Here is a 57,671-nt window from a genome sequence, read left to right as displayed (position 1 = left end):
ATAAGCCATGAACTGTTTGTAGTTTGCTTGACTGATAAAGTTGTCTTCGGGAATGGTCAGACTCAAAGTGGCGATTTCGTGATGGAAATCTATGGTATCGCTGAATATTTTGTTCAGATCGTATGCCATATACTTGCCGCATTGCCAAGGAGAAGTGGAAACATACATGATTTGTTTCTCCGGCAGGAAAATAACAGAGTGATGGGCTATGAGTTGATTGATAGCCATTTCATTACCCATGCCCAAATCAATATTGTCCAATCCTTTTTGGTTGCGGAGTATGGAAGCAGCTTTCATCGGGTCGATAGGCTTATTCTCTTTCAACAGTTCTTGCAGACGGGCAAAACGATAGGGACTATCGGAAGTCGCAATGTTTTCCTTGTTGCGTTCATCGTTGCGGAAAGTATCTGATTGATAATGGTTGGTACAAATAATCTGATTACCGCTACTTGTAAAAAGTGCCGTCTTTTCCGGTGACTTTTCAATGATAGCGGCCCTGCCATCCTGTGCAGAACCAATCAGTATGGATTCGGAAACAAATGTTTTCCGCTTCAAAGCGATGGCATAAGCTTCATCAATTGTTGAGGCATATTGCAGTATCTCTCTGGTCAGGATAGAGATAGGAGTGGCGGAAGCAGTCGGCATGTCCGATTTTGCAGCATTGATAGTCACCGTGAGCCCGGTTTCATTCATACCTGAAAGTACACCGATCATACCCGGCCAACCTACAGATGCAAATTTATAGCCTTGCTCGGGCTGATAAAAAGATACCAGTTTGTTGTGTGCAAACTTATCCCCCATGTAAAAATCAAAATTGCGTCCGATGACGAGGGAGGAGTCGGCACTGTTTTCTCCCCAGGTGGCAAAGGAACTGCAACCTACCAACATGTAATCTTGCATGGCATGTCCCAGATCGTGAGCCGAATGATAATTGAGCTGGCGCTCGTAGGGAGTGCCGATAAAGTCGTATTCATGGGTACAGGAGAGTGAAATGCCATAAATCTCATCTCTAAACTCTTCCGGGACATTCTTCCCTAAATTACGGTTGAAAAGTACGATGAAGAAGCGGAGGAACTTAAGATAATTGTCGGAAGGTACAATCTCGCGTATCTGGTCAACAAAAACTTTCTCCTGATAGTATAGTAAATCAGAAGAAAGTTTGCCTATAGCCTCACCGCGCTGGAATGCGTCGCCACTCACCTTCAATTCCCACAGACCACTGTTGCTTTGCCGCAGATAATTGCCCGCATATTCCCGAAGACTATCTGTCTGTACCAATTCTCCGTTGGCTTTGGGAGTGTAGTCGGGAGTCAGCATATCTGCGGAGAAATAGAGTATGCTAACAAAGAGGATGATGGCAAGGAGAAGTACCCCTATGCCACATGCCGTATATTTAATTGTTTTCTTTAATATCTTATGCATGGCCTATTCGTTTAGCTAAATATTCATGTCCGAGTAATTCGCCACAAGTGATGATGGAGGTTAATGTTACTCCTAAAGCACCGTGGACGTTCAGATTTTGTCCTGTGAGAAATAAGTTCCCCAGTTTGGTTCGGGTGGAAACAAAACCGATTTGCGGACATTTGTAATCTTTGATAATTCCATAGGCAGAACCGTCACAAGTACCCGTAAAGTCTCTGTAGCTAAGTGGAGTAGTGGTATACATTGTCTCGATGTGATCAGTAAAATCGATTCCGTGACTTTTGATGAACTCTAACAATTGCCTGGCTTTTTCCATTTTGAAGGCTTTATAGTCTTCACCCCGTTGTTCGGGAAGTGTATTCTGCCAGACGGACAGTTCATCTATATACATGGGAGTCAGAATGGAGATGACGTCTGCATAATCACTGTTGCGGGAAGATGCTTGTGTGGAGATCATGCAATTGGTGGTATATCCCATGTTGACTTTCTTATCATACCATACATCGTTGTCTCCATGCAGATAGAGGTTCTGATTCAGATACGGATAACTTTTCTCTTTCATGATCAGGTAGAGAGTGAAAATGCCGTATGTATTTTCTAAAGAATTAATACGGGAGATATAGGCATTTTTGATACAGCGGGTCTTGTCCAGCAAAGTTAATGTTTGTTTGGGGTGTACGTTAGAGATGATGTATTTGCTTTCTATCCGCTCTGCATGGTTTATCTCTACCCCTGTTACCTGGTTGTTCTCTACAATGATACGGGTGACTTCACTGTTGTTCAAAACTGTTCCGCCATGAGTGCGAATCACATTGATCATCTCAGAGGCCACTTGCATACTTCCGTCAATGAACCGATAGGCTCCTTGTATGTAGGAGTTGTTAATCATGGCATGTTCATAGAAGTTGGAATGTTCTCTTAAACCACCATACAGAAGTGCCGAGCCGGCCAATACTGATTGCAAATCAGGATTGGTGGTAATCTTATCTATCATTCCTGCTGCTGAGGTATTGAAGAACTTCATTCCTTCAGTAGAAATAATACCTTTCTTCAGATTGTCCACACTGATCAGGTTGCCTACTTCTTTCAGTGACGTTGTATATTGCCGGAGATTTTCTTTTTCGTGAGGAAATGATTGGCAAAGGGTATCGATAAAACGTTCGTATCCCATTGCGTAATCATATACGCGATTCTTATAGAAAATCTTATCAAAAGCACTTTCATCCAGTTTCCGGACTTTGAGGTGATCCATGATTCCTACATACCGGAAAAACTGATTCATGACTTGTCCTTCGTCCAGACTACCTATATAATGAATTCCTGTATCCAACAAATGTCCTTTCCGGCGATAGGTCTGAAAGCATCCTCCAAACAGTTCGTTCTTTTCGAGCACACATACGTTATACCCTTCTTTACTAAGTATGGCTCCACATTCAAGGCCACCTAATCCGCTTCCAATGATGATGATGTCATACTTACTCATGGTAATTGCTTTTTAAGTATATAGATGGTATTCGATGTATATTTATCGTTTCGGATAGTCTTTACTTCCATTCCACACTCCCGGGCTATGCTCTGAATTTGAGCTTCGGAAGTGAAGCAGAGCTCATTCGTTGTGCGGTTGAACTTGACAACTTGGGTAGAGAGAACTTCCGTGAGGCGGGTTAACCGATGTTTATGAGTCTCAGCGGAATTTCCATCACGTACGATAATCATTCCTTCGGGACGAAGAAGATTGGCGCATTTCACTAACAAGTCATGTTGATGTTCATAATTCATGTAATGCAATACGTCATTCAGGATGAAGACATCACTTTCCGGGAACTCATAAACCGATGCGTCAGCATGTTCAAAGCGAAGGTTTTCACCACGAAGCCAACCGTGTTGAGCTATAGCTATTTTATCTTCGTCATAATCGATTCCTAATATTTGCCTTTCTTTGGATATCATAGACAGCATATAACACAGAGGACCGAGGCCACAACCGATATCCGTAATCTGTCCTTTCATCGGAATCAGTTGATTGAATAACTGGTAATTGTGTTCCATCTTTACTTTGATGCGGATGTACCACTCGATGACAGGACTTTTATAGATATAGTTCAGTACCAATGCCTCATAAAATGCCGGATTCGCCGGTGTATTCTTTTCCAGGCAAATACGTGCATATTCTTCTTTCATGTAGGAAGAGATGCGCTTGGTACGTTCCTGATAGGTCGTTCCGAATGAATCATCGTTATAAAGTATGCGAGGCAATATTTTAGAGTAAATAATGCCTTTGCGGACATAGAAAGGTTGTGCCTTGGCTATAATCTCTCCATTGCCGTATAGCAGAATAGGAATAATATCCAGTTGCAGAGTTTCTGATAAATAGAAAGCACCTTTATGAAAACGTTTCATCTTGCCGTCATAGGTTCGGGTACCTTCGGGGAAGATGGCGATGGAGTATCCTTCTTTTACTTTTTCCCGCATCCGTTCCACACAAAGTTCATATCCTTCGTCTACATGGAAGAAACTTGCATATTGAATGATTTTTCCAAATACCGGAGAGTTCCATACCCAGTGATTGGTTATCATGATAATCTTCGAGGAAAAAGATAATAACTCCAGGATATCAATGAAAGACTGGTGGTTAGCTATTATGATGGCCGGTTTTTTGAATGTCTCGTTAGTTACGTTGATGTGTTCTTTGCGTACGAATGTTGCCACTACCAATATACCTTTGCAAGTAATGTTGATAATCCGGCAAACAAGCTGCTGCTTATAACTGCGGCGTACCGGAATGAGGTATAATAAGAAAATGAAAATTCTCAGAATGATGCATCCTGTAACGAAAAGCATGAAAAGGATGATCGTACGGAGTAAACCTATCAGAGTATACGGGGGTAATCCCTTAGCAGCCGGTTTAGCAATAAAGAACTGGAAAATAATAGGTTGTATGGTATAAGCTACTAATACCACTGCAGCCATTCCAAGGATGGAAATCAGTGAAATGGATTGCAGGGCGGGATGTTTGGCAAATACTAAAGTTCCCATTCCCACAACGGCTGTGAATGCAGAGAAGAAAATAGCTGTCTTATGGGAATTCAGGATCGCTTTTCCTGTCCGGTATTTGTTTTGGAGGCCATCCATGATGAAGATACTGAAGTCGTCTCCGATACCGAAAATGAAAGTAGAGAGGATAATATTGATAATGTTGAATTCGATACCCAGAATCCCCATCAGGCCCAAAATAATGGTCCAGCTGATAAGCATAGGCAGGAAACTGATCAGGGTTAATTCTATACGCCCGTACGAAATCAATAGGGCCAGGAATATAAGGAACGAAGAAATATAAAGTATCAGGTAAAAGTCGTTATTGATGGCAGAGACCCATTGATTAGTGAAATAACTCCGGTCGAAGACTACAACATCCGTATTATCCTTGAATTGTTGATAGACTTCTTCCTTATTATCATCAGTGATGCGTACCTGGGTAACGAGCATCGTGATGGAGTCAGCACTTGTTTGCCATTCGTTCAGTAGGGTAGTGGCAATGCTATTTGTATCGTCCTGATAATTATAGGGCTGGAATGGGTGTTCTAACCATTGGTAAAATGCATTGAAACTACCTTCCCTGAAGTGATAGGTACGGGCGGCGTCTTCTATGTATTTACGGATAGTTGATATCTTTCCCGACTCTCCCCAATACTGGTTCCATTGTTTCAGACGCTTTTGCTGTTCTTCCGGTGAGATAAGGAATTGCTCGGCAGAAGCATACGCTTTAATGAGTCCTTGCTCTTTAAAAGCGGATAAGTGCTGGTTGGTATTTGCATAACTATTGAGTGCTTCTGTCATGTTCTTACCTACACTGACAAAAAGCACAGTTTTCTCTTGAGCATTGAAAAGCTGTTCCAGTTTAGCTTCTGCCTGTTTCAAGTGCTGAGGTTCATAGTTTAGGCTCATCATGTCTTCGTTAAACTTGACTTTCTGTGAAGTAAACAAACCGATGAGGGTAATAATGACGATGCCGCCTACTAACCATTTGTTCTTTTCATAAGGATAAGCATTGATTTTTTCTATAAAGCGTAAGACCCTGCCTTGTTTCACATCAGCTTGTCCTTTCAGGAAATGTGGAAGGTAAATAAGACAGAAAAGAGTAGTACCGATAAGCGCTAGGGAAGCAAACAGACCGAAATCGCGCAGTAATTCGGAGGTGGTAAAAGTAAGACCGAAGAATGCACCTATTGTAGTGAAACTGCCTACTGTAAGTGGATAAGTTATTTCTTTAATCAATTGCTGGACAGTAGAAACATGATTTTGATGGGCCAGCATGTGTATGGAATAACTCAGTGCAATACCCAGAATAGCCGAGCCGGCACCTACGGCAATTGCAGAGATATATCCCTGAATAAAATAAATCAGGCATAAAGCGAACAATCCCCCAAATAAAACGGGAGTGACAATGAGAGGGATTGATTTCTTGTGCTTAAACACCAGCGAGATGAAAATAATGATAATCAGCAGTGCGATCGAAGAAGTAATAATAGTATCCTTTTTAATCTGTCGCGCATTATAGACACTGACAGAGGGACCTCCAAAGTAAGATGCGTGAATGGAAGGATACTCTTTCTGAACCTGCTGAAGTTCATTTTCAAGTATTCGGATCAGATTCTCATTTTCACCGGTACTTCCTGTTCCGAATACCGGAGTCATAAACATCAGTAATGTATTTCCCTCCTTCGAAAAGATGTGTCCGTTGTTGATTTCATAATTGGTTTCCAACTGAAAATCTTGCAGATGCTTTAAGACGTTATTCCCAAGTCCTAACGGGTCTCTTTGTATATAACTTCTCAATGCTATACCTGCGGGGGAAAGAAGGTTGGTATAGTTCTTTCGCATCACGGCTTCTATGCCTTCCTGCGTTAAGAGTGAGTCGAAGTGCTGATAGTCTTTTTCCGTCAGGAACAGCGGAAGATTTTCATAAACAAAATCTGTTGCTTTTTCAATGGTTGTTTCATCTACTTCCGAAAAGATATCTTTAATCCAGGTTTGGTTAGACTCTTCTAATAAGTTTTGTTCCAGTTGGTCTCCGGCCTCTATCATTAAATCCGGAGTTACTGTAGAGTCGGCAGGAGAGATTAAGATGATAATCTTATCCTTTATTTTTAGATTATCAAATACCTTGGTGATGTTCTGGCTGTTCTTCGTATCAGGAAAGAAACGGGTCACATTCTCTTCAAACCTGACTTGCCAGGCGAAGTACCCCATAAAAAGGACACAAACACAGAGTGACAAGTAGAAGAGGACTTTGTGTCTTTGGAAATAATTATATAGTCTGATAAAGAATTGAGTCATGTTGTTTTCGGCCTTCTGTATATAGTAAGCAGGCTGATCGTTATAATACCTGCCAGTATACTACAAGCGGTTGCAAAGATAACACTTCCAATTAAATATTGCTCTAAAACCGATTTCACATTTTCAAATGATATGTTGGTAAGATGAAGCTCAATCGGCCTGCCCAGAACTTTACATCCTGTCAGGTAACTGCCATATAATAGGAAGGGAATCATGGGAGGAATACTGATATTAGCCGCTACAATAGCTATTACTTTGTTGAGTTTAAGCACATGAGCCAAAAACAAAGTGGCAAGCATCTGATATCCCCAAATCGGGACTATTCCCATAAATACACCTAACATAATGGCATAGGTAATCTTCAGATTCGATTCTTCAGACTGTGTAATGTGAGTCCGGAAGAATTTCCGGCAATTGCTCCAGGTTAGTTTCCGGAAGAAGTTACGCGGATAAATCCAGAGGAAAGTAATGAACACTAAGAAGGTATTCAATATGCTGATGCGGGTGAAATCCCGGAAAGGACGGAAGTGGGAGACACGTTCTTCCTGGGGCGGATAATAGACATGTATGGGTATATTGCGGACTGTGGTTCCTCCCCATACTGCAAATACCAGTGCTTCAAGCTCAAATTCATATTTAGCGGTATAGTAGAATCTCTGCACATTGATTTTATGTAATGGATAGAGCCGGTAACCCGATTGGGTATCCTGAAGCTTTACTCCGGTTTCAAGTTTAAACCAGAAGTTGGAGAATTTATTGGCAAAAGTATTCTTGCCCGGCATATTGTCCGAAGTCAGGTTACGGGCACCTACCAGCAACGTGTCCGGTTCTTTTTCTATTTCTTCCATGAAAATAGGAATGTCCGAAGCAAAATGCTGTCCATCGGAATCTATAGTGATGGCATATCGGTAACCGGCTGCTTTGGCCTGTTTTAATCCGTTCTTTAAGGCGGTTCCTTTTCCTTTATTGGTAGGATGGGTGATGATATGCAGGTTCGGATAGTTTTCCAGAAGAGTAGGGGTGCTATCGGTAGAGCCGTCATTGACAATGATGATATCTTCTACATAGAAGAGTACATCTTCAATTACGGTAGTCAGCGTCTTTTCATTATTGTAGGTAGGTATAATAACTACAATACCAAGTTGCCTGGCTTTCTCATGCCATAGTTCCTCGCTACGTTCTTCCATATTTATTTGCCGATTAGTTGTGCTTTTAATTTGATACAGATACCTTTTGAGGATGCTCCTTCAGCCAGAATCTGGAATGTACCCGTTTCGTTTTTCTTGATAGTCAATGAGAGCTTTAATTCCGGTGTTTCATTCGGATTAATAACAGAAAGAAACTTGCATGAGGCTATCTGCTTGTATTGCAGAGGAGCTTGTTGTATTTTCTCTATGCACTCTTTTATCATTTGCAGCATACAAACGCCCGGAACTACGGGCTGTTGTGGAAAGTGTCCGTTATAAATAGCATGTTGTGGGTTGAGCATGACTTGCACTACCCGGTCTGTTTCATTGATATGCTCAGAGTGCGTGACTTTATAGAAATTGGGAAGAAGTTCAGCCATATTAGTTTGGGTTTTCTTTTAATTTGTCCAACTGTATACTTAGTCGCAACCAGGGATGTTTGATTTTTATCTGCTCGGGATGTCCTGATGCGAACTCCGATAGATAGAATACTGATTTTCCGAATCCTCTGCCTGTGATTCTTTTTTCAAAGGTACCGCTTTTCTTTTTGATGCGGATATTCTTTCCACTTAAAAATAGATTCTTGAAGTCTGTTTCCAGTAATAGCAGCATTTTCTTTTTCTTCATGGGCTCTATGCAGCTGTTGACGTGAAATTCATTTTCCCGGAGTGAAAAATCAAAAAGACTGAGGCCGAAGTAAGTAGATGCCAATATTCTTATTTCATTATCCGGCAATTTCCGTACAATTAATAAACCGCTGAAGTGATGCTTCATGAAGTCTAACTGCATATTGTATTTTTGCGAATATTCTTCAGCGCAAATGATAGGTGTCACATAAGATGTGGCATCTCCTGCTATTGTTTTTGAGGAGCCGCAGGAAGTGAATAGATACAGAATAAAGATCAGATTAGCGAATAGAAAACTTTGTTTCATCTTTCAAAGCATTAAATCTCTTGTTGTAGAACTCATATTCCGTATAATTGGTGGCTGTTTCGGAAAGACGCAATTTGTAAACCGACATATCTTTCTTATCCAGATATATTTCAATTTCCGAAATGTAGGCTTGTATGGCTTTATTGACCGGCTTAATCTTCACTATATAATAGGAATCATTTTCAAAATATTCCAGTTTGTAATCGGAAGACATTTTTGAGAGATCGCCTATCATGCAAGCTGTGAGCATATCTTGCATTTGATTCATCATCTTATTGGCAGTTAGGCTCATAACGCTCTTTTTACCGTCCGATATAATTTTAAGCCGGGAGTCGTTTATCACTATTAGGTAGTTGACGGGTTGGGCGTATTCCATACGTATTTTGCCACTCTTTTGATAATAGAATTTTCCTTTGGAGGTTACCTTCTCATCCAGAATATCCAGGTACTTCACTTGTGTAAAGTCACTTTCAATGGACTGCATGGTTTGTGCTTCCTTTGCCAGACGGTTTTCAAAATCCTGGGTATGGATTAGCTTCTTCATTGTCTGGGCATGGGTATAGGAAATACCCAATATGATTGATAATATTATTAGTATGGTTCTCATAATGCTTTTATAACATGCTGTCCAGACGGACAACTGTATATCCCTGTTCTTTAATTAAGTTAAGTATCTCTTTTAATAACAGGTCACTGTCCGGCATCCGATCGTGTAGAAGGATGATAGAACCGGGGCGTAACCTTTTCTGAATACGCTTCAAAACTTTCTCTTTGGAAGGTTGCAGTGTATCGAGTGTTCTGATATTCCAGCCAACAGGAGTGTATCCCAATATGCGGACAGCTTTTGCTATAGTAGGATTCGTGACTCCAAACGGTGGGCGGAATAACTTGATTTTCTGCGAAGTTACTCGTTCTAATGCAAACTGGCAAGCTTGCAAGTCTTTTTTCATCCTCGACAGGCTGTACAAGGGAAAATGATTAGTGTGGGTAAAAGAATGATTACCAATCAGATGTCCTTCGTTGATGATTTGTCGGATCAACTCTTCATTCTCTTGTACTTTGTGACCGATGCAGAAGAAACAAGCCGGTATTTGTTGTTCTTTGAGTACTTGCAATACTTTGGGGGTTTGTACCGGGTCCGGTCCATCATCAAAGGTGATAGCTACAATTTTCTTTTCAGTCTGTTTCTTGCAAAATACCTTGAGATAGATGTTAGAACGGATGTTGCAAGATGCGTAGACTAGAAAGATAATCAGTAATGTGATCAGGATTTCCACTATCATTGTCTTTTCCGGATTAAAATAAGTGAATGGTTAATGGAGTGATAATGATTATATATCAGAACTGTCTGTCCCGGATTTAGATTTTCTTCAAAAGTTTTAGCCACTTTCCATAAAGCAAAGGAAGATGCCGTAGGATATTCACCACATTCATTCTTAAAGGTAGTGCATGTTGCTGTGGGAAACAGGCTGCTTTCTATATCAGTATACAGGGTATCTTCTTTCGGGTTTCCATTCTTACCGGTAACCAACCAATCGATTTGTCCGGCTGTTAATCCATTGCTTTGCAAAAAGCGATGAATCTTTTCAGCTACTTCCTGTGTACTGTTCGCATGAATAAAAGTCGATATACCGGCAAGTTCTGCTAATGTGGATTCGGTGGCTTCCCTTCCCAACAAGAAGAACTGGGCACCTTCGCCTGCTTGTATGCCTCTTAGCAGTCCCAGGCGTTGTTGTATAGCGTGGCTGTTAGGGGTGATCTCATCAATAGCTCCTACAAGGACATTTTCGTCACCTTCCCAGATTCTCATCATACCGTCCAATAGTGCACTTTCGAAACTTAATCCCCGGTGCACATACGTCATGTTGTAAGCATGTATCTGGCGGAGTAATGCTATTTGGGCTCCGATGGTGTTGAAGGTTGACTGGATAAAGGGTGTCGGATTCAGTAGTTGTTCTTCATTCTCAATAATTGTATTCAGAAATTTCTCTGTATCTGCCAGGCATCCGAGACCGGTTGCGGTGATGATCGCATGTACTTTTTCGGAAGGTAGGCTACTGATGCATTCCAGTCCGCAGGCAACTCCCATTTTGATGATCCGGCTCATACGCCTCCGTAGTGCGGCATTTGTGATAATACTCTTGTAGTCCGGTTCGTTGGCGGATAAATAAGGGGATTCTCCGGAAGCAGTATCCGCGTGAATAGAAGCAATATGATTGATATAGACAGGTTGCATCATTTCTCTTTTAATGTGGAAAACAGGATCGAAGAATCATTTCCACCGAATCCAAAAGAATTCGATAGTACATTACGAATGGGTAGTCCCTCGCGGAATGAGGTTTCGGGCATCAACATGTTTTCTTCTATAGGTTCTTTGAAGTTCAGATTGGGATAGATGAAACCATGATATACGGAGAGAACAGAATAAACCGCTTCAATTCCTTCCGAAGCTCCTAATGTATGACCGATAAACGCTTTGACAGAACTGAACGGAGGAATTTTATCACCAAAAATCCGCCGGATAGCAAGTCCTTCTGAAAGATCATTACTTGGAGTTCCTGTGCCATGTACATTGATATAATCAATCTCTTCGGGAGGAATTTCACTCTTAGCTATGGCTTCTGTCATAGACCAGAATGGTCCGTTTCCTTCGGGTGAACTGCCGGTCTGATGAAAAGCTTCATTCACATTCGAATATCCGCTTAATAAACAATAAGGCTCTTTCCGGAGTAATTTCTCTGATTGAAGCACAATATATCCGGCTCCTTCTCCTAAGTTGAGGCCTGCACGGGATGCGTCAAATGGACGGCAGTGTTCCTTATCCAAAATCATAAGTGAGTTGAAGCCGTTGAGGGTAAACTTGCACAAGGCGTCCGTACCTCCTACAATGGCAGCATCCAGTTGACCGTTCCTGATCATGCGGGCTCCTAACATGATAGCATTAGCTGCTGATGAGCAGGCTGTACTGATAGTGGTTACAAAGTCATTTATTTTCAGATAATCCGCTATCATTTCAGTACTTGCACCGCAGTCATGAGAGATGACTTCCCGTAATCTTCCTTTTCTATTGTCTTTTTTAAAGGCATTGTAGAAATGCTCACTCAAGTCCATGCCGCCTACAGAGGTGGAAGATATGAGACCTACACGCAAAGTCTTCAAATCTAACCGGGCGTCATCGACTGCTTCCCGGGCAGCTAACATGCCTAATAAGGCTGTCCGTGAAAACGTTTTTTGTATATCTAAAGAGAGCAACCGTTTTAGTTCTTCATTACTGTATTTTACTTCTGATACGGGTACATCCAGTTCCGTAGGGAAAAGAGTTACTTTCCCCATACCATGCTGATGTTTTCTGAGTGAAGCTATATTTTCTGCAACACTCAGACCAATACCTGAAACAACACCTAAACCGGTTACATATATCCTCATTATTTCTTATTTTCAGAGATATAGTTAGCTAATGTACGTATTGAGTAGAAAATCTGTTTTCCTTCTGCAGGATTCTTTATTTTGATTCCATAATTACGCTCTAAAATAAGAATAATCTCAAGTGCATCAATAGAATCGAGCCCTAAACCACCGTCACCAAACAACGGCTCATCAGGATTAATCTCTTCGGGTGTGACTTCTTCAAGATTCAGTTCTTCTATTAATTCTCTTTTTAGTTTTTCAATTAATTCTTCCATATCAATGTTGTACTTCTATTAATTTAAAATCAGCTTTATACTCTTCCATTAAAAGGTTGCACCATCCGGTGATGCAAGCTTTTAAATTACCTTTCTTCATTACAATTCGTGCATATTCTTCCAATTTGTCCGCATCGAATTCTTTTTCTATGAAGAAAGTATTTTCTCCTTGTATTTTATGACGGATACATATCTCACCAGCTACAACGTTAGGCAGAGTGTATACAAATACCGTCGGACTGGCTGCATGGTCACCTCCCTGATTGATAATCATCTGATGACGAATATCTGTATTCAGTGAAGCGGCAGCATTAACCAGCAATATACCTATTTCTTCCGGTTGAAAGCTTTTCTCTTTCAACAGATATTCAACAGCAGTATATCCCAGTTTGCAAAGGTCGTCCATTTTGTAGAATTTCATGTTACTTCCACCTGTATTTTTATATGCTTCGCGGATAAACTGCGCAAAGTTTGGGGCAGATGATGAAAAAACGGTCTCTCCATTCATACGTAAACAGCTATTTTCAATGGAAACAGTTGCGGTTGTATGAACTGTCACCGGTGATTGTACTCTTGAGGACTGTTTCTGATATGCGGGAAGTGTCAATACGATAGCAGCATTACAACCTCCGAAACCGGATGCTGTTTTGATACAATGCTTCATGGGTATTTCCTGATGGTCAGCTTGCACCAGAATAGGCATGCTGACGCCGGGCTTTTCATAGCCTAATGTACCGAATAGTACGTTTTCCTTTAGTTCGTGAATACAGATAATAGATTCAATCACTCCCGATGCCCCTAAAGTATGACCGAAATAAGATTTCAAACTATGAACCGGAACGGTTTCCAATCCGGCTAAATGAATAGCTTTCGATTCCATTTCATCGTTATAGACAGTAGCTGTTCCATGTGTATTCATGAAACTAATGTCTTCGGCAAGAACTGCGGCTTCTTCCATGGCCTGCCGTATGGCGAAGTAAAGTCCGTCTCCTGTGCGTGACGGGCCTGAAATATGATTGGCATCGTTACTAATGGCTCCTCCGGACAGGATGATATCCGTATCGTTTCCTTCCGAACTCAGCAGGATAGCACCACAAGCCTCTCCTAAATTGAGTCCGTCTCTCCGGGCATCATAAGGGCAGCATCTTTCGGAACTGATGGATCTGAAAGATAGAAATCCGCTGGTAATGAAGTGAGAGAGGATATCACCTCCCGCTACTATGACTTTTTTGTATCTGCCGGATTCGATCCATCGCTTTGCCACAATCAGAGCGGATACTCCTGATATGCAGGCATTAGAAATAACTTCTACCCGGTTGCCGGCCTGAAAATATTCGCTTATTCTTCTCCCCATTTCCCATAGATGAACTCTGATATCAGGCTCATCAGGATGATTGGCCAACAGGTCGATATTACCTTTAGTGGTGGATAGGATGAGACCGCAATCTTCATCCGCCAGATTCATTTCGGAATGGGACAGAATATCCTGAATGGCGAGTATGAATAGTTGTTCCAGGCGTGTGTACGTACCCAAATTCTTTGCTCTTTCCCATTGTTCCGGTTGAATCGTGGCAGCTAATATAGAGGTATCAGATATGATTCCTGCTTCATGCCTGGTGATTCCGCTCCGATATTCCCGGATTGCTTTTATATTCTCCCGGGTATTTGCTCCTAAAGAACTGATCAGAGTATCAGCTGTGATATATACAGTTATTGGATGTTCCATTTCTTTTTCCACTCCTGATAAAAAGCCGGAGTTGCTAACTCCAGCTCCCTGTTAGTATTTAGAAAAACCTGAGTCGTACTTCCGGTAGCAACGATATTGTTGTCTGTAGCCCGGTATAGTACATATTCGAATTTAATCTTGGCAGCTTCACAAGAAATGTATCGGGTTTCAATGATAACTTCTTCACCGAAGGATAAGGATTGCTTAAATTGGCAGTTTAATTCAACGATGGGTACCATATATCCTTCACTGTAGATATCCTAAACTATAATGCTTCCCGAAAGACTCCCTTCCATCCTCAAAATAGCGTACATATTCACCATGCCATACGATTTGCATGGAGTCTATTTCGCTGAAACGTACCTTTATTGTGGTGCGGTCAATGAGTGCAGGTGTATGCAGATTCGTTTTTTGCCTCATTTCTTATCTAAAAATATTTTCATCCGGCATTCTGCAATCACTCCTTCCGTAGTGCTTACACAAGCAGATACCAAAGTAATGTCGAATACCTCCTGAATAACCGTAATTTCAGTGAATAATTCCTGTCCTGTCTCCGGTAAACGGTGGAGGGTTAATTTATCTACCGAACCGATAAACCCTAAGGGTAGCGGTTCATTTTTCTGTAAATAGATATATCCGATTCGTGCCGCTGCCGATTGGGCTATGTGCTCGATAATACCTGCTTCCTGCAATTTACCTTCCTGGCAGAAGATATTATCGTCAGTGACTGTGAGACCTGAATAGGAACAATTATCTTCAATGCCACAGAATGAATCTACCATAATGATTGGCGGTCGTTGTGGTATCAGGTTCAAGATTCCTTCACCGGATATGATAGGAGTTCTTTTCATTTCAGCTTACATTTTACAATACTGTGTCCCAATCCCAGGTTGTCATATATTTCCTCTATTTCCAACCCTGATTCTTGAATGCACCGTGCCATATCGTCGGAGTGATACATTTTGCTGTTACCATTTGCCATAGCAGTAAAGTATATACTGATCTGTGTCAGGCAGTAGGCAGCTGTTTCGAACTTCTGTCGGTCCCAGAATGTTTCCATAATGTAGAGTCGCCCTTCTGTAGACATGGACTGAGCAGCTCGTGAGAGTATACTGATAACTTCTTTCTCAGAAAAGCAATCCAGAAACTGACTCATCCAGATCGCATCAAAACCTTTCGGGAAAGGTACATTTTCATCGAGAAGATTTACACCATGTCCATGAATACGCTCGTGGCCGGAAATATTTTCCGTCTTTTGTTTCATCATTTCCAGTTGTTGGGGTAAATCCATAATGGTAACTTCTACTTTCTCGTTGTATTGCACACATTTAGTAGCCCATCTCCCTGTATTACCTCCTACATCGAGCAGAGTTCGGGGAGAGTGGCTGAATACGATTTCGAGTGCCTGGTCGAAAGAATTGTCCGAATAAAAATGGTCGAATCCGAACCAGCTTTTCTGCACTTGCTCGGGTAAACTGGATAATCCTTCGTAAATCGTGGGCCAGTTTCCCAGTTCTTTCAAACCTTCGGGGCGACCATTTACCAAAGCTTCTTCCAGATGGAACAGACCTTTGTAATTGACGTCCTGATTAAAATTCATGTTCACTTGTGCCATCTCATCGTTCAACAGGAACCATCCGGCCTTTGCCAGTATATATTGATCGTCTTTTACCAATACAGTACCTATGGTGAGTGAGGCTTCCAGTAGAACTTGTGCTGCATATCTGGATAATTCGGTTTTCCGGCTGATCTGTTCCAGTGACAGACCTTCCCGGTTGTCGGAAAGCAAGCGGAAAATACCGAATTTCAGCATCAGGCGTGAGACCTGAAATACGACGGGGCCAAAAGCGATTTCCTGGGCCAATCGCTGTGCTTGCACAGCGGTGAATCGCTCTTTGGCATATCTCTTTTGTAATGAAGGGAATAGTTTCATTCTGTTGATTTTTGTTTATTCAGACGGCTTCCAGAAAGAATAATAGTTAAACCATTGTTCGGGATATTGGCCGATTATTTTTTCCAGAGCATTCACATATTGTTCCAATAATAATTGTTCTGCTCTTTTCTCTTTCGAACCGGACACTTGCTTCGCAAGTATAAAATGGAAATGATAGGTTTGTTTAGCCTCCCGCATGGCAAAATAGAAGACTACCGGAACTTTCATCCGCGATGCCAATAGGAAAGGACCGATTGGAAAACGTGCTTCGTGTCCCATAAACCTGCAAATCAGCAGTTTGTCTGCATTCAGATAGCGGTCTCCTTGAAAACAGACATATTCTTTATGGTCCAGTGCTTCTGTAATTTTGAATATATGTGCCAGATTATCTTCGTTGACCGGTATAATCTTGTAAGGTTGCTGCTGCCCGTTCTTTTTCAGTATTTCTTTAATCTTTTGATGTTCGGCATCGTACATCACCACATTCATTTTCTTGCTGTAGTCGTTGAAAAAAGGAGTTCCGATTTCCCAATTACCAACATGTGCGCCGATCATGATTACTCCCTGATCTCCATCCAATACATTAAGAAACTCCTGATAGTGGTTGAACTTGAAATGATATTTGTCGATCATTCCATTTCCAATGGCTACCTTGTCTATAAGTATCTGTCCCAAACGATAATAGTTGTTCAGCAATAGTCCCACCGACTGTATGTGGTTCCGTTTTAAGATACGACGGGCATATTGCCAGATACTCTTTGTTGCTTTCGGAGCGAACGGAATAAAATAAAGAACAATCAGAGACAGAAAACCATAAGCGGCTTTTACACCACAATACCTGATCAGGTAAATGAAAAACAGGTATCCGGATACACCGCCGCGGGTTTTACCTTTCCACATCTTGTTTATTCGTTTTTGTTTTCGGCCATACGTGTGATGACGAGATTATAGAAGTCCTGGAACGTTTTGATTCCGACAAAATCTTGTCCGGTTACATTAAAACCGAAGTTCTTTTCAATCAACACTACCATATCTACCAAGTCCAGACTGTCTAACTCAAGGGTTTGCATGAGCGGAGCATCAGGCTGGATAAGATCGATATCTACTTCAAATTCTTCGGATAAGGTTTCTCTTATCTTTTCAATGATTTCTTCGTGGGTCATACTTATATTACTTTACTTTTTTAATAATTAATGTAGAATTGGTTCCTCCGAATCCGAATGAGTTTGAGAGGAATGTATCAAATTCCATATTTACTCGTTGGGCAGGGATATTAAGTTGGGCAGATGCTTCATCCGGCTCTTCGAAATTCAGATTGGGAGCAATGAAGTTATTTTGCATCATTAGAGTAGAATAGATTACTTCACTGGCACCCGCCATCCACATTTCGTGACCGGTCATAGACTTGGTGGAAGCCACATACGGGCGGTGTCCTTCAAATACTTCCGCTATGGCTTTGGCTTCATTTAAATCACCTATCGGTGTAGAAGTGGCGTGCGCATTGATGTATTTAATTTCATCCAATGCGATTCCGGCATTCCGGATGGCCATTTCCAATGAACGCTTTGGCCCGTCTATATTAGGAACAGAAATGTGATCTCCGTTGGATGAAAAACCGTAGCCGATAATTTCTGCCAGTATGGGTGCTCCCCGTTTAACAGCCGATTCATAACTTTCCAATACCAGACTGGCGCCACCTCCGCTGGGTACAAGTCCGTCCCTGCTTTTATCAAAAGGCCTGGATGCTTTCTGGGGTTCAGTTTCCCGATTGGAAAATGCACTTAACCCGTCGAAACTACCTACTGAGAATGGATTCACTTCTTGCGCGCCACCGCAAAGAATGCAGTCCTGCAATCCCGATTTGATAAGCAGATATCCCATGCCAATGGCGTGGGAACCGCTTGCACAAGCACCGGAGATTGTGAAGTTTACTCCTCTGAGTTTGAAGATGACCGACAGGTTCATCGACACAGTTGAATTCATCGATTGGAAAATAGAACCGGAACCTACCAGGACCGTATTCTTCTTTTCCCGGATAATATCCACAGCATTAATAATCGGTACAGTGCTACTATCATTTCCATAGAGTACTCCTACTTCGTTCGCTTCCAGGAATGCTTCATCGATACCTGCATTTTTGAAGGCTTCCACACTTGCCAGATAGGCATATTCTCCTTGTTCAGGCAGGCAGAGACGTTTTCGTCTGTCCAGCATCTTTTTAAGATCAGGGCGTTCCAGCAGACCAGTCAGTGCAGAAATATACCCCATTTCTTTCCGGTGGGGATCGATGCCGATTCCCGATTTACCGTTATATAATGAGTCTGTTACTTCGCTCAGATTCTTGCCGATGCACGAGTAAATTCCCATTCCTGTAATGACAACTCTTCTCATGTATGCAGTCCTCCATTGATTGAAATAACCTCACCTGTGATATAAGAGGCGTTGGGGGAAACTAAGAAACTTACAAGATCAGCTACTTCTTCCGGTTCGCCGAAGCGCCCGGCAGGGATGTGCTTTTTCCATTCGTTTTCACTGATGTCTTCGGTCATTTCCGTACGGATGAATCCGGGAGCCACCGCATTGACGGTCACGTGCTTCTTTGCCACTTCCTGAGCTAATGCCTTGGTAGCGGCAATGACACCCCCTTTAGCAGCAGAATAATTTGTTTGTCCGGGCATACCTTTGATGCCTGATAGCGAAACTATATTGACAATGCGGCCGAAACGTTTGACTAACATGTTTTTAAGCAATGCCTGGGTGACATAAAAGAAGCCATTCAAGCTGGTATTCAGTACTCCGTTCCATTCAGGTTCGGTCATCCAGAGCATTAAATTGTCTTTGCGAATTCCTGCATTGTTAATCAGTACTTCAATATATTCGTCCGGATGTTGGGCACTCCATGTGTTTAAAGCTTCGGATACTGCTGCCGGGCTGCTTACATCGAACTTTAGTAGTTCTCCATCTCCTCCTTGCTCTCGAACGAGTTGCAGGGTATTGGCCGCTTCCTTATCATTACTTTGATAATTAATCAGCACGGTATATCCTTTTTCTGCCAGTTTGATACTGATAGCACGTCCTATGCCCCGGCTTCCGCCTGTTATTAATGCGTATTTCATTTATAAATTGAATTTCTTATTTTTCAAGTATTCATTCATAGCCTCTATTTCCTTATACTTAGGAGTATCTTGGGAAAATACAGGGAAGAATGCCCGGATTTCATTGTACACTTTGCGTGATTCCGTACTCAATTGATCTTGTATCTTTAAATAATCCACCGCCTGTACAATCCCCATAAATAGAATACTCATAACTTGATAAGAATTCTCAATAACTGTTTTGGTTATTAATGCAGAATTCGTTCCCATGCTCACAATGTCCTGATTGTCATTGTTGTTAGGGATACTATGCACATACATTGGATTGGATAGTGTCTGACACTCTGCAGTAGTGGAAGTTGCCGTGAATTGCGAAGCTTGCAATCCATAGTTCAGTCCCAACACTCCCAGATTGACAAATGGGGGAAGTATTCCGTTGATACGATCATGGAACAGATAGTTCAACTGGCGTTCACTTAGCATCGTCAGTTTAGTAATAGCAATTTTTAATTTATCCATTTCGAAAGAGACGTAATCACCATGAAAGTTTCCACCATGATATACATTTTGGGTTTCCGGATCAACAATCGGGTTGTCACAGGCTGAGTTGATTTCGTTGATTAATACCTCTTCCGTATTTATCAATGTGTCATAAACTGGTCCCAGTATCTGTGGAGTACATCTTAGCGAATAATAAGGCTGTACTTTATGTTCGAAGATCTTTTCCTCGTGTTTCTGTCCATACAGTTCGTTTTCTCTCTTACGTGTGCATTGGCTGTCCGACATCCAGGCTCTCATAGCCTTAGCTATTTTCTGCTGTCCTTTATGAAGCTTAGCATCGTTTAACGGCTGAGAAACAAAATCATCATAGGATGCGGCAATCTCATTCATCATTACTGAGGCGCATACGGACCAGTTTAGTAATTGGCGTGCATAAATCAGATTAACAATGCCGATACCCGTCATGACGGAAGTACCGTTTGTTACTGAAAGCCCCTCACGAATATGTATAGAGAAAGGTTTGAGATGATTTTTCTCAAGCACTTGGGCGGTAGGTTGTAGTTGCCCTTGATAGAACACTTCTCCTTCGCCGATTAAAGTCAATGCTATATGGGCTAATTGCACTAAATCGCCACTGGCACCTACACTACCGTGTTCCGGTATATATGGAAAAATATCCAGATTAATGAATTTAACAAGCAGTTCTACCAATTCGGTATGTATACCTGATTTCCCTTGTAGAAAGGTGAATAGCCGGGCAATCATTGCTGCTTTTACATAAAGTGGAGGTAATGGTTTACCTGCTCCGGTAGAGTGACTTCTGATGATATTATATTGTAGTTCTGTTAATGATTTATCCTCAATTCTATATTGAGCCATAGGACCGAATCCTGTATTTATTCCGTAAATAATTTTATCACTTGAGAAATCCTTCAGAAAACGGAAACTCTTATCTACTTCTTGAATACATTCATCAGAAATAATCACCTTCTCACCATTAAACAGTAGTTTCTGGAGCGTTCCCAAATTTATATATTTGCCAACTATCATAGTATACTTCATTGATATATATTGCAAAAGTAGCTATTTTATATCAATAATGAGCGCCTATATAAGATAAAACTTTTTTCAGCAAGGTGGTTTTGTTAAATTGAATCTATTGTAAATAATGTTATTCAGTAACTGCTTCCAATAATTTTATCTCATTATTGGTATCATTCGTGTTACAGGTTCCATTGAATTTAGCTTGTGATTCTATCTCCAATTTACTGGTATAAATATTACCTTGCATCACGCAATTAGCTTTCAGAGTGAGTTCTTCCTTTATATAAGCATCACCGATGATAGTTCCATGTAGACAGGCATGTGTACAAGAAAGATTTCCGTGTATTCTTCCTTCGGGGCCGATAACAATTTTACCCGTACATTGAATATTTCCTTCTACGATTCCGTCGATGCGCATATCTCCATCGATAGAACAATCACCTTTTATTAAACTTTGACAGGAAAGTGTGGTTAATTTATTACTTACCTTGTCGTCAATTCCTTTTTTCGAATTAAACATATGAAATGTACTTTTATAGTTTTATGCTTCTACTCGGGTTACTTGCTTGATATTCTGTATTTGTTTCAAGTTAGTACTGATAGTCTTCACATCATCCACGTCATGCACATATAGCTGGATGTTTCCTTCAAAGATACCGTCCGTTGTTTCGATGGATAGTTTACGGATGTTTACGTTCAACTGGCGGGAGATGACTTGTGTTACTTCGTTCAGTAATCCCATGGCGTCTATGCCTTTGATATAGATATTCACCAGGAAAGATAGCTCTTTGTGTGTATCCCATTGCGTGGCAAGGATACGGTTGCCGTAGCTGCTCTTCAGCCTTGCAGCGACAGGGCACTGGCGTTTATGGATAATAATCCGGTCATTTTCGTCGATATATCCCAATACATCATCACCCGGAATAGGATGACAACACTCTGCCATGATGTAATTTTTCTGGATATTCTCTTCCGTCAGTTTCAGGATTTGCTTAGTATTGATCTTCTCCTTTTCCTGCGGTATCTTTTCTTCAACAGGTTCTTTGCTGTCTTTATTACTGCCGAATGAGAATGTGAGGAATTTCTTCCAATTGGTTCCTTGTTTTTCTTTCAGGGCATTTTTATCCAGATCACCCAATACGATTTTTCCATTGCCGATAGCTATGAGCAACTCATCCCTGTTCTTCATGTTATGAGCTTTCACAAGTTTGTCAACCAGCATGTCGTCCAATCGCAGTTCTTCTTTTTTGAAAAATTCGTTCAGAAGGGTTTCACCTTCTTTCTGGTTTGTTCTTTGTTCTTTGCGCAGGATGGCAGCTATCTTTGCGCGGGCACGGGCTGTAGTGGCAAATACTTCCCATTCCGGCTGTACCCGTTGTGATTTGGATGTCAGAACTTCCACCTGGTCACCACTTTGCAATTTATGGCTGAGTGGTACAAGTTTATGGTTTACTTTTGCGCCGATACAATGACTACCTATATCTGTATGCAGGGAAAATGCAAAATCTAACGCCGTAGAGTTCTGTGGCATGGTTTTGATTTCACCTTTAGGGGTGAATACAAAGATTTCCGATGCAAACAGGTTCAATTTGATAGTGTCGAGGAAATCAATGGCATCAGGTTGCGGATCATCGAGAATTTCCTTGATGGTGCGTAGCCATTTATCCAGCTCGCCCTCATCTTCGCTACCACCGCCTTCTTTGTATTTCCAGTGTGCGGCAAAACCCTGTTCGGCCACGTCATTCATGCGCTCACTGCGGATTTGTACTTCGATCCACTGTCCATTGTTGCCCATGAGGGTAACGTGTAGAGCTTGATAGCCGTTTGCTTTGGGGTGGCTCACCCAGTCGCGCAGGCGATCGGGGTGGGGCTTGTATATTTTAGAAATAGAGACGTAGATATCGAAACAGTCATTTAACTCTTCGTCCGCGTTACGTGGTTCAAAAATAATACGTACGGCAAGCAAGTCATAGATTTCTTCGAATGGTACATGCTTGGTCTGCATTTTGTTCCATATGGAATAAATGGATTTGACACGTGCCAGGATACGATACTTCAGTCCCATCTTGTCCATCTGTGCACTTATCGGAGCAGTGAACTCTTTGAATACTTTATCGCGTTCGGTAGCCGTAGCAGCCAGTTTATTTTCTATTTCTTGATATTCCTCAGGGTGTTCGTACTTGAAACTCAGGTTTTCCAGTTCGGTCTTTATCTTATAAAGTCCTAAGCGGTTGGCGAGTGGAGCATATATATATAAAGTTTCACCTGCAATTTTGAATTGCTTATTTGGAAGCATGGAACCCAGCGTACGCATATTATGCAGACGATCCGCTATCTTGATAAGGATCACACGTATATCATCGGACATCGTCAACAGCAACTTTTTGAAGTTCTCTGCCTGTGCCGAAGCCCGGTCACCGAAGATACCACCGGATATTTTGGTCAGTCCGTCTACAATCTGGGCGATTTTCGGGCCGAATATATTCTCTATGTCCTCTACGGTATAGTCTGTATCTTCTACCACATCGTGCAGTAATGCTGCACAAATGGATGTAGACCCCAGACCTATTTCGGTGCAAACAATCTGTGCCACAGCCAGGGGATGCATAATGTAGGGTTCGCCTGAGCGGCGTTTGATGCCCTTATGTGCCTGGTTGGCAAAGTTGAATGCCTTTGTTATAATTTCAATGCGTTTACGGTGCTTGGTTGCCAAATAGTCGTTTAACAGTTGCTGGAAAGCCTGTTCAATCATTTCCTCTTCGACTTTTTCTTTATCTTTCTGGCTCACATTCTCTTCCATATCCCTGTCTCCTTTCTTCTATTGCTGCAAAAATAAGCAAATTTCAACACCGTGCAAGCGTTTGTGCTCTTATTTATATATCTTCAATTGCTTTCCGGCAGAAATTTTGGTGTTATGCAACCCATTCCAACTTTGAAGTTGTTTTACGGTGACTCCATAGCGGCGTGCAATAGTACCCAATGTTTCGCCATTTCGTATTTTATGATAAGTCAGATTTCCACTGCCGGTTGTAGCGCGTCTTGCTGTAGAACGGGGTTCGGAGATGGCTACGGTTCTACGGTTTTTGAATAATTCACTCGCACGGTGGGCATAAATAGTATCCTGATTGTCGATAAATGTACTGATGTAATTCATGGGCAGGCGAAGGGTTTGAGCTTTACTTTCACCGGGAATTATACTCTTCTTAAACTGAGGATTAAGACTCTTAATTTCTTCCATACTAACGCCGCAGATATCGGCAAGCTGTTCGAAGTGTAAGTTTTTTGTTACTTGCACAGTGTCTGTAGCATCGGGGATATTAGTTTCCATGGGACAGATGTTGTGCTTACAATAATAAGTCATCACATAATTGGCGGCAATGAATGCAGGCACATATCCACGGGTCTCTTTGGGCAGGAAATTATAAATTTCCCAGTAATCAGTTTTACCACCGGCACGGCGGATTGCTTTGTTGATAGTACCTGGTCCGCAATTGTAAGCGGCGATCACCAGATTCCAGTCTTGATAAATGGCGTACAGGTCTTTCAGGTAGCGGGCAGCTGCCCACGTGGCCTTAATAGGATCACAACGTTCGTCGATAAGACTGTTGCTTTCCAATCCGTACATCTTTCCGGTAGCCAGCATGAACTGCCACAAACCGGAAGCACCTACACGGGATCTGGCAGAAGGATTCAGCGCAGATTCAATGATAGGTAAGTATCTGAGTTCGAGCGGTAATCCATAGGCGTCGAGTGCTTCTTCGAAGATGGGCATATAAAAGTTGCAGGCGCTCAACATGAATGATACGTTATTACGTAAACGTCCTGTGTACATGTCGATGAATTTACGTACAATCTCATTATAAGGCATTTCCATTACGGCAGGAATACGGCTGAGACGGTCGATATAAACAGAGTCACTAAAGAGCGGGTTCTCTGTGGAGGTACTGCAATCTTTGCCTAAATCAATGTAATTCTTGGCTTTCCAGTCATTGAGCAGGCTGTCCAGCGGATAAGTCATACTTTGGGGAAGTTCAATGCTTTCCTGGCGTTCTGTTCCGTTGTCACGGATCACTACTTCTACACTTTCCTGAGCTTGCGCCTGGAAGGCGAAAAGTGATAGACAAAACAGAAACGGAGTAGCGATAAACTTCTTCATATTTACAGATTTATTCTTCATGTGTGATTATTCTTTGGTATAGCTTAATTCATTAAAAACGGAAACTGCATTGCACCCCGACAGATTTGTTGGAGCTGCCTATACTGTATTGACTGTTGATTACGGCAGGTTCTACCCGCATACTTAGGTCGGGGGTTATATCGAAATTGGATAGTTCCGCATCTACATAGGCATCAATAACCGATATCAGGTAAACACCTATGAAAGCGAAAATACTCAGGTCACGATAGCGCCTGTACGTATCCTTTTGCTTTCGGAGGGTTTCTGTTATTTGCGTTTTTGGGGTTCTGTCCAAATATCCGGGTGGCAAAAGGTCATGAATACTGTTGGCTTCCCAGTTGCCAAGAGCGGCATCTTTATAGGCCTGCATGTAGTCTTTATACATCTTGTTGTTCCAGGTTAGTGCATAAGCACATCCTGCAAATCCACCATATATAATAGGTAACTTCCAGAATTTACGGTTATAGATTTGTCCACCACCGGGGATAACCAGGGCGAGCCATGTTGCCTTGGTCGGGTTGGGGATAAATACTTTCTTGTTAAGTGCCCCGTTTATACTGTCTGTTGGTGTAGGAGGTACTTGTGGGGTAGTACTGGAAGTCATTTCCAGCAGACGCTTTTTGTTTTCGGCAGCAATGCTGTCGGCTAAGGCAATGCTGTCAGCAGCCGAAACCCGTTGCAGGGCAGATTCTGTTTGTGCATTCAGGCTGTCCAGAGCTACTTGCGGCAGTCTTTTCAGTGAGTCTGCATGTTCCAATTGCTGCCGTTTGGCAGCAGCACGCGGACGGTTCTGCCCATACACAGCAATCCCTGCCGTCTGCACGAAGCAAAGCAGCAGGGCGATACACCATTGATATGTTCTTGTTCCTTTCGTCATTTATTTTTTAAGAGTATCGAGTATGCCGATAATACGTTCCAATTCTTCTTCGTTATTGAACGGGATACTGATTTTACCTTTTCCTTTCTCCGAACAGGTCAACTGCACTTTGGTACTGAAGAAGCCTGATAACTGCTGTTTCAGCATGTTGAATTCTTCCGGCAGTTTTCCTCGTTTGGGAGCTATTTTTCGTCCGCCGCTTTTCACGGCTTCGCCTTCGCTCAGGGATTTTACTATTTCTTCCACCTTACGTACGGAATATCCGTGCTCGATGATTTCTTCGAATATCTTCACTTGCAACTTCGGATCACCCAGTGTTACAAGTGCACGGGCATGTCCCATGTCTATCTGCTTGTTCTGCAACGCCATCTGAATGGGGGCGGGCAGTTTCAATAAGCGCAGGTAGTTGGCAATTGTTGTACGCTTTTTACCGACACGTTCGCTAAGGCGTTCCTGTGTAAGCCCGTATTGTTCCAACAGATGCTGGTAGGCAAGGGCTATTTCCACAGAGTTCAAGTCTTCACGTTGTATATTCTCGATAAGCGCCATTTCCATGACGTTCTCGTCATCGGCAGTGCGGATATAGGCGGGAATACTTTTCAGTCCGGCGAGTTGTGAAGCACGGAAACGGCGTTCGCCTGCGATGATCTGATATTCGTCATCCGACAGCTTGCGTAGGGTAATGGGCTGAATGATACCTATTTCAGATATTGAGTCGGCAAGTTCCTGAAGCGCTGTCTCGTCAAATTCATGACGGGGCTGGTTCGGGTTGACGACAATCTTCGACAACTCTATTTCGTTGATGGAAGAAGAGCCTTCGGTCTGCACTTCGTCCATTGAAAGCAGGGCGTCCAGCCCGCGTCCTAATGCATTTCTTTTTTGTGCCATGGTTCTTCGTTTTGAATTAATTATTACGGCTGATCAGTTCTTTGGCAAGTGCCATATGATTCTTGGCTCCTGTAGAGTCTGCATCATATAAGATGGTAGGCAGACCGTAGCTGGGAGCTTCACTCAGCTTGACGTTACGCTGAACGACAGTGTCGAACACCAGTTCCTGGAAGTGGCGTTTCACTTCGTCGTAAATCTGGTTGGCCTGGCGCAGACGCGAGTCGTACATCGTTAGTAGGAAACCTTCAATTTCAAGTGCCGGATTCAGTTTAGACTTGATAATTTTGATGGTATTCAATAATTTGCTGATACCTTCCAGTGCAAAGTATTCCGCTTGTACGGGGATAATCACAGAGTCGGCTGCCGTCAGTGCATTGATGGTAATCAGTCCCAAAGAGGGCGAGCAGTCTATCAAGATATAATCAAACTCTTCCTTCAATGGGGCGAGTACTTCTTTCAGTATCTTTTCCCTGTTTTTCAGATTGAGCATTTCTATCTCGGCGCCCACCAAGTTTATGTGTGAGGATATCACTTTCAGTGTCTCAATCTCCGTGTCATGGATAGCTTCGCGAACATCGGCCCGGTCGATAATGCATTCGTATATAGTGCATTCCGCCTGCTTGATGTCGACACCCAAACCGGAAGAGGCATTTGCCTGCGGGTCTGCGTCCACAACGAGCACTCTCTTTTCCAGGGTAGCGAGTGAAGCTGCGAGATTAATCGTAGTCGTAGTCTTCCCTACACCGCCTTTTTGATTTGCCAAAGCAATAATTTTTCCCATAATCTTAGTGTTTATTGGCAGCGAAATAAGTGATAATTCCGTATTGCGCCTACTAAAAAAGAGAAAGATTGCAAAATCTGTTGATAAGTCGCCCTTTTTGTTAATAACTCCGGGCCGTTTTATTTCATTCCGACTCGTTCCGGCGCTTTTCGTTCTCTTGTTTAGCTCGCAAATATACGTAATTATCTTGAAATGAAATACCTTTTTTGTCTCGCTTGCAGAAGATTAAGATTTGTTTTAAGTGCTTGTCCGCATTTTAGGTGTGGCTTGTGCGAATAATCATACCGTTCGGCACTTTCTCTCTTTCATCGGCTTTAGGTCGTTGTGTGTAAGGTGTTGGCACTGAAATATCCGCTTGTGGACGGCTTTCTGTTCTTTCAGTCTGTTACCGTATTGATGTCCTTTGCTTCGTTTTCCGGCGTCTTTGGGGGCCGTACCCGTTCGCGTTCCAGTGTTTCGGGGCGTAGCATTTCGTGGGGGAAGTACTTGCTCAGCGGGTAACGGAAGAAATTCATGTTCTGGCGTAGCCTTCCCACTAACATGCGATCCGGTTTGAAGTAGATGCGTGAAACCCGTACCTTGCCCGGCATCACGTCGTCGGGATGCTCGAAGCCCTCGCTTGTTATGGCGAGGTTGAAGGAGCCAAGTCCTCTGATAGTGACGGACTCTCCCTCGCTGAGTGCTTCCTCGATGTATTTGGGTAGGTCCACCAGTACGCTTTGCACGTCGCCTTCACCCATACCTTTGCGACGGGCCATGCGTTGCGCCAACTTTTCGGTTGTTACTCCGCCACGTGGTTGTAGGGTACGTTGCACAGCGTAGTACAGTTGTTTCATTCCTTCTTTGGTGCTGAAGAGTTTCTTCCTTACTAAATAAATCATTCCCATATTCTTGTTCCTGTTGATTGATGTTGTTAATAGCATCTATGTTTCTCAATGTCAGCTGCATAGTACCTTAGCGCCTGGAACTCATTTCCCTATAAACTGTAGTTCCCTTTGCTTTGCTGCGCAAGATGGCATCTTGAGCTGTTTAAGATGGTATCTTATACCGCACAAGATGGTATCTTGAACGGCAAAGGTAGCCATGCTTCAGTAGATATGCAAGCTTTTTACGGGGGAAAGGTAGGGAATGTGTCCGTGATGGGTATGGGGATGCTTTGTGGTGAGGACGTTAAATAACCGAAACTTCTCCTTCTTTTGCCATCTAAAGTGGGAACTCCTCTTGAAAATGTGTATATTTGCAATAAACTCCTCTTGAAAATGTGATTGTATGGGGAAAACTCCTCCTGATTTTGTGAATGAACAAGCTTTGAAGTATGGAAAGAGATGCATTGGAACAACTAAGGGCGTGGAAAGGAAAGAAACGCCGCAAGCCTCTGATAGTGGAGGGTGCAAGGCAAGTGGGGAAAACTTGGTTACTGAAGGAATTCGGGCGTACATGCTATGGGCAGGTGGCTTATGTCAACTTTGAGGAGCAGAAGCACCTTCGTACCCTTTTTGCAGAAGACTTTGATGTGGATAGAATCCTGCTGGCCATCCGTACTGCGACGAAAGTGGCGTGTGAGCCGGGCGAGACGTTGATTGTGCTTGATGAGATACAGGAGGCGGAGAACGGGCTGACCGTCTTGAAATATTTTCAGGAAAATGCTCCGGAACAGCATATTGTTGCGGCGGGTTCGTTGCTGGGCATCGAACTGCACAAAAAGGAATCATTCCCAGTGGGAAAGGTGGACTTCATGACTTTGCATCCATTGAACTTCCTTGAGTTCCTGAAAGCTGTTGGTGACAAGGAGCTTTGCGGACTGCTGTCGGGCAGAGACTGGCAACTGGTAAACACTTTTGCCCATAAGTTTGCCGAACGGCTTCGGCAGTATTATTTTGTGGGCGGCATGCCCGAAGCGGTGCTGGCATTCAGCGAAGAAGCCGGTTGGGAAGAAGTGCGCGACATTCAGAACGGAATACTGAGGAGTTACGACCGTGACTTCTCCAAGCATGCTCCGGCAGAGATTGTGCCGCGTATCCGGCAGTTATGGAATTCCATTCCGGCACAACTGAGCAAGGAAAACCGAAAGTTTGTTTACGGGCTGGTGAAGGAAGGAGCCCGTGCGCGTGAATACGAACTGGCACTTTCGTGGCTGTATGATTGTGGACTAATCCACCAAGTCTTTTGTGTGAAGGCTCCCAAATATCCGCTGAAAGCCTATCAAGAGTATACTGCTTTTAAACTCTTCACGGTGGATGTAGGGTTACTTTCCGCTATGAACGGCATTGATGCGGAAACGTTGTTGCATGGCAACGCTATCTTTACGGAGTTTAAGGGGGCATTGACCGAGCAATATGTGCTTCAACAGCTTGTGCAGCACGAACCTTATTATTGGGCTAAATCCAACTCGCAGTCGGAGATAGACTTTCTGTTGCAATATCAGGGAAGCGTGGTTCCTATAGAGGTGAAAGCCGAAGAGAACCTGCAAGCCAAAAGCCTTCGGCTGTATGTTAAGGAATATCAGCCGTCGTTGGCTGTCCGCACTTCTATGTCCGCTTATCGGGAGGAGGAATGGATGGTGAACGTGCCTCTTTATGCGGTGGGAAGCTTCTTTCGTTAGGGAGATTTAGGTATTGAAAGCAGGAGCCGTATCGTATTTTTAGAAGGAATAAAGCTTTTTGATAAAAATGCCGGGTGAATAATTTTGTAATATTGTATGTATTATCTAACTTTGATGCGATAAAATATATGTTTAATCAGTGAAGCGGATTGCCTATGGAAGAAGACAAAACTCTGATGTAGAAAGGAGATATCCTTTTTGAAAGTAGCCTGACAGGATGCCGGACTATGTGATTTTTAATTATTTCTATTTATTAATAACAAACAAAGGAAAAGCGTTTCCGTTCTTTCTATACATATTAGAGCTTTAGCTCTTATTACTTGGTCCTGAAAATCGCCAATTGGAAAGCCAAGGAGAATAAGATGTTGAAGTTCACGCTCTATGGGCGTGAACTGTTTACACTTATTCCTTGGCGCGGTGTTTGGCGATACCTCAGGACTGGATAGGTTGAATGGTTCCGCCTTTTTTTGTATCATAATTCAATATAATATGATGCATTCTGATGTAAAAATGCCGAAAAGCAGTTCTGGTATCTGCAATATTCTAATAGCTGTTTTGGTTTTTCTAATCTTTCTTTTTGCTCCATTGGCTCAAACCGTAGTAAATGGAGAAGTTCTTGAATCTTTTACTGTTGCGGAAAATATCGATAAAGGTTCCGGTGGCTTTTATTTGTTCCTTATTTTTCTAATGATTGTTCCTGTATTGGTTCTTGGAATCTTGAAGTTGAAGTTGCCTAAAGTATTTCAACATTTTGTTGTAAGTGTGGTGGACTTTTATTATAGTTTTAGTTTCTGTATTGGCCTTGTTCTCATGGCTTTTGCTCTTGGCTCTCAAAACGCTGAGACGTCTTATTGGGGACATGAAGTGAGGCAGGAAATGGGAATAGGGCCAATCTTATTGGTATTATGTTCATTGCCCTATTTCGTTACGGCTTTACGTTATTTTTGTTCGTTCTATAAATGGTATCCGTTGCAAACTCTTTTTTGGGGGCTGCATCCGGTACTTAATATCCTTGTTACTTTGCTTCTGTCGTTTGTCGCTGTCAAGCTCATTCCTGATTCTGCCGGTGATGCGGCATTAAAGATTGTCGGTGTAATTATAAGTTGGGGAGTACTATTTGTTGAAATTTGGCTGTTAGTTACTTATCGTAAAGGATGGAACCGCAGACTGCGTGCAAGAATGGAACACAATCTTGGAAATGCTGAAAGGGATTCATCCAATGATAACCCTCAGTCTGTAACCCCACCGGCTCGAAAAACGGTGGAAGTCCCTGCTTCGTCTGGCGGCTCACACAAGAAATACTATATAATAGGCGGCGCGTCAGTGTTGGTGATTCTGTCTGTTTTGTTCTTTTGTTTGAAGGGTGGAGAGACTGTGGAAGTGGTAAATGTGCCCGCCATTAAAGAAACCCTTTATGAGGGAAGGGTTGGAAAATCAGAAGTGCAAATGTGTTTAAAGCAGGAAGGCGATTCTTTGTATGGCACCTATTTCTATAAACGGAACAAGCAGGATATTCAGTTGAGTGGGAAGATAGAGGAGGGGCGTTACGTCATCAATGAATTTGTTGGGGGAAAGAATACCGGAACATTCAAGATGGATTATGGAGTGTATGATGGTGAATGCTTCTTTACAGGAAAGTGGACTAATGGGAAAAGACAGGTCAATATTTATTTGGACGAAATGGAAAGTCGCATCCTACCCTCTACCGATGTGGAGCACCCATTGGTCGGAGAGTGGCGGACGAGGGAAGATGCCAAAGCATTTGCCCATGCGCAGTTGGGCTTGTATAATCGGGATATTGAAGGAGCTTATGGAATCATTAAGATAATGGCCAATGATTGCCTATATATATTGTATGTGGACTCCATCATGAAGTCAGAGGGTTGCGATGCGTTCGTACATACTTATGAGCAAAATCTTACGTTGCATTACTTGCCTTCCGACAAAAGCCTGCGGATAGAGACGGAGAAATGGGGCACTTACAATCTGTATATGGATTTTAGGGATTTGGAAAAACGGCTGGCGGATAGGAAGGCTCTGCAGAAATCTCTTTCGGAAGCGTCGGAGTCCTTATCCGAAGCTGAAAGTTCTCAGGAGGCACCTGAACAGTTAATCATAGTAGAGGATGAAGTTTCCGAAGTGCCGTATATAGCTCCTGTTGAAGAAACAGATAAGCGTGAGGAAGCGGAGAGGGTCAGACTGCAAGCCGAATTGGCAGCTGAACTGCGCAAGGAAGTGGAGGCGGAAGATCCTAATAAGATATATGACAATGTAGAGGTGATGCCCGAATATCCCGGCGGACACGTGGCATTGATGCGCTATATCGCACAGAATGTGGAATATCCTCAGGTCGCGCAGGAAAATGGTACGCAGGGAAAAGTAGTTGTGCAGTTTGTGGTGGACACGGACGGAAGTATCATCAATGCACATGTGCTGACAAGTGTTGATCCTTATTTGGATAAAGAAGCTCTTCGGGTTATTAAGTCAATGCCCCGATGGACACCGGGAAAGCAGAAAGGCAAACCCGTCAGAGTGAAATATACGGTTCCTGTTAATTTTAGATTGTCATAAGAAAATGAAAAAAAGTTTGATAACAATATGTTTGGCAGTAGGCATAGCTTTGCCTGCTGCTGCCCAGTCTACTCCTATCAGGATAGGGGAGAATGCCAAAAAAGTGATAATAAACAGGTATGATACCAACTATGCCTTTCACGATGGTCTGCTTGCCGTGAAGAATGAGGAAACCTACTTGTGGGGTTTCATAGACGAGCTGGGGAATAAGGTGATTGATTACCAATGGAGTTATAAAAGTTTCGGTTATCCAAAATTCGGTGGTGGAGCTTGCTTGGTATGCAAGTCCGGTCGTGACATGTGGGGGCGCACTGAAACTTGGTACGTCATAAATAAGCAAGGACGGGCTATAAAACTCAATGCGAAGATTGTGGATTCTGCTCCTTTCAATAAAGATGGTTATGCCTTGATTGTAAAGACGGTGAATGACCGGTACTCCAAGTGTACTTACATTGACAGACAAGGCCGTGAGGTATTTCCGGCTCTTGCTCAAACTATGCTCACTGTGGGAGCGCAATGCCCGGAAGAGGCGCGTCCCTTCTCCAATGGTTTGGCGGCTTTCTATGACATGGATAAAAGGCGTTATGGATTTTTCAATAAGGCTGGTAAGATCGTTTGCCCGGCTATCTATTTGAAGGTACAAGATTTCTGTGAAGGCCTGGCTGCTGTAAAAGTGACCGAGAATGGCGGACGCTGGGGATTTATTGACGTATCGGTCAAGATGGTGATTCCTGCAAAATTCAGTAAAGAGCCTTATCCGTTCCGTGAAGGGAAGGCGTCTGTTGCAAAGAGAGAAGGCGGAGTGGTGATGATTGATAAAACCGGAACAGTGATAAGCCCCGAGTTTAAGGACATCCGCAACTTTTATTTGGGATATGCCTACGCACAATGCAAAGGCAAATCGTGTATGGATATTGTTGACGAGAACTTTAATGTAGTCAGGTCGCAGTTGGACAATAAAAGATTGGATCCGGCCAGGCGGAATGGCGAACCTATTGAGTTCATCAATGGCTATTCCACTTGGTCGGGTAGTCCGGGAGCTTCTTTGCCTTTCCTGCTGAGTCCTATAGGGAAAGTGCTTCGCTTTAGCTCTGATTGGGGAGAAAGTATAGATGTGGAGCATCGTACAGAGAAAGTCATTCATGTGAAACTGAAAAAATACGATGGTTTCATTGATTACGACGGGAACATTGTGTTTTATTTTGCAGAAGATGAGTTTTAGATAATTCATGATGGCCAGCTGTTTGTGTTGTATATAAAAATATAGGGTTTTTGTATCGTATACGAAACAAGAATCCTATATTTGTTTGCGCGTATAAAAACAAGCAAAGAAGATGAATCAAGAACTGATGAAACAGATTATAAGTTAAAATCAAGAGTTCATTCAAAATAGTGAAAGGATTACAAAAATATTGGCTATACCTATATATTGGTAAAAGCCGGAGCGGTAACACATATTAAGTATCAGAGTTTGCGTTTTTAGTCTGAGATACATATCTTCGCAGCCTATTCAAATACTTGTCAATTAAAGAAGTGAATAACAGCAGAAAGAAGAGGGCAGTTTTAGCGTGGGTGTTGATGATGGCACTTATGCCGTTCTTCGTGGTGAAAGCCTTTCACCATCACGAGGAAGAACATGCTGCTTCCTGTTCTCATGCCGATCACCCGCGTCATTCGCCCGATGATTGTTCAATTTGTCACTTCTCTCTTTCTCTTTTCACGGAAGCGCAATCCGTTGACTTCCATTGTATCTTAACGCCCATACCTTTTGAGCAGGTTGTTCACCAGGATGAGATAGTTTATGCACTGTCTTATTCACATCACCTGCGCGCGCCTCCCACAGCTTGATTACATAGTTGATTTTTAGTGGAGACGGGCTTTCTTGATAGCCTGCCTCTCATTGTTTTATTCTAAAAGATTGTAATCAATGCGTATAGGATTTATTCCGGGCGTGTTAGGGGTGTTGTGTACAGCTCTTTCCGCCCATGCGCAAGAATCCGATTTAGTCCGTAATGTAGCTTTGCCTGAAGTAGTGGTGGCGGAAACCTACCAACAACTTCAGAATAAGAAGACTGCACTTACCCTTGAAGTGGCTGACCGGGATTTCTTGCGGAAACATTTTACAGGTAACTTTATGCAGGCGATGGAGAATATTCCGGGCGTGCAAGCTATGGATATCGGTTCAGGATTTTCCAAACCGATGATCCGGGGAATGGGCTTCAACCGGGTTGCCGTATTGGAGAATGGTATCAAACAAGAAGGTCAGCAGTGGGGAGCAGATCATGGTCTGGAACTCGATGCTTTCAATGTAGATGCCGTGAATGTGATGAAAGGTCCTGCTTCGTTGCTTTATGGAAGCGATGCCATGGGTGGAGTGATTGACATTGCTCCCGTACAGGTTCCGACAGAGAATATGCTGTTTGGTGATGTAACGCTTCTGGGAAAGTTTGTCAACGAGACTTTCGGTGTTTCGCTGATGTTGGGCATCAAAAAGAATGCCTGGTATACGAAGTTGCGTTATTCTGAACAGCGATTCGGGGATTACCGTATCCCGGCGGATACGATAATCTACCTGACTCAGAAGATGCCGGTCCATGGTCGTCGGCTGAAGAATACGGCAGGGTGGGAGCGTAATATCAATTTCTTTACCCAATACCAAAAGAAAGGGTATAAGTCGAATTATGCCGTGTCCAATGTATTTCAGAAGACAGGTTTCTTTCCCGGTGCACATGGAATTCCCGATGTGTCGCGTCTGGAAGATGACGGTGATAGCCGGAACATAGAGCTTCCTTATAGTAAAGTGAACCATCTGAAAGTAACTACTCATCAGCAATATGCCTGGGAGAAGTTTATCCTGTCGGGTGATATGGGTTATCAGAATAATCATCGTGAAGAATGGAGTGCATTCCATACCCATTACGGCAGCCAGCCTTTGCCGGAAACAAATCCGGATAAGGAACTGGGGTTTAATCTGAATACTTTCAGCTTTTCTGCGAAAGGGCGGCTTATCGGTTCTTCTTCCTGGGAACATCAGATGGGATGGGATTCTCAGTTTCAGAGAAACACAATTTCAGGCTATTCTTTTCTACTGCCGGAATATGAGCGTTTCACTACCGGGGTATCTTGGCTTACAACGTATCGTCCGGACAATGTACTTGCTGTTAGTGGAGGTATACGGTATGATTATGGGCGTATGCGTGTTTTTGCCCACGATGATCCGTATCTGGCAACTTATCTGCAAGAGCAGGGCTATAGTGATGAACAGGTGGAATCCTACCGTTGGAACAGCCGTCGTGCAAACAGAAACTTCGGAGACTATTCTCTGTCGCTGGGAGTGGTGTGGACACCTTCTGCACAGCATCAACTGAAGGTAAACGTTGGGCGGAGCTTCCGTCTGCCGGGTGCGAATGAACTGGCTTCGAACGGGGTACATCATGGTACATTCCGCCACGAACAAGGGGACGCCACACTTTCTTCCGAGCAAGGCTGGCAAATGGATGCTTCTTATCAGTTGAAGTACGGACGATTGTCTCTGTATGTTTCTCCGTTCGTCAATTGGTTCAGCAATTATATTTTTCTGCGCCCTACGGGGGAATGGTCTGTATTACCCCATACAGGACAGATTTATCGATATACGCAGACGGAGGCATTGTTTGCAGGAGCGGAGGCAGGTGCAGAGGTTAGTCTTTCTTCTGCTTTCAGTTATCGCATATCCGGTGAGTATGTCTATACCTATAATTGTGATGAACATATTCCTTTGAGCTTTTCTCCGCCTGCCACTTTGCATAATACGCTGACCTGGCAGAAGAAACGTTATATGCTGTATGCCGAATGGCAAAACATAGCCCGTCAAAATCGGGTGGACCGTAACGAAGACCGTACTCCGGGTGCGAACCTTTTCCATATAGGTGGCTCTCTTGATTTACCTGTTGCCGGAAATAAGGTGGAGATCACTCTGACCGTCCGGAACATATTCAATACGCGTTATTACAATCATCTCAGTTTTTATCGCAAAGTGGAGATTCCCGAACCGGGACGAAACTTTCAATTATTAATTAAAGTACCTTTTAAAAAACGATTCAAATGAAAACAAAATTTTATTTCCCGATGATTCTTTCCCTTTTAGTGATGGTTATGTCGTTGTTTACGGCTTGTAGTGATAGTGATAATCCGCTTAGTGATACCACAAAGCCGGTAATTGATCTTAATTCACCCGCCGAAGGTCAGGTCCTGGCAATAGGTAGTGAGCACGGTGTGCATTTTGAGATGGAGTTATCGGATGATGTTATGCTAAAATCGTATAAGATAGAGATTCATAATAATTTCGATCATCATTCGCACGATACCCGGGTTACGGGGGCTACTGTGGATTTCACCTTTAACAGGTCGTATGATGTATCGGAACAAAGAACGGCGCATATTCATCACCATGATATCGTGATACCCGCTAATGCTACTCCGGGAGATTATCATCTGATGGTTTATTGTACGGATGCTGCCGGAAATGAAGCTCATGTTGCACGTAACATAGTGTTGAGTACAACGGGAGGGAATGACGGACATCATTAAGAAGAGAATGATTAGGGGTTAATTACTTTATTACTCATAGGACCTTTTTGCAAAGCCTTCAGCGCTGCATAGTAGCATGATGAATTAAGGAGGTATCCAAAAGGAATTAATAGATTAAGTGTACGGATTTAATATATTAAGTCTTCGAAGCTTGGTATCCGGTTCTCTTTTGCTATTTTTGCACTGAAAATTAGGATAAATATGGAAAATCAGAGACCTTTGATATTAATATCCAATGACGATGGAGTCATTGCGAAAGGTATTAGTGAGTTGATAAAGTTTCTCCGTCCGTTGGGAGAAATCGTAGTAATGGCGCCGGATGCACCACGTTCGGGAAATGCAAGTGCGTTGACAGTGACCGAACCTATTCATTATCAGTTGGTACGTAAAGACGTAGGACTTACGATTTACAAATGTTCCGGCTCTCCGGTAGACTGTGTGAAGCTTGCCTTCCATACAGTGCTCGACCGCAAACCGGATTTGGTAGTCGGCGGTATCAATCATGGAGATAATTCTGCTGTGAATGTACATTATTCCGGTACGATGGGAGTGGTGATTGAAGGTTGCCTCAAAGGAGTTCCCTCTATTGGTTACTCTCTTTGCTGTCACGATCCAAACCCTGATTTTGAACCTTCGGGCCCTTATATCCGCGAGATTGCCCGTCAGGTTCTGGAAAAAGGACTGCCACCGTTGACTTGTCTCAATGTGAACTTTCCCAATGTAAAAGAGCTGAAAGGTGTCAAAGTATGTGAGCAATCCAAAGGACAGTGGACGAATGAATGGGAAAATTTTGCACATCGTGGCGATACTCATTATTATTGGCTGACCGGTGAATTCCAGAATACGGACCCCGATAATGAGAAGAACGACCATTGGGCACTCGATAACGGCTATGTAGCCATCACTCCAACTACGGTGGATGTTACGGCTTACAATCTTATTGATGAGTTGCAATCATGGTTCTAACTATAATTATCAATTGTCAATTGATATGAAGTATTACTTGATTGTCGGTGAAGCTTCCGGTGACCTGCATGCGTCTCACCTGATGGCTGCTTTGAAGGTAGAAGACCCGCAGGCGGAATTCCGCTTCTTCGGGGGAGACCTGATGGCGGCGGTTGGCGGAACGATGGTGAAGCATTATAAGGAGTTGGCATATATGGGATTTATCCCTGTGTTGCTGCACCTGCGTACCATCTTTGCCAATATGAAGCGATGTAAGGAAGATATCGTTGCCTGGCAGCCCGATGTGGTGATATTGGTGGATTACCCCGGTTTCAACCTAAGTATAGCCAAGTTCTTGCGTGCGAAGACACATATCCCTGTCTATTACTATATCTCTCCGAAGATATGGGCTTGGAAAGAATACCGTATCAAGAATATCAAACGGGATGTGGATGAATTGTTTTCTATCCTGCCGTTCGAGGTGGAATTCTTTGAAGACAAACATCACTACCCGATACATTATGTAGGTAATCCTACGGTAGATGAAGTGACTCTCTTCCGTGCAGAGCACCCTGAAACCTTTGACGATTTTATTCGTGAAAACAACTTGGATTCTAAGCCAATCATTGCTTTGCTGGCAGGTAGTCGGAAGCAGGAAATAAAGGATAATCTGCCCGATATGCTTCGGGCAGCTTCTGCTTTTCCGGAATACCAGTTGGTTTTGGCTGGTGCACCCGGTATTTCTCCCGATTATTATCACGAATATATAGGTGATGCGAAGGTGAAGATTCTTTTCGGTCAGACCTACCGCCTGCTACAACAAGCTGAGGCGGCATTAGTGACTTCGGGGACTGCTACATTGGAGACTGCTTTATTCCGGGTGCCGCAAGCTGTTTGTTATCATACGCCGATAGGAAAAGTCATCTCTTTCCTGCGCCGCCATATACTGACGGTGAAGTACATTTCGCTGGTAAATCTGATTGCGAACCGTGAAGTAGTGAAGGAACTGGTAGCTGATACAATGACAGTTGAACAAGCACGTGCCGAACTGGAACGTATTCTATATGATAAAGATTATCGACAGCGAATGCTTGATGGATATGAATACATGACAGCACGCTTGGGGGATGCAGGTGCTCCGAAACGGGCGGCACAAGAGATGGTACACTTACTACGAAAGTGATTCTTCTTACATAATGAAACCTCTTTGGTTTCAAAAGACCATAAAATTGTTAAAAGTGATAAAGCCGGTGCAGTAATAGCCCGGCTTTCGTATTTTATAGTCAGAACATGCGATATTTTATGAATTAACAATTATTACGGTAACAAACAAGAGGACTTTAATTATGAAGAAATTACATTGGTTATTTATGATGATGTGCCTGGCGGTGCTACCTGCCTTGCAGTCATGCGATGATCTCGACAGCGGATACTCAATCGGGGACTTTTCTTATCCGAACTGGGCTACTATACGTGTAAAGGGGAATACTTTCTATATGGAGAGTGATACTTGGGGAACGCTTTGGCCCATCAATACGGATATGGGTTGGTATCAGCCGGTAGACGGACAACGTGTGGTTACGGTGTTCAATCCTATTTATGATAATTATGAAGGATATGACCATGCTGTGAAGATCTTGCGTCTTGAGCATGCCCTGACGAAAGTAGTGGAGTCGTTGACTGCTGAGAATGAGGAAGAATATGGTAACGATCCGGTACTGATTTATAAGGGAGACCTGACGGTCAGCGGTGGTTATATGAATATTGTCTTTATGCAGAACTTGCCGAAGGACCCGGATACGAAACATCGTATCAGTCTGGTACAACCTGCTGGAGCTACAGAAGATGCTGTGAGTGAAGATGACGGATATCTCCACCTCGAACTTCGCTATAATAACTACGGTGATGTAAGTGGACGCCGTGCTGCCGGATTAGTATCTTTCAATCTGAAAGAAGTATTGACTCCTGAGATGAAGGGTATCAAGCTGAAACTTAATTCGGAAGTGAATGAAGAAGTAGAAATAGTATTTGAAAAACAATCAAATAATGCTGAAGAAGCTTCGAACTTAGATTTCTCAAAGATGCAATTGAAGTAGAGTAAAGTGTTTTGTGTGAAGCCGGGTGAATGTGAATTCCTCCGGCTTTTTTTATTTTATAATAAGGTCAAGACATAGAGGTAGACCACTGCCGCGGGGATTGCCAGCAAAGCGCTATCGAAGCGGTCGAGCATTCCTCCGTGTCCGGGCAGGATATGTCCCGAGTCTTTAATACCTAACTGGCGTTTCATCAGTGATTCTGTCAGGTCTCCCCATGTGCCGAATATAACAACGATCAATGCCAGTCCTGCCCATTGCCAAACAGGCATGAATGGGAAGTAGTGTGCAAATACAAATGAAGAGGCTATAGAGAATACACCGCCACCGATGCTTCCTTCCCAGGATTTTTTAGGGGAAATACGTTCGAACAGGCGATGCTTGCCGATCAAGGAACCTACACAGTAAGCACCTGTATCGCTCAACCATATAAATACGAAGATAGAAAGCGGCAGGATAGGGTTATAGGTCACACTACTTTCTGTGGGGCTATACTGGAAAGCCAATACATTGAGTAATGCAAACGGCAGTGCCACATATAACTGACTCAACATAGAAAAAGCCCAATTGCCGATAGGATTCTTCTTTTTCAGATAAAGTTCCGTAATCATCAGGTAAAGCAGTAATGCCAGATAAGGCAGGAATACCTGCGCTCCGATGGTTGACTGGCAGAAACCCATAACGGCCAGGAAGAGATAAGCGCCTCCAAGGGCGGCGATCGTCTTATTGATTTGTACTTCACCGCTTTGGTTTATCAGGTGCCCAAATTCGTGTACGCTCAGTGCACCGATAATGGTGAACAGGATACCGAATGAAAGGGGGCTGTATAGGATACAGCCCACCAATACTACTACGAATAACACACCTGTGATGGCGCGTTGTAAGAAATTGCTTTTCACGGTAATTCCGTTTTTTAGTTCTTTATTCTTTTGCGGGTCGCTCTACAGAAACTTTGGTTCCTTCTGCGGAAACCTTTGTATTACCGGTTTCTTTTCCGCTTTCAACATTGTTTTCCTCTTCCTCTTTTACTTCTTTTTCGCTCTTCGCAGCTTCTTTCGCAGCTGCTTCTTCAGCTTTCTTCAAGTCTTCTGATATCTTATTGGCACTGATTTCCTCAGAACGGGAAGCCCAGGGGCGTTTTCCAAAGATTTCTTCCACATCTTCTGCGAAGATCACTTCTCTGTCTATCAGTAACTGTGACAGTCTCTGGTGTCCGTCCTTATGATCGGAGAGTATCTTCTTGGCACGCTCGTACTGTTCGTTCACCATGTTCTTAACTTCCTCGTCAATCAGTTCGGCAGTCTTTTCACTGTACGGACGATTGAAAGAATATTCTTCGTTATTGTAATAACAAAGGTTAGGTAGTTTCTCGCTCATACCGAGGTAAGCGATCATACCGAAAGCCTGCTTCGTCACACGCTCCAAGTCGTTCATGGCGCCGGTTGAAATACGTCCCAGGAATAAGTCCTCGGCAGCACGACCACCCAGTGTGGCACACATTTCATCAAGCATTTGTTCTTTGGTGGTGATCTGGCGTTCTTCAGGTAGATACCAGGCAGCACCCAATGCACGTCCACGCGGAACGATGGTTACCTTGATCAGTGGATTGGCATATTCTAATAACCAGGAGATGGAAGCATGTCCCGCCTCATGGATAGCAATGGAACGGCGTTCTGCCTCAGTGGTAATTTTCGTTTTCTTTTCCAAACCACCTACGATACGGTCTACGGCATCGAGGAAATCTTGCTTACCTACGAATTTCTTGCCGTGACGGGCAGCGATAAGTGCTGCTTCGTTGCAGACGTTGGCGATATCAGCACCGGAGAAGCCCGGAGTCTGGCGTGCCAGCAAGTCTACATCTACCGTATTATCTATTTTGATAGGACGCAAGTGTACACCGAATACTTCTTTACGTTCGTTGAGGTCGGGGAGGTCTACATGTATCTGACGGTCAAAACGTCCGGCACGCAGCAAAGCTTTGTCCAGTACGTCTACACGGTTGGTAGCAGCCAGGATGATTACACCACTGTTGGAACCGAAACCGTCCATTTCAGTTAATAACTGGTTCAAAGTGTTTTCGCGTTCGTCGTTACCACCCATTGCGGCAGCTTTGGCACGAGCACGTCCTACGGCATCGATTTCGTCGATAAACACGATACAGGGTGCTTTTTCCTTTGCCTGACGGAATAAGTCGCGCACACGGGATGCACCTACACCGACAAACATTTCTACGAAGTCGGAGCCGGCCAGTGAGAAGAACGGTACATTGGCTTCACCTGCCACAGCTTTGGCAAGCAGGGTTTTACCTGTTCCCGGAGGGCCTACAAGCAGCGCACCTTTGGGAATCTTACCACCCAGGTCTGTATATTTCTGCGGTTCTTTCAGGAACTCTACAATTTCTTCTACTTCTTGTTTGGCTTCGGCAAGTCCTGCTACATCCTTGAAAGTAACTTTCACAGGAGTTCCTTTTTCAAACAGTTGGGCACGTGACTTACCGACATTGAATATGCCGCCACCGCCGCCACCGCCACCACCGCTCAGGCGGCGTGACATGAAAATCCAGAAACCAATAAGGAAAGCAATAGGCAGAATCTGCCACAGCACTACACCGAAGTAGTTCCGCTTCTTTTCGTAATTGATGGAACCGTCGAAATGCTGTTCGTCTCTTTCCTTTTGCAGAAAATCTCCCAGACTCTCACGAGAGGGGGCCTCGGTAGTAATCATCGGATTCTTACCTACCCGGCTGGAGTCTGCCTGGAATACATTCTTCACATATTGCGGCTTAATATACGCTTCTACCGAGTTATCATCGTAACCGATGATTTTACTCATATAACCGTTGCGTACATATTGCTGGAATTCGTCATAAGATATGTTTTTCGTACCTGTACTATTCTCGTTGGTCAGGTACAAGCCCAGAAGCATCATGGCTATGATCATATACAGCCAGTTCAGGTTGAACTTGGGCATATTAACCTTATTGGGCTTTTTGTTAGCGTTATTATTATTGTCCATAGGGCTTATTAATCAATATCAGGTATTTTGGTTAATTTGGCGTCGGCCCAGAGATGCTCCAGGTTGTAGAAGTCTCTCGTTTCGGGCAGAAAAACGTGTACCAGTATGTCAGAGTAGTCCATTGCTACCCATTCGGCATTGCGTAACCCGTCTATCGCAAATGGTTTACTGTTGGCACCTTTGCGTGTAAATTCTCTTACGGATTCTACAATGGCGGTCACCTGGCTTGGGGAGTTTCCCTGGCAAATGACGAGATAATTGCAGATAGTATCGCCAATTTTAGAAAGATCTGCTATAACTATATTTTTTCCTTTTTTATCTTGTATACCTTCGGTTATTTGTTGAATGAGTTTCTTTGTTTCGTTCATTACTTATTATTAAAATTAAACAGTTGACAAATATACGCTGAATTCTTGTATGAAACACCTAAAAGAGGAAAAGTCTTTTAATTTTTGATTTTTTTTAGGTATATATTTCTTTGGCATACGGCATCTTAGCAGAATTTAGAGAAAAAAATATGCGAAATTGTTTTGGATTATCAAATTCTTTGTATCTTTGCAACCGCAAAACGGGAACGACCTGTTATTGGGCTATGGTGTAATGGTAACACTACAGATTCTGGTCCTGTCATTCCTGGTTCGAATCCAGGTAGCCCAACGAAGAAAAGCTGTGAATATAATAAGTTCGCAGCTTTTTTTTATTTCTCTCCCCTAAAAATATAAAAATAGCCCCAACTTACAAGAAGCTGAGGCTATCAATTTATCATCTAAAAAGTTTTTTTATTCCCACTCTATGGTAGCATTGGGTTTCGGGGACATATCATAGCAAACACGATTCACATGTTTTACTTCTTTCAGGATACGATCTGTGATTTTCATGAGGATAGGCCATTCTACCGGTTCGATAGTAGCGGTCATTGCGTCAATTGTATTGACGGCGCGGATGATAACCGGCCATTCGAAAGAACGGGCATTGTTGCGCACACCAACTGACTTGAAGTCAGGTACCACGGTAAAATATTGCCATACTTTCTTATCCAATCCGGCAATTCTGAACTCTTCACGCAAGATAGCGTCGGACTCGCGTACAGCCTCCAGACGATCGCGTGTGATAGCGCCCAGGCAACGAACACCCAGACCGGGACCAGGGAACGGTTGGCGATAAACCATTTCATAAGGCAAGCCCAGTTCGACACCACAAGCACGTACTTCGTCTTTGAAAAGCTGGCGAAGTGGTTCTACAAGTTCGAACTGAAGATCCTCCGGCAGACCGCCTACATTGTGGTGAGATTTCACCATCTTGGCTGTTTTTGTTCCGCTTTCTACGATGTCGGGGTAGATAGTTCCCTGACCTAAGAAGTCGATTCCGTCCAGTTTGCGTGCTTCTTCTTCGAATACGCGGATAAACTCTCCGCCGATAATCTTACGTTTCTGTTCGGGATCTTCCACACCTTCCAGTTTAGTAAGGAAACGCTCGGTAGCATCTACATAAATGAGGTTTGCTTTCAGTTGGTTACCGAACATTTCTACTACATCTTCGGACTCACCTTTACGCATCAGACCATGATTTACATGTACGCATACCAGGTTGTCACCAATTGCTTTCAGTAAGAGGGCTGCTACTACGGAACTGTCGACGCCACCGGAAAGAGCCAGCAATACTTTTCTGTTGCCTACCTGACGACGTACCAATTCAACCTGGTCGTTCACAAAGTTGGTCATGTTCCAATTAGCTTCAGCCTTGCAAGTTTCGAAAACGAAAGGCTTAACTGCTGCTTTGATGGCTTCGATATCATCCGTGAACTGTGGCAGTTTCACTGCACAAGTTGCTTTGTCGTGACCGGCAGCTATCACAGGGATTCCTGCCTCATAGATGGACGGATTTACATCGATAGCAACGCCGTCTACTATGTTACATGGTCCACCATTAATAATAATACCCTTTACGTTGGGTAATTTCTTCAGTTCTTCAACGGTTATATCATGAGGGTAGATCTCACTGTATACACCTAACGCACGGATGGCGCGAGCCAATACCGTATTTTCATGACTACCCAAGTCAAGGATAACAATCATGTCCTGCTTCATCTGATTCTGGTTATTTTTAAGTTATTGTATCGTTAATTATTCACTTTTGTTTTCAAACGGTTTGCAAAGATAAAGATTTTCAGAGAGACTATAATGTATTGATTCTCCAAACTTTCAGAACAGAACCGCATTTTTTTGCATACAACGATAATTATGAACCCATTGGCGGAACTAATCTCTTAGGGAATGCTAATGAAGTGACCAGCACGGGGATGAGGTAAAGATTGCTAATGACTATTTTTTTTGTTAGCTTGTTGATAATCAATTGATAGCATTTACCAATGATTTACTGCAAGATGTAAAAGCATTTACTGCCGTATGTAACGGCCTTTACCCCAGCATGTAACGGGCTTTACATCGGTATGTAACGGCTTTTACCCCGGCGTGTAAATGGAGTTACCGTGTGAGGTTAACAAAGTTATCATTTGGGGAAACGGAATTTCCATGAAAGGAAGCAACTGCATGCTTATCCGCGTTGTTGTGGATTTATAATGATTGATTTTGCTTTATATTTAGTAATTTTGCGGCAATTCTATTCAAATAATTAAAACTATGGCAAAAGAGTTAGAACTCAAGTATGGCTGTAACCCTAATCAGAAGCCGGCCCGCATTTTTATGCAGGAGGGTGAACTGCCTATTGAAGTCCTGAATGGACGTCCGGGATATATTAATTTTATGGATGCCTTAAATGGATGGCAGTTGGTGAAAGAACTGAAAGAAGCTACCGGTATGCCGGCGGCGACTTCATTCAAACATGTGAGTCCTGCAGGTGCAGCTATTGGCTTGGAATTGGATGAGATCATGAAAAAGATCTATTTCGCAGATGATCTGCCGCTTTCTCCGTTGGCTAATGCATATGTACGTGCCCGTGGTGCTGACCGTATGTCGTCTTATGGCGATTTCATCGCTTTAAGTGATGTTTGTGATGCAGCAACCGCCCGTTTTATTAATCGGGAAGTATCAGACGGTGTTATTGCTCCGGGATATACGGATGAGGCGCTCGAAATCCTGAAAAATAAGCGTAAAGGTACTTATAATGTAATTAAAATCGATCCGAATTATAGACCGGCACCGATTGAGCGCAAAGATGTGTTTGGAATTACCTTTGAACAGGGCCGTAATGAAATAAAGCTGAATGGTGATGAGCTGTTTGCTAATATTCCTACTCAAAACAAAAGTTTTCCGGATGCTGCAAAGCGTGATTTGATGATCGCTCTTATTACTTTAAAGTATACACAGTCCAATTCCGTATGTTATGTGAAGGATGGGCAGGCAATCGGTATCGGGGCAGGGCAGCAAAGTCGTATCCACTGTACTCGTCTGGCCGGAAATAAAGCCGATATTTGGTATCTTCGTCAACACCCGAAAGTACTGAACTTACCTTGGGTAGAGAAAATCCGTCGTGCCGACCGTGATAATACAATTGATATTTATATCAGTGACGACCATGAAGATGTGCTGGCTGATGGCGTTTGGCAACAGTTCTTTACAGAGAAGCCGGAAGTGCTGACTCGCGAAGAAAAACGTGAATGGCTGGATACACTGAGAGGAGTATCCCTTGGTTCAGATGCCTTTTTCCCATTTGGCGATAATATTGAGCGTGCTCATAAGACTGGTGTAGAGTATATTGCCCAGGCAGGTGGTTCGGTGCGTGATGACCATGTAATTGAAACCTGTGATAAATATGGGATTGCTATGGCGTTCACTGGTATCCGTTTGTTCCATCATTAATAGAACCTGAATATAGATAAAACAATAGAGGCTGTGTTAATTGCTAACACAGCCTCTATTTGTATGTGGGTTTCAATTATTCGGCGCTACGAATAGAATCGTCGATAACTTTAATTTTCTGTTTTACCAACTCAATATCTGCTTTCAGCTTTTCTACTTTGCGATTCAATTCTGTCAGCAGGCTATTGCCTTTCTTAGAAGAAGTTGTCAGGAAACCGAGATTATTCTCGTATGTCTGCAATTCGTTCTTCATGGCATCTGCCGCACGTACCAGTTTTTCACGTTCACGGTAGAGCGACTGCGGACTACCTTCCTGGATATTGCTGATATTGGATTTGAAGTTATTCAGTTTCTTATTAGCAGCACTGATGTTGAAATGGTCGAACAACTTATCCACTTGTCCGTGGTATTGTTTGTATAAACGGTCTTTTTCCTTGAAAGGCACATGACCGATGCTGTTCCATTCCTTCATTAATTCGCGTACCAACTGTGTGGCTTCATTCGTATCCATATTCTCATCAATAGCACCTAGCTTTTCGATGATTTCTTTCTTCTTGTTCAGGTTATCTACTTCAACGGAACGTTGAGAAGAAGTTGCCTTGTTTTTTTGCTCAAAGAAGTGGTCGCAAGCCGAAATGAAGCGCTTCCATATTGCATCAGAATATTTCTTTGCTACCGGACCGATCGTTTTCCATTCTTTCTGCAGTTTGGTTAGCTCGTCAGCAGTTGCCTTCCAGTCGGTACTGTCTTTCAGAGCTTCGGCTTTTTCGCAAAGGGCACGTTTCTTATCCAGATTCACGTTCATACCTTCTTTCAGAGATTTAAAGAAATCTCCTTTTTTGCGGAAGAATTCGTCACATGCTTTACGGAAACGTTCGAATATCTTTATATTCATCTTTTGCGGTGCAAAACCGATGGTTTTCCATTTGTTTTGCAAAGCAATGATTTCCTGTGTCTTATTATCCCAGGCAGCAAAGTTGGTCAGCTCATTATAGTCTATCGCTTCAATGATTTCGCAAATTACTGTTTTCTGGTCGAGGTTATGCTGCTCCACTTCTTTCAACGCTTCGAAGTGTTGCTGGTGGCGACGATTTACGGCAGTGGAAGCTGCTTTGAAGCGGTTCCATACCTCGTCACGCAATTCTTTGGCAACGGGACCCGTATCGCGGAATTCCTGATGCAACTTCTGTAACTGATGAAATGCCGATACTACATCCGGTTCTTCTGCCAGTTTTTCGGCTGCTTCGCATAGATGTGTTTTTATTTCCAGGTTCTTCTTGAAGTCATATTCGCGGAATTCATTGTTCAGCTTCAGCAAGTCATAGAACTTCTCTACATAGAGCTGGTAGCTCTTCCAGAGTTCGTTGACTTTAGCTTGTGGAATCAGTTTCACTTCATTCCACTGTTGTTGCAACTTCTTGAATTCCGTATAGGATTTGTTGGCATCATCGGGTGATTCTACCAGTTCTTTCAGTTCCTCGATTATGGAAAGTTTGATTTGCAGGTTCAGCTCTTTCAGTTTTTCTTGTTCGGCTGACAATGCACCTCTCTTCTCTTTAATGACGGACATGATGTTCTTGAATTCCTCTTCAACAGCATCTGCTGTCGGAATGAAATTCTCTGCTGTTCCCCCGTTTTCGATGAATAGTTTCTTTGCCGCTTCCTGTTCGGCATTATGCAGCTTATAGAAAGCCTGTTTCAGGCCATCTATTTCCTGTTTGCCGGCATTTTCCACATCCGCGGAAAGCTCTTTAAGCTTGGTCAGGATTTCTTCCTTGTTCGGTTTCTGTACAGCTTCTACCGCCTTTTCTTCCTGCGTTGCTTCTTCAGCCGGAGTTTCGGTCAGAGCCGGCTCTGAAACCTCGGCTGCTTTCTTTTCTTCTTCTAATTCTACCGCCTTTTCGGGGAGATTAGTGTCATGAGTGTCCATCATTGTACATACGTTTTAAGAAACGGTTTTACCCGTTCGGGTTACATTAGGTCACAAATTAATGAAATAAAACAATTACTTCATACTTTTTTCCTGAGTTTTTTTTCTTTTTTCTTGTTTTAGGAGAGAAGTACGGTAATTCCCATATATAACATCATGCCTATGATGTCATTGGTAATCGCAATAAACGGACCGGTAGCGATGGCTGGGTCTACCTTCAACTTTTCCAGCGTCATAGGAACCAGCGTGCCGAAGATAGATGCAAACATGACTACGGCAAACAGACTGATGGAAACGGAATAGGTGACGGTGGCGGTTGCACCGAACCGGGCGAAATTATATATATACACTAATAGAGAAATTATAGTAGCATTGATAAGAGCTACTACAGACTCTTTTGTGACTTGTTTGAAAATATCTTTGGCATCCAGTGAGTTGTTGGCAAGGCCTTGTACGATGATAGCCGAAGACTGGGTTCCCACGTTTCCACCCGTACCACCGATCAGCGGGATGTAGAGTGCCATTTCGGGATGGGCTGCAAAGGTTGCATCGAAGTTTCCTAAAATCATGGAGTTACCGATACCACCGAGCATACCAATAATAAGCCACGGTAGGCGGGCGCTCGTCTGACGCATTACGTTATCATCCGTTTCTACATCCTGGGATAAACCGGATGCTAACTGGTAATCGCGTTCCGATTGTTCACGAACTTCGTCCATGACGTCGTCTACGGTGATTTGTCCTACTAACCGTCCGATACTATCTATAACAGGAACGGCTACTAAGTCGTACTTTTCGATAATCTGTACTACATCATCCACGGATGTGTCGACGTGCACAGAAATCGGGTCTTTCCGCATCACGTGCTTCACCTTTGATACGGAAGGGGAGGTGATCATCTTTTTCAGCGGGAATACTCCTTGCAGGCGGTTTTCATCGTCAATGACGTAAACGTAGTAAATTTCATCCAACTGTTCAGCTTGCTGACGCATCTCTTTCAGACATTCCGGCATACTCCAGTTTTCATTCACGATTACCATTTCCGTACCCATCAAACCACCGGCAGTGTCTTCATCGTACTTCAACAGATCTACGATGTCTCCTGCCTGTTCAATGTCTTCAATGTGCGAGAGAATTTCTTCTTGTTTCTCTTCATCCAGCTCACGCATCAGGTCTACAGCGTCGTCCGTGTCCATGTAGTCCACGAAGCGCTTGGCAATGGTTTCAGAAGGAAGTATTTCAAGGAACTCTTTACGGACATCCTCATCCATTTCCATCAATACGTCTGCTGCGGTTTCATTATCCAGCAAACGGTATACGAACCGTGCTTCCTCCGGACTCAGATCATTGCACAGTTCGGCAATGTCCGCAGGATGTAAGTCTATCAGGAGCGTTTTGACGTTTTCAGCGTCTTTTTGCTCAATGAGGTTTTTGACGTTGTCAATGTATTCTTCGTCCATTTCCATAATCTTCCTCCTCTTGCTTTAAATGATAATTTACCAGTGTAGCGCTGGAGCTCTGCCTGCTAAATATCATTCATTGGTTTCATTACTTTTTTCTCTAATCTTTTTCAAAGCCTGCTCAACTTGGTTAGTCAGATCTATGAATTGTTGTACCGATAGTTGCTCCGGTCGTTTATTGAATAAAACATCTTCCGTCAGTGGGCAGTCTTTGCCAAGTATGGGTTTTATCGAATTTCTCAGGGTTTTACGGCGTTGATTGAAAGTGGTCTTCACCACTTGCTTGAATAGCTTTTCATCGCAGCCAAGGTCTTGAGTCTCGTTTCGTGTCATGCGGATGACAGCGCTTTTCACCTTAGGCGGTGGGTTGAATACATGCTCATGTACGGTGAAAAGATATTCCACACGATACCATGCTTGTATCAATATACTCAGAATGCCGTATGTTTTGCTTCCGGGTCCGGCAGCAATACGTTCGGCTACCTCTTTCTGTATCATACCGGTGCAACAAGGTATCAGTTCTTTATTATCCAACATCTTGAAGAAAATCTGGCTTGATATATTATAAGGATAGTTTCCAGTCAGTACAAAAGGCTGCCCGTCGAACAAGCGTTGCAGATTCATCTTGAGGAAGTCATCTTCGATGATGTTATCTTCCAGGGACGGGTATTCTTCACGCAGATAGGCAACAGATTCATAATCCAGTTCTACTACTTTCACCGGACGTTCTTTTTTTACCAGGAACTGGGTTAATACCCCCATGCCCGGACCCACTTCCAATACAGGAAGTCCGGGACATACGTCTACGGTATCGGCTATGTCCTGCGCCACTTTCAGATCCTTTAAGAAATGTTGGCCGAGAAACTTTTTAGGTTTTACTAGTCTCATTTATCCACTAAATCATTACTGTTGCACTCTCTTTGCTCCGCAAATATAGGCCGTACTTTAGCATTAAAAATAAGTAAGCTTCTTTTGTTCTGCTTCCTATTTGCACTATCTTTGCAGCTCGCAAAGGTAATCCTTTTCGACGAAGAATAACGAATTCTGCATGAATAAACTATTAAAAAAGACACTGAAGATCCTTTTGCCGGTCGCTTTGGGCGGTTTTATCTTGTATTGGGTGTATCGAGATTTTGATTTTGCACGCGCCAAAGAAGTACTTCTGCATGGAACGAACTGGGGATGGATGCTGTTTTCGTTATTTTTTGGTGTAATGAGTCATGTGTTTCGTGGCTGGCGTTGGAAACAAACACTTGCCCCGCTTGGAGCTTATCCCAAATCAAGTGATTGTGTGGATGCTATCTTTGTTTCTTATGCTGCTAATCTTATTTTGCCTCGTGTAGGAGAGGTTTCCCGTTGCGGAGTACTTGCCAAATATGATGATGTTTCTTTTGCCAAATCGCTTGGAACAGTGGTAACGGAACGTTTGATAGATACATTGACCATCCTTTTGATTACCGGGATTACTTTTCTGATACAGATGCCTGTTTTCCTTCGTTTTTTTGAAGAGACGGGTACCAAAGTTCCTTCGCTGGTGCATCTGGTGACGTCTCCCTGGTTTTATGTTGTTCTTTTTAGTATCATTGGTGTATTGGTATTACTCTATTTTCTTTTGCGTATGCTTTCTTTCTTTGAGAAAGTAAAAGGCGTGGTGTTGAATGTATGGGAAGGGGTGATGTCATTGAAAAGTGTAAAGAATATACCACTTTTCATTCTCTATACCTTACTTATATGGATATGTTATTTTTATCACTTCTATATCACTTTTTATTGCTTCTCTTTTACTGAGCATCTGAGCTTTCTGGCAGGCTTGGTGATGTTTGTGGGCGGCACTTTCGCAGTTATTGTTCCTACTCCTAATGGTGCAGGTCCCTGGCATTTTGCTGTTATTACCATGATGATGTTATATGGTGTCAATGCTACTGATGCAGGAGTTTTTGCGTTGATAGTGCATGGTATACAGACATTGTTGGTCATTGTACTGGGTATTTATGGATGGTTGCATCTGTCGTTGGTAAATCGGTCAAAATAGATTCGTTAATGTAGGGTTCGGGTGTTTCTTTGTGCTTATTGTAATGTTAGTTTTTCACAGGAAAAAGTTTAGGTTCTTGCATAGTTTGGGAATAAAAATGTATATTTGCGAAAACTAACTTTTAAAATGTTATGAGTACAATCTTGCAATTAGCTCCACAGAATGTGTGGAAGCATTTTTATTCGCTGACTCAAATTCCCCGTCCGTCCGGACACATGGAGAAGATAACCGAGTTCCTTGTAGACTTTGGAAAAGGCTTAGGTCTGGAATCATTTGTCGATGAAATAGGCAATGTTATCATTCGTAAAGCTGCTACTCCGGGTATGGAAAACCGCAAAGGCGTCATTCTTCAGGCGCACATGGATATGGTGCCTCAGAAGAACAATGATACTGTTCACGATTTTACAAAAGATCCTATTGAAACCTATATCGATGGCGATTGGGTGAAAGCTAAAGGTACTACATTGGGGGCAGACAATGGTCTGGGCGTTGCAGCTATTATGGCTGTGCTCGAAGATAACAGTCTGAAACATGGCCCTCTGGAAGCCTTGATTACGAAAGATGAGGAAACAGGCATGTACGGTGCTTTCGGCTTGAAGCCGGGTACACTGAAAGGTGAAATCCTGTTGAACCTTGATTCTGAAGATGAAGGCGAATTATATATCGGCTGTGCCGGTGGTATCGATCTGACTGCTACATTGGAATATAAAGAAGAAGCGCCTGCAGCCGATCTTGTAGCTCGTAAGGTTACTTTGAAAGGCCTGCGTGGTGGTCACTCCGGTTTGGAGATCAATCAGGGCCGTGGAAATGCTAATAAGCTCTTAGCTCGCGTAGTGCATGATGTCTTGATTGAGTTTGATTCTCAGTTGGCAAGTTTTGAGGGTGGAAATATGCGTAATGCTATTCCTCGTGAAGCATGTGCTGTATTGGTGTTTAATCCTGAAGATACGGAAGGACTGGAAGATTATATTAAGGAATATGAAGCACAGATCAATGCGGAATACGCTCCGATTGAAAGCGGCATTACTCTGACGATTGAATCTGTTGATCTTCCTGCAGCTATTGTTCCTGCGGAAATTCAGGATAATATGATTAATGTATTGATGGCTTGTCAGGATGGCGTGATGCGTATGATTCCTACTGTACCTGATACAGTGGAAACTTCTTCTAATCTGGCTATTGTTATTATTGGTGGTGGCAAAGCAGAGGTTCGTATCCTGGCACGTAGCTCTTGCGATACAATGAAAGAATTTCTGGCTGACAGCCTGACTGCTTGTTTTGCTATGGCTGGTATGAAGGTGGAATTAAGCGGAGGTTATTCGGGTTGGCAGCCTAATGTGGATTCTCCTATTCTGCATGCCATGAAGTTATCTTATAAGCAGCAATTCGGTGTAGAACCGGCAGTGAAAGTAATTCATGCAGGTTTGGAATGTGGTATTATTGGTGCTAACTGTCCGGGGTTGGATATGATTTCCTTCGGACCTACATTGCGCTCTCCGCACTCACCGGATGAACGTGCTTTGATTCCTACAGTTTCCAAGTTCTATGATTTCTTGGTAGCTACGTTGGAACAGACACCGGAGAAGTAATTAGTGTTCTATTATAAGGAAGGCGGTGAAAATGCTTAAGCATTTTCACCGCCTTTTTCTTGTTCTGTATTTGTTTATTATAACGTATAGCCTTTTCTTCTTTTTGAGTAGTTAGAGTGAATGGCTATAAAAAGAGTGAGGCTGTCTCCCACCGGGGACAGCCTCACACAACAACATTTTACTTTTCACGATGGTGAAAAAAAGGACTATTCTTCACAGAGTAGTTGTTTCATTTAAAAAAAAGTATGCCCCGAAGGACATACTCTTTTTTATTTAGTATCTAATCTTACTTAGTACCAGGAGTTCCTGAGTTAGGAGCTACAGTTACTTCATAAACATTAGTCAAAGTCTTCCACTTGTAGCCATATTCAACCGGGATAAACAGCTTGTATGCCTTGTTAACCGGAGTACCGCTATAGTTGTAATAAGTCAGAACATCTTTCAATTTACCATCAACAAGTTTCTGTTCGTACTTAATCTCAACGTTTGCAGGCAAGCTACCTTGAGTGTAACCTTCAACAGGTTCCAAGTTACCACCTTCAGGTTTCAAGTTGGTCTTGATCTTAGTTACATCCAAAGTGCTAGAGCCAGCTACCAACGGCCAACCTGCTTCTCTTACTTGGTAGAACTCATACAGTTTTTCTGCTAAGTCACCCTTGCCAGTCTTAGCAACAACCTGGTTGTTGTCATTCCAAGAATAGTAAGTGAATGCATCAGTTACATCAATTGTACTACCTTCGTTCTGAGCATCGATGAAGTTCTTAATTTCACCCTTCTTAACCTGCAACGGTTCGATGATGTTAGCTTCATATTGCTTAACTGTAGCTACATTCTTACCATTACCACAGATGTCAGCAACCAAGTTGATAGGAACAAGCTTACCAACCAATGCTTTAGCAGCTTCTGTCGGCTGATTAGTAAAGTCAGTAACAGGATGAGCAGGAACTGCTTCTTCCAACTTAATGTTGTAAGTTTGTTCACTTGCATTCAACAAGTTAGCAGCATGATTAACGATTGTAGCAGCCAATTGACCGTTGATCCACAATTCAGTATCATTGTTCTTCAACGTAGCTGTGTATTCTGTACCGTCTTTCCAAGTATACTTGTAGTTAGCAATTCTTGCCTTGTCAAATACGAATCTTACACCCAAGTCATTGTAATAGATACCATTAGAGTTAGCTCCCATAGTAGCACCAGCTTGTGCAGGACCGAAAGAAGGATAGTAGAATTTCTTACCAGCTACATTCTTGTCAGTGTAATATACTACACCTGCAGCACCGTCAGTCGGTTTCTTATATCTGTCATCCAAGAAGCCATTCAACAGGTCAGTATAGATGTTACATGTCGGGTTAGTACCTGTAACTGCGTTCCATGCCGGGTTAGATTCCTTAGTACCGTAAACGATCGGATTGATATTGAATATCTGATATTCTTTGTCACCCTTCCAGTAAGTACCCATATGGCCCCAAACGTTCAGAGCAGGCATGTAGATAGTTCTTGTCATTACAACTGTAATGTCAGCATTGATACCCTTAGGATCTTTGTAAGTCACAGTCTTAGTGAATGTCTTTTCTTGCTGAGTAGGCCAGAATACGCCCAGATCAGTTTCAGACAATGTCCACAAGATATTGTGAGATTCAACACCTTCTTCAGGATTAGCAATATCTATAGCTGTACCAGCACCTGTACCATCTACGAACTGAGTATAGATAGAATGGAATTCATTCTTAGTCATACCACCAGTCTTAGCCTTGTCGTAGATCATTGTATTCATCATTTCTGTATTAACACGGTTTTCAACAGTGCAATTGAACAGAACAGGCTGGAATGGAACAGACAGAGTCTTACCTTCCATAGTCCATTTAATCTTGATATAACGTTGAGCGATCAAGGCGTTACCGTTTTGAGTATCGATCAAAGATACGCAAACGATAGGCTCACGACCTACAGCTGTAGCTGATTCAGGAATGGTATATACTTTAGATGTCATGATACCACTTTCAGGAGAATCGATTTGAGCAAACTTCTGTTGGTCAGTCTTGTTTGTATTATCGTTCTGCGGAATGTAAGCAGCATTAGCTAAACGGAAGCGGAATGCCAAACCATAGTCAGCATAATTATCCAGACCTTCATGTTTGCTATGATCGTTATTGATATCGCTTACACAAACTTTCACCAATGTTTTCAGATCAAGAGCTTTGTCGTAAGGCTGATAAACATCAATAAGAGAATTTGCATCAGACTTATACAGACAGATAGAGTCATGATAGTGAACATAGAATTTGCCGTTAGCATCAGTCTGAGTTTCATCAGCAAAGTTACCGGTAGTTGTCTTGCTGTAATCAGTTCTCATGTTAGTAAGGTAAGGCAACTTGATAAGTTCCTCGATACGAGCATATTCAGAGTTTACATAAACACCATCAATCTTACCAGCTGCAAGATCCTTAGCTTCGTCTTCTGTGTAGTTAGCTTCTGCAATAGGAGCTTTCAAAGAAGCCATATAGAATGATTCCTTAGTACCAGTCGGATTAGAAGTCTTAAGCTGTGTATTCAAGAAGCTCTTTTCTTTCTTGAATGTAACTTCCAATACACCCTTTTCGTCGATACTATATCCAGTAACTTCAATAGGCTTATTGTTAGTAATTTCAACACCTGCTCTGGTTATGATGTTTTCAGACTTCAAACCATCGAATGAAGGTAATTTGATATCCTGAGTACGGATACCTACACTCGGACTTACATGGAAGTAAGCTTTGTTCTTTTCTGTAGAAATGTAATTAGCTTTGGTCGCTGCATCAACGTGGTCCAAAACGGGCTGCGTTGCATGTACTTCTGATTCGTGATCAGCTACTACCTGATACTTCTGCGGAGTATATTGCAAAGTAGTGAAAGTGATAGCAGCGATACCATTAATATGAGTAGTCGGTATTACAGCCAGACTAGTCAAACGGTGACCGATCAGTTTAACTACTTCATCAGTCAAAGTTTGAACCTTTGTAGATAAAGCTTGCAACTTCTCATCAGTAACAAAATCTGCTTCGAGCTCTTTTTTCAGAGCAGCAACTTTTGCTGTTACATCATCCAAAGAAGCTAATTTATCGATTTGCTTTTGCAAATCAGATTGTGCTTTTTCCAAAGCTGCTTTCAGAGCTTCGATTTCTGCAGATGAGCCCCCTTGTCCAGCTTTGTCCAATGCTTCTTGAGCTTTGGTCAGTGCTTCTTCTGCTTTAGTCTTAGCAGCAGTTGCATCAGTCTTAGCTCCATTGATGGCAGCCTCTAAAGCACTTACCTTAGAGTTCAATTCATCAAGTGAAGCTTTCTTGTCCAGTTGTCCCTGCAGGTCCTTGATGTCATCATCGTAGTCCTTACAAGACGTGAACGTTCCTGTAGAACCTACCATTAAAGCTCCGAACAGGATTGCACTTAGAAATTTTTTGTTCATAATAAAAAAACTTTAAATTTA

46 protein-coding genes, 1 tRNA gene and 2 pseudogenes (1 of these 49 running past the window's edge) are annotated in these 57,671 nt (G+C 42.8%); 14 read left to right on the top strand and 35 right to left on the bottom strand.

Annotated elements, in window-relative coordinates:
• The 27 genes and pseudogenes from DW036_RS16010 to DW036_RS15880 all read right to left on the bottom strand — a co-directional run.
• Positions 1 to 1,422, bottom strand: partial view of a C45 family peptidase gene (locus DW036_RS16010; RefSeq protein ID WP_118465288.1) — the 5' portion only. The gene continues 246 nt to the left of window position 1, outside the view; only the first 1,422 of its 1,668 coding nucleotides appear in the window; its start codon is at positions 1,420 to 1,422; its stop codon lies off the left edge, out of view.
• Positions 1,415 to 2,905 carry an NAD(P)/FAD-dependent oxidoreductase gene (locus DW036_RS16005; protein WP_118465287.1) on the bottom strand — a complete coding sequence of 497 codons (1,491 nt, stop codon included), beginning with the start codon at positions 2,903 to 2,905 and terminating at the stop codon, positions 1,415 to 1,417. Before DW036_RS16005 ends, DW036_RS16010 begins: the two co-directional genes overlap by 8 nt.
• A complete protein-coding gene (locus DW036_RS16000; RefSeq protein ID WP_118465286.1) occupies positions 2,902 to 6,759 on the bottom strand; it encodes a trifunctional MMPL family transporter/lysophospholipid acyltransferase/class I SAM-dependent methyltransferase in 3,858 nt (1,285 codons plus the stop codon). The genes DW036_RS16005 and DW036_RS16000 overlap by 4 nt, the downstream gene beginning before the upstream one ends.
• Positions 6,756 to 7,946 (bottom strand): DUF2062 domain-containing protein, encoded by a 1,191-nt coding sequence (locus tag DW036_RS15995; RefSeq protein ID WP_118465285.1) that lies wholly within the window; start codon positions 7,944 to 7,946, stop codon positions 6,756 to 6,758. The genes DW036_RS16000 and DW036_RS15995 overlap by 4 nt, the downstream gene beginning before the upstream one ends.
• 2 nt (positions 7,947 to 7,948) lie before the next feature.
• On the bottom strand, positions 7,949 to 8,326 hold the full coding sequence (locus tag DW036_RS15990; protein WP_118465284.1) for a hydroxymyristoyl-ACP dehydratase: 378 nt from the start codon (positions 8,324 to 8,326) through the stop codon (positions 7,949 to 7,951).
• Between the two features lies 1 nt (position 8,327).
• The gene (locus DW036_RS15985) at positions 8,328 to 8,879 is read right to left on the bottom strand and encodes a hypothetical protein (protein WP_118465283.1); all 552 of its coding nucleotides are present in this window, start codon (positions 8,877 to 8,879) and stop codon (positions 8,328 to 8,330) included.
• On the bottom strand, positions 8,854 to 9,486 hold the full coding sequence (locus DW036_RS15980) for an outer membrane lipoprotein carrier protein LolA (protein ID WP_118465282.1): 633 nt from the start codon (positions 9,484 to 9,486) through the stop codon (positions 8,854 to 8,856). The genes DW036_RS15985 and DW036_RS15980 overlap by 26 nt, the downstream gene beginning before the upstream one ends.
• Before the next feature lie 7 nt (positions 9,487 to 9,493).
• Positions 9,494 to 10,162: a polysaccharide deacetylase family protein gene (locus tag DW036_RS15975; protein ID WP_118465281.1), complete on the bottom strand. Its 669-nt coding sequence runs from the start codon at positions 10,160 to 10,162 to the stop codon at positions 9,494 to 9,496.
• Positions 10,159 to 11,115 carry a beta-ketoacyl synthase chain length factor gene (locus tag DW036_RS15970; protein WP_187374631.1) on the bottom strand — a complete coding sequence of 319 codons (957 nt, stop codon included), beginning with the start codon at positions 11,113 to 11,115 and terminating at the stop codon, positions 10,159 to 10,161. The genes DW036_RS15975 and DW036_RS15970 overlap by 4 nt, the downstream gene beginning before the upstream one ends.
• Entirely contained in the window at positions 11,115 to 12,305 is a 1,191-nt protein-coding gene (locus DW036_RS15965; protein ID WP_118465279.1) for a beta-ketoacyl-[acyl-carrier-protein] synthase family protein, read from the bottom strand. Before DW036_RS15965 ends, DW036_RS15970 begins: the two co-directional genes overlap by 1 nt.
• Complete coding sequence (locus DW036_RS15960) at positions 12,305 to 12,562, bottom strand: phosphopantetheine-binding protein (RefSeq protein ID WP_118465278.1); 258 nt, start codon at positions 12,560 to 12,562, stop codon at positions 12,305 to 12,307. Before DW036_RS15960 ends, DW036_RS15965 begins: the two co-directional genes overlap by 1 nt.
• 1 nt (position 12,563) lies before the next feature.
• Positions 12,564 to 14,288: a beta-ketoacyl synthase N-terminal-like domain-containing protein gene (locus DW036_RS15955; protein ID WP_118465277.1), complete on the bottom strand. Its 1,725-nt coding sequence runs from the start codon at positions 14,286 to 14,288 to the stop codon at positions 12,564 to 12,566.
• Positions 14,273 to 14,708: pseudogene (locus DW036_RS15950) on the bottom strand (acyl-CoA thioesterase). Before DW036_RS15950 ends, DW036_RS15955 begins: the two are co-directional and overlap by 16 nt.
• Positions 14,705 to 15,139 carry a hydroxymyristoyl-ACP dehydratase gene (locus DW036_RS15945; protein WP_118465276.1) on the bottom strand — a complete coding sequence of 145 codons (435 nt, stop codon included), beginning with the start codon at positions 15,137 to 15,139 and terminating at the stop codon, positions 14,705 to 14,707. Before DW036_RS15945 ends, DW036_RS15950 begins: the two are co-directional and overlap by 4 nt.
• On the bottom strand, positions 15,136 to 16,221 hold the full coding sequence (locus DW036_RS15940; protein WP_118465275.1) for a methyltransferase: 1,086 nt from the start codon (positions 16,219 to 16,221) through the stop codon (positions 15,136 to 15,138). Before DW036_RS15940 ends, DW036_RS15945 begins: the two co-directional genes overlap by 4 nt.
• 15 nt (positions 16,222 to 16,236) lie before the next feature.
• The gene (locus tag DW036_RS15935; protein WP_118465274.1) at positions 16,237 to 17,121 is read right to left on the bottom strand and encodes an acyltransferase; all 885 of its coding nucleotides are present in this window, start codon (positions 17,119 to 17,121) and stop codon (positions 16,237 to 16,239) included.
• 5 nt (positions 17,122 to 17,126) lie between these two features.
• Positions 17,127 to 17,384, bottom strand: coding sequence for an acyl carrier protein (locus tag DW036_RS15930; protein WP_007212332.1), 258 nt, complete (start codon positions 17,382 to 17,384; stop codon positions 17,127 to 17,129).
• Between the two features lie 7 nt (positions 17,385 to 17,391).
• A complete protein-coding gene (locus DW036_RS15925; protein ID WP_118465273.1) occupies positions 17,392 to 18,612 on the bottom strand; it encodes a beta-ketoacyl synthase in 1,221 nt (406 codons plus the stop codon).
• A complete protein-coding gene (fabG, locus tag DW036_RS15920) occupies positions 18,609 to 19,337 on the bottom strand; it encodes a 3-oxoacyl-ACP reductase FabG (protein WP_118465272.1) in 729 nt (242 codons plus the stop codon). The genes DW036_RS15925 and fabG overlap by 4 nt, the downstream gene beginning before the upstream one ends.
• The gene (gene hutH, locus DW036_RS15915; protein ID WP_187374626.1) at positions 19,338 to 20,867 is read right to left on the bottom strand and encodes a histidine ammonia-lyase; all 1,530 of its coding nucleotides are present in this window, start codon (positions 20,865 to 20,867) and stop codon (positions 19,338 to 19,340) included.
• Positions 20,868 to 20,988: 121 nt separating this feature from the next.
• Positions 20,989 to 21,381, bottom strand: a complete 393-nt coding sequence (locus DW036_RS15910) for a polymer-forming cytoskeletal protein (RefSeq protein ID WP_007667103.1) — start codon at positions 21,379 to 21,381, stop codon at positions 20,989 to 20,991.
• 21 nt (positions 21,382 to 21,402) lie between these two features.
• Entirely contained in the window at positions 21,403 to 23,661 is a 2,259-nt protein-coding gene (locus DW036_RS15905; RefSeq protein ID WP_118465270.1) for a bifunctional (p)ppGpp synthetase/guanosine-3',5'-bis(diphosphate) 3'-pyrophosphohydrolase, read from the bottom strand.
• A gap of 69 nt (positions 23,662 to 23,730) precedes the next feature.
• Entirely contained in the window at positions 23,731 to 25,038 is a 1,308-nt protein-coding gene (locus DW036_RS15900) for a lytic transglycosylase domain-containing protein (protein ID WP_118465269.1), read from the bottom strand.
• 31 nt (positions 25,039 to 25,069) lie between these two features.
• Positions 25,070 to 25,915, bottom strand: a complete 846-nt coding sequence (locus tag DW036_RS15895; protein ID WP_118465268.1) for a DUF5683 domain-containing protein — start codon at positions 25,913 to 25,915, stop codon at positions 25,070 to 25,072.
• Positions 25,916 to 26,803, bottom strand: a complete 888-nt coding sequence (locus tag DW036_RS15890) for a ParB/RepB/Spo0J family partition protein (protein WP_118223456.1) — start codon at positions 26,801 to 26,803, stop codon at positions 25,916 to 25,918.
• 16 nt (positions 26,804 to 26,819) lie between these two features.
• A complete protein-coding gene (locus tag DW036_RS15885; protein WP_118465267.1) occupies positions 26,820 to 27,584 on the bottom strand; it encodes a ParA family protein in 765 nt (254 codons plus the stop codon).
• A 377-nt stretch (positions 27,585 to 27,961) separates the two neighbouring features.
• The gene (locus DW036_RS15880) at positions 27,962 to 28,471 is read right to left on the bottom strand and encodes an HU family DNA-binding protein (RefSeq protein WP_118465266.1); all 510 of its coding nucleotides are present in this window, start codon (positions 28,469 to 28,471) and stop codon (positions 27,962 to 27,964) included.
• Positions 28,472 to 28,618: 147 nt separating this feature from the next.
• On the opposite strand from DW036_RS15880, the gene DW036_RS25565 reads away from it, so the two are divergent.
• The 10 genes and pseudogenes from DW036_RS25565 to DW036_RS15830 all read left to right on the top strand — a co-directional run bounded on the left by DW036_RS25565 (position 28,619) and on the right by DW036_RS15830 (position 40,367).
• A complete protein-coding gene (locus DW036_RS25565; RefSeq protein ID WP_158585969.1) occupies positions 28,619 to 28,762 on the top strand; it encodes a hypothetical protein in 144 nt (47 codons plus the stop codon).
• A gap of 137 nt (positions 28,763 to 28,899) precedes the next feature.
• The gene (locus tag DW036_RS15875) at positions 28,900 to 30,186 is read left to right on the top strand and encodes an ATP-binding protein (protein ID WP_118465265.1); all 1,287 of its coding nucleotides are present in this window, start codon (positions 28,900 to 28,902) and stop codon (positions 30,184 to 30,186) included.
• A 2,265-nt stretch (positions 30,187 to 32,451) separates the two neighbouring features.
• Positions 32,452 to 32,757 (top strand): annotated as a pseudogene (locus tag DW036_RS26020) (energy transducer TonB); the annotation flags it as partial.
• A 16-nt stretch (positions 32,758 to 32,773) separates the two neighbouring features.
• Complete coding sequence (locus DW036_RS15860) at positions 32,774 to 33,979, top strand: WG repeat-containing protein (RefSeq protein ID WP_158585968.1); 1,206 nt, start codon at positions 32,774 to 32,776, stop codon at positions 33,977 to 33,979.
• Between the two features lie 311 nt (positions 33,980 to 34,290).
• The gene (locus DW036_RS26015) at positions 34,291 to 34,605 is read left to right on the top strand and encodes a hypothetical protein (RefSeq protein ID WP_118465262.1); all 315 of its coding nucleotides are present in this window, start codon (positions 34,291 to 34,293) and stop codon (positions 34,603 to 34,605) included.
• 79 nt (positions 34,606 to 34,684) lie between these two features.
• Positions 34,685 to 36,844, top strand: coding sequence for a TonB-dependent receptor (locus tag DW036_RS15850; RefSeq protein WP_118465261.1), 2,160 nt, complete (start codon positions 34,685 to 34,687; stop codon positions 36,842 to 36,844).
• Complete coding sequence (locus DW036_RS15845; protein WP_118465260.1) at positions 36,841 to 37,326, top strand: DUF4625 domain-containing protein; 486 nt, start codon at positions 36,841 to 36,843, stop codon at positions 37,324 to 37,326. Before DW036_RS15850 ends, DW036_RS15845 begins: the two co-directional genes overlap by 4 nt.
• A 201-nt stretch (positions 37,327 to 37,527) precedes the next feature.
• Entirely contained in the window at positions 37,528 to 38,292 is a 765-nt protein-coding gene (gene surE, locus DW036_RS15840) for a 5'/3'-nucleotidase SurE (protein ID WP_007667080.1), read from the top strand.
• A gap of 25 nt (positions 38,293 to 38,317) precedes the next feature.
• On the top strand, positions 38,318 to 39,454 hold the full coding sequence (gene lpxB, locus DW036_RS15835; RefSeq protein WP_118465505.1) for a lipid-A-disaccharide synthase: 1,137 nt from the start codon (positions 38,318 to 38,320) through the stop codon (positions 39,452 to 39,454).
• 163 nt (positions 39,455 to 39,617) lie between these two features.
• Positions 39,618 to 40,367, top strand: coding sequence for a NigD-like protein (locus DW036_RS15830; RefSeq protein WP_118465259.1), 750 nt, complete (start codon positions 39,618 to 39,620; stop codon positions 40,365 to 40,367).
• Positions 40,368 to 40,423: 56 nt separating this feature from the next.
• On the opposite strand, the gene DW036_RS15825 is transcribed toward DW036_RS15830, so the two are convergent.
• The 3 genes from DW036_RS15825 to rsfS are packed head-to-tail and all read right to left on the bottom strand — an operon-like array spanning position 40,424 to position 43,747.
• Positions 40,424 to 41,263 (bottom strand): phosphatidate cytidylyltransferase, encoded by an 840-nt coding sequence (locus tag DW036_RS15825; RefSeq protein WP_118465258.1) that lies wholly within the window; start codon positions 41,261 to 41,263, stop codon positions 40,424 to 40,426.
• 22 nt (positions 41,264 to 41,285) lie between these two features.
• On the bottom strand, positions 41,286 to 43,379 hold the full coding sequence (gene ftsH / locus DW036_RS15820) for an ATP-dependent zinc metalloprotease FtsH (protein WP_118465257.1): 2,094 nt from the start codon (positions 43,377 to 43,379) through the stop codon (positions 41,286 to 41,288).
• A gap of 8 nt (positions 43,380 to 43,387) precedes the next feature.
• Positions 43,388 to 43,747, bottom strand: coding sequence for a ribosome silencing factor (gene rsfS, locus DW036_RS15815; protein ID WP_022392711.1), 360 nt, complete (start codon positions 43,745 to 43,747; stop codon positions 43,388 to 43,390).
• 218 nt (positions 43,748 to 43,965) lie between these two features.
• On the opposite strand from rsfS, the gene DW036_RS15810 reads away from it, so the two are divergent.
• A tRNA-Gln gene (locus DW036_RS15810) sits at positions 43,966 to 44,036 on the top strand.
• Positions 44,037 to 44,158: 122 nt separating this feature from the next.
• On the opposite strand, the gene guaA is transcribed toward DW036_RS15810, so the two are convergent.
• Positions 44,159 to 45,466 (bottom strand): glutamine-hydrolyzing GMP synthase, encoded by a 1,308-nt coding sequence (guaA, locus tag DW036_RS15805; protein WP_118465256.1) that lies wholly within the window; start codon positions 45,464 to 45,466, stop codon positions 44,159 to 44,161.
• A gap of 552 nt (positions 45,467 to 46,018) precedes the next feature.
• On the opposite strand from guaA, the gene DW036_RS15800 reads away from it, so the two are divergent.
• On the top strand, positions 46,019 to 47,197 hold the full coding sequence (locus tag DW036_RS15800; RefSeq protein WP_022392709.1) for a phosphoribosylaminoimidazolecarboxamide formyltransferase: 1,179 nt from the start codon (positions 46,019 to 46,021) through the stop codon (positions 47,195 to 47,197).
• Between the two features lie 76 nt (positions 47,198 to 47,273).
• Here the strand turns inward: DW036_RS15800 and DW036_RS15795 are convergent, their stop codons facing one another.
• From DW036_RS15795 to rsmA, 3 genes are all read right to left on the bottom strand, one after another.
• The gene (locus DW036_RS15795) at positions 47,274 to 49,130 is read right to left on the bottom strand and encodes a DUF349 domain-containing protein (protein ID WP_187374625.1); all 1,857 of its coding nucleotides are present in this window, start codon (positions 49,128 to 49,130) and stop codon (positions 47,274 to 47,276) included.
• Between the two features lie 116 nt (positions 49,131 to 49,246).
• Positions 49,247 to 50,587, bottom strand: coding sequence for a magnesium transporter (gene mgtE, locus DW036_RS15790; RefSeq protein WP_118465503.1), 1,341 nt, complete (start codon positions 50,585 to 50,587; stop codon positions 49,247 to 49,249).
• Between the two features lie 72 nt (positions 50,588 to 50,659).
• Positions 50,660 to 51,475: a 16S rRNA (adenine(1518)-N(6)/adenine(1519)-N(6))-dimethyltransferase RsmA gene (gene rsmA / locus DW036_RS15785; RefSeq protein WP_118465255.1), complete on the bottom strand. Its 816-nt coding sequence runs from the start codon at positions 51,473 to 51,475 to the stop codon at positions 50,660 to 50,662.
• A gap of 160 nt (positions 51,476 to 51,635) precedes the next feature.
• Between rsmA and DW036_RS15780 the strand changes: the two genes are divergently transcribed.
• Both DW036_RS15780 and DW036_RS15775 read left to right on the top strand, forming a co-directional pair.
• Positions 51,636 to 52,619 carry a lysylphosphatidylglycerol synthase transmembrane domain-containing protein gene (locus DW036_RS15780; protein WP_118465254.1) on the top strand — a complete coding sequence of 328 codons (984 nt, stop codon included), beginning with the start codon at positions 51,636 to 51,638 and terminating at the stop codon, positions 52,617 to 52,619.
• Positions 52,620 to 52,750: 131 nt separating this feature from the next.
• Positions 52,751 to 54,208, top strand: coding sequence for an aminoacyl-histidine dipeptidase (locus DW036_RS15775; protein WP_118465253.1), 1,458 nt, complete (start codon positions 52,751 to 52,753; stop codon positions 54,206 to 54,208).
• Positions 54,209 to 54,494: 286 nt separating this feature from the next.
• Here DW036_RS15775 and DW036_RS15770 read toward each other — a convergent pair whose 3' ends face one another.
• The gene (locus tag DW036_RS15770) at positions 54,495 to 57,650 is read right to left on the bottom strand and encodes a hypothetical protein (protein ID WP_118465252.1); all 3,156 of its coding nucleotides are present in this window, start codon (positions 57,648 to 57,650) and stop codon (positions 54,495 to 54,497) included.
• Positions 57,651 to 57,671: the final 21 nt, after the last annotated feature.

Source organism: Bacteroides sp. AF39-11AC (assembly GCF_003474285.1).
In the GTDB taxonomy this organism is placed as follows: domain Bacteria; phylum Bacteroidota; class Bacteroidia; order Bacteroidales; family Bacteroidaceae; genus Bacteroides.
This window is presented reverse-complemented; position numbering and strand designations above follow the sequence as displayed.

Excerpts from the sequence above, each read along its gene's own strand:
- DW036_RS16005 (WP_118465287.1), bottom strand. The coding sequence starts at position 2,905 with ATGAGTAAGTATGACATCATCATCATTGGAAGCGGATTAGGTGGCCTT.
- DW036_RS16000 (WP_118465286.1), bottom strand. The coding sequence starts at position 6,759 with ATGACTCAATTCTTTATCAGACTATATAATTATTTCCAAAGACACAAA.
- DW036_RS15995 (WP_118465285.1), bottom strand. The coding sequence starts at position 7,946 with ATGGAAGAACGTAGCGAGGAACTATGGCATGAGAAAGCCAGGCAACTT.
- DW036_RS15990 (WP_118465284.1), bottom strand. The coding sequence starts at position 8,326 with ATGGCTGAACTTCTTCCCAATTTCTATAAAGTCACGCACTCTGAGCAT.
- DW036_RS15985 (WP_118465283.1), bottom strand. The coding sequence starts at position 8,879 with ATGAAACAAAGTTTTCTATTCGCTAATCTGATCTTTATTCTGTATCTA.
- DW036_RS15980 (WP_118465282.1), bottom strand. The coding sequence starts at position 9,486 with ATGAGAACCATACTAATAATATTATCAATCATATTGGGTATTTCCTAT.
- DW036_RS15975 (WP_118465281.1), bottom strand. The coding sequence starts at position 10,162 with ATGATAGTGGAAATCCTGATCACATTACTGATTATCTTTCTAGTCTAC.
- DW036_RS15970 (WP_187374631.1), bottom strand. The coding sequence starts at position 11,115 with ATGCAACCTGTCTATATCAATCATATTGCTTCTATTCACGCGGATACT.
- DW036_RS15965 (WP_118465279.1), bottom strand. The coding sequence starts at position 12,305 with ATGAGGATATATGTAACCGGTTTAGGTGTTGTTTCAGGTATTGGTCTG.
- DW036_RS15960 (WP_118465278.1), bottom strand. The coding sequence starts at position 12,562 with ATGGAAGAATTAATTGAAAAACTAAAAAGAGAATTAATAGAAGAACTG.
- DW036_RS15955 (WP_118465277.1), bottom strand. The coding sequence starts at position 14,288 with ATGGAACATCCAATAACTGTATATATCACAGCTGATACTCTGATCAGT.
- DW036_RS15945 (WP_118465276.1), bottom strand. The coding sequence starts at position 15,139 with ATGAAAAGAACTCCTATCATATCCGGTGAAGGAATCTTGAACCTGATA.
- DW036_RS15940 (WP_118465275.1), bottom strand. The coding sequence starts at position 16,221 with ATGAAACTATTCCCTTCATTACAAAAGAGATATGCCAAAGAGCGATTC.
- DW036_RS15935 (WP_118465274.1), bottom strand. The coding sequence starts at position 17,121 with ATGTGGAAAGGTAAAACCCGCGGCGGTGTATCCGGATACCTGTTTTTC.
- DW036_RS15930 (WP_007212332.1), bottom strand. The coding sequence starts at position 17,384 with ATGACCCACGAAGAAATCATTGAAAAGATAAGAGAAACCTTATCCGAA.
- DW036_RS15925 (WP_118465273.1), bottom strand. The coding sequence starts at position 18,612 with ATGAGAAGAGTTGTCATTACAGGAATGGGAATTTACTCGTGCATCGGC.
- fabG (WP_118465272.1), bottom strand. The coding sequence starts at position 19,337 with ATGAAATACGCATTAATAACAGGCGGAAGCCGGGGCATAGGACGTGCT.
- hutH (WP_187374626.1), bottom strand. The coding sequence starts at position 20,867 with ATGATAGTTGGCAAATATATAAATTTGGGAACGCTCCAGAAACTACTG.
- DW036_RS15910 (WP_007667103.1), bottom strand. The coding sequence starts at position 21,381 with ATGTTTAATTCGAAAAAAGGAATTGACGACAAGGTAAGTAATAAATTA.
- DW036_RS15905 (WP_118465270.1), bottom strand. The coding sequence starts at position 23,661 with ATGGAAGAGAATGTGAGCCAGAAAGATAAAGAAAAAGTCGAAGAGGAA.
- DW036_RS15900 (WP_118465269.1), bottom strand. The coding sequence starts at position 25,038 with ATGAAGAATAAATCTGTAAATATGAAGAAGTTTATCGCTACTCCGTTT.
- DW036_RS15895 (WP_118465268.1), bottom strand. The coding sequence starts at position 25,915 with ATGACGAAAGGAACAAGAACATATCAATGGTGTATCGCCCTGCTGCTT.
- DW036_RS15890 (WP_118223456.1), bottom strand. The coding sequence starts at position 26,803 with ATGGCACAAAAAAGAAATGCATTAGGACGCGGGCTGGACGCCCTGCTT.
- DW036_RS15885 (WP_118465267.1), bottom strand. The coding sequence starts at position 27,584 with ATGGGAAAAATTATTGCTTTGGCAAATCAAAAAGGCGGTGTAGGGAAG.
- DW036_RS15880 (WP_118465266.1), bottom strand. The coding sequence starts at position 28,471 with ATGGGAATGATTTATTTAGTAAGGAAGAAACTCTTCAGCACCAAAGAA.
- DW036_RS25565 (WP_158585969.1), top strand. The coding sequence starts at position 28,619 with ATGGTATCTTATACCGCACAAGATGGTATCTTGAACGGCAAAGGTAGC.
- DW036_RS15875 (WP_118465265.1), top strand. The coding sequence starts at position 28,900 with ATGGAAAGAGATGCATTGGAACAACTAAGGGCGTGGAAAGGAAAGAAA.
- DW036_RS15850 (WP_118465261.1), top strand. The coding sequence starts at position 34,685 with ATGCGTATAGGATTTATTCCGGGCGTGTTAGGGGTGTTGTGTACAGCT.
- DW036_RS15845 (WP_118465260.1), top strand. The coding sequence starts at position 36,841 with ATGAAAACAAAATTTTATTTCCCGATGATTCTTTCCCTTTTAGTGATG.
- surE (WP_007667080.1), top strand. The coding sequence starts at position 37,528 with ATGGAAAATCAGAGACCTTTGATATTAATATCCAATGACGATGGAGTC.
- lpxB (WP_118465505.1), top strand. The coding sequence starts at position 38,318 with ATGAAGTATTACTTGATTGTCGGTGAAGCTTCCGGTGACCTGCATGCG.
- DW036_RS15830 (WP_118465259.1), top strand. The coding sequence starts at position 39,618 with ATGAAGAAATTACATTGGTTATTTATGATGATGTGCCTGGCGGTGCTA.
- ftsH (WP_118465257.1), bottom strand. The coding sequence starts at position 43,379 with ATGGACAATAATAATAACGCTAACAAAAAGCCCAATAAGGTTAATATG.
- rsfS (WP_022392711.1), bottom strand. The coding sequence starts at position 43,747 with ATGAACGAAACAAAGAAACTCATTCAACAAATAACCGAAGGTATACAA.
- guaA (WP_118465256.1), bottom strand. The coding sequence starts at position 45,466 with ATGAAGCAGGACATGATTGTTATCCTTGACTTGGGTAGTCATGAAAAT.
- DW036_RS15800 (WP_022392709.1), top strand. The coding sequence starts at position 46,019 with ATGGCAAAAGAGTTAGAACTCAAGTATGGCTGTAACCCTAATCAGAAG.
- DW036_RS15795 (WP_187374625.1), bottom strand. The coding sequence starts at position 49,130 with ATGATGGACACTCATGACACTAATCTCCCCGAAAAGGCGGTAGAATTA.
- mgtE (WP_118465503.1), bottom strand. The coding sequence starts at position 50,587 with ATGGACGAAGAATACATTGACAACGTCAAAAACCTCATTGAGCAAAAA.
- rsmA (WP_118465255.1), bottom strand. The coding sequence starts at position 51,475 with ATGAGACTAGTAAAACCTAAAAAGTTTCTCGGCCAACATTTCTTAAAG.
- DW036_RS15780 (WP_118465254.1), top strand. The coding sequence starts at position 51,636 with ATGAATAAACTATTAAAAAAGACACTGAAGATCCTTTTGCCGGTCGCT.
- DW036_RS15775 (WP_118465253.1), top strand. The coding sequence starts at position 52,751 with ATGAGTACAATCTTGCAATTAGCTCCACAGAATGTGTGGAAGCATTTT.
- DW036_RS15770 (WP_118465252.1), bottom strand. The coding sequence starts at position 57,650 with ATGAACAAAAAATTTCTAAGTGCAATCCTGTTCGGAGCTTTAATGGTA.